We start from the raw sequence: 57,671 nt of genomic DNA on the forward strand, positions 1-57,671 counted from the left end.
TAATTATGAAAAGACGGAGTTGGAACCAGTATCTGATGGTGACGATTATTCAGGATATGACGAGTAAACAATAAAACAAAATTCAAATATAATGAGAAGAATACAGTTATACACATTTTTACTGGTACTGATGTTTGTAGTATCAGCTTGTTCCGAAGCGGTTATCTCGTCTAATGAGAATGGGCATGACCTCACATTACCTACTAAGACAACCTCTATCACCATAGATGAAAGTACAGCCGGGGCAGAAATGCCGACAGTAGCAGCATTACCTTCCGATGACGCTACAGAAGGTACACGCGCAGCTGTAACCATGGATGAAAACTTTAATCTTCTGGGTAATGACCCTCAAGAGTTTGAAACAGATGCCTACATTATCAAGGAAGATAATGATATGAATGATAATGCAAGGAGGCATATTGCATACCTTAAGATTCTATGGAAACAAGTAAAGAAAGTAAATGGAGGTTTCCAATTAAGTACCTATTACCCCGAAATTAAATTGGAGTGGCCTAATAATAATGAAATACCTATAGAGAAAGAGACAGACGGTAGCAGCAAATGGTACATCTGTGGTATCATCGGTGGTACAATGGAACGTGTATTCAATGACAGTGTTCCATTGTCAGTAGAATTTTATCAAGATACAAAGAAACTGAATGAGCTTGTGAGCATCAAAGGAAAGAACTATCGCAAGTTTAATATACCCTTTGTTGCAGAATGGAAGAAATTAGAGATAAAAGGAAAAAACAAAATTGCATTCTCAGGACTTCAATTTAAACCACAAGGAGTGGTATTTCATATCAAGATAAAGAGGAATGATAAGTTGATAACAAATCCCGAAGATTACAAATATATGTTTGCAAGTACTGCACTGACGGGGAATATTTTTTACATTCTTAATGATTGGGATCTACCTAACCAAAATAGTAATGTGCATATTTTGAACGACCAAAAAAAATTTAATAAGGTAGCCGATTATTGGAAGTGGTATTTCACTAAAGACGAACGTAATTTAGGTGGAAGGGAAAACGGCTCGGATAAGGAAATGGCTTACCAATGCAAATTGGAAGGTGAGCATAAGAAAGGAGTTGATTACGATGAGTTCTGGGTATGGGGAATGCCTATAGAGCATGGTAAGAGAGAGTTTAATGGTGACGGCTACATGGAGCATAACACGTCTATCACGTCCTACCACGGAGGTTTTGCCTTAGGCTGGACGGACTCTAATTTTAAAACGGTGAAGCGTGGAGAGTTTTTGGTAGCCAACAACCCCTATGGACAGATAACAGATGAATGGAATCAGCCCATAGTGGATTGGAGTAAATATATGGGAAAGGTGATAAATGTCAACCTGAAAGTGAAACGTCCTGGCAGCAAAAAATATAAATGGTGCGTGCCTTTGGAAAGGTTTGCAAAGTCTAACCTCAGTGCAGCCAACCCGAGTGGGTTTACCAACGACTTGAGCTCAGGTACTGGTAAAGGGCTCTTTTACCAGCGTAATAAACCGGGGTTTCCTTACAGCTTTCAATCTATCATGAGTAGTGGTCAACATCCTCAAGGCTATCACATGCCAAGCATTTACGAATTGACAGCTGCGTTTCCCTACTTCCAACTTCGCTTAAGGGATAATTGGAATGATAAGGACAAAACGGATATGTCAGGTAAGCTCCTCAGCTTCGATGAAAAAACTGCTAACGGAAATCCGAAGCCATATTATGGGCTTGAGTATCTGAGGTTGTTTGGCGATGAGTATGATGAGAGTAATTTTATCAACTTTAACAGCATTTATAAGCGTGTACGGAACAATGGAAGAGATGTCATTTATGCTATACGTTTCATCTACAACAGCAGCAAAAATAATAACAAGGCAAAGGCAACGGAAGTAGGCAACCGTTATCGTTGTGCATATCGCTATGTTATCAGTGCTAATGGTATGAATGATGATGGGAAAGGACATAGACTTTCTGTTACTGCACGTTGGTTAGGTAATGTGCCCATATCCATAGAGGATGTTGCGACTGAAACTTTTTGGGAATACAACAGAAGCATGGACGTTATTCGTATTTTTAATGTCGAAAACAATAGTAACCAAGATGTTTTAGAAACTTTCTTAACACGAACAAAGATATGTCCAAACACTAATAAGCATTTTGGGGTAGATAATGACACCTATGGCAAGGAAGACTGGGCAGGTTCTTTCTATAGAAGAGCCTTCACCAAAAACGGATTTGAACGCAAATGGAATATAGGTAGCAATGATCAAGGTGCAGTACGTTGTATAGCTAACTGGAACTTGGATGAGAATGCTGACAATGCTCCACGAAAACAAAAGATAAAAGGGCATGACGAGAAGTATTACGAATTTGCGCATAAATAGTAGCAACTAAAGTCAACTTACAGATGTGAGCAGGCTATACGCTTTATGGGTATAGGGCTAAAGAAAATGACCTATGGCACACATGTGTCACAGGTCATTTTCTTTTAGCATATAAAAAATTATTACTGTCCGCTAAACTTTTGGGTAAGATACAAATTTAGGGCTGACACTTCTCACGAGGTATCAGCCCTTTTTGTTATCTTTGCTTTTGTTCCCAAACTTAGATAACATGGGCAAAAGTACACATTTCTTCGGACAGCCGGTATATGGTCAGCTGATAAAATCTCTCGACCATGATAAAATAGTTGAAATAAACCGTCGAAACGGCGGTGAGCGGTATGTGATCGCCACCAGAGATACCAGGAAATGAATAAGGGGGCTTGTCGCTAACATGCTGTCATCCGAACTATTTTGTCTCAATGAGTTGGAATAAGGATTTCTATGTTTAGCGGACAGTAATAATTTTTAAAAGTGACAATACATCCGAAACATTGCGACAGCAAAGTCGCCTTGGTCGTTTTTAATGTATTGCAACACTGGCTGCACACTCACAGACTTGCTTATCTGTTTTTGACACGTCAGCTCTATCGACCCTTCCTCTCCCTGCTTGAAATGAGCATACTGTAAGGATATTCCAGCGTTCATCTTCCTTTTGTTATACACGCATCCTATTTCGGCATACCGATGACAGCCCGCGTTGACGTCGGTGTTCTCTGAATATTGAGCCATGAGGTTAAGACTTCCGTCATGATAGGTTCCAACATTCTGTTCGGCATATATCCACCAAACTGCGCTCGCCTTTTGGCGACACTCAGCCATACTTCCATACTTCATATTGGCGACACGCGAGGCAGAATGATAAGCCGCACCCACGAAATAGGACGAGTGATGAATGCTGTACTTGAACTCTGCCACGTCAAAAACGCCATCATTTTTAGGATTGAGCGTAAACGGCAGATTGTCGTGCGTCCAACCATTATATCCTCTTCCGTTGTATAAAGCATTCCTAAACCTATACGCTCCCTTATGAGCCTCAAAAAAGAGCGTAAGCCCACTCATAGGATAGTTGGCGATGGGATAGCTTGCAGACAGCGTGGGAAAGATTCCACACGAGCTGTTTGTGAAAAGAGCTGTACAGTCAGAGGTGAAGAAATCTTCGTTCACATTTCGCACGCCAGCAAACAGTTTGCAACGCTCCCATTCTTTGGTGTACCCCAACAGCGCGATGGCCGCCAAACAATTTTCTTCTTCTATGTTAGAAAACGTTTGATAATCATTGACGATGTTTCCATGCGCTCTCACTATATGAATAGTCGCAAGGCCGAAGGATGAATGCCGCCCCATGGGTATGCTTGCCTGCAGCCTGAGCAAACTTACAAGATTGCACTTTCCGCTCTTTGCGCATTGCCACTCGGTAGTATATTGCCCTGACACCTTTTGCGCAAGTCCTATGTAATGAACGGCGCAGCCCATCACAAACAACAACACTCTTGCTTTCATAACCACCTTTTGTATTTACGTATATATAAGACCTTGACACCTTGTGTAAGCAAACAATAACAGAACAAAATAGCCAACAGCCAGGGAAAATAATTCCAAGGCAACGGCGTGAAACCTATCGAAGCCCCCAAGTTGGTGAAGGGCATACAAATGCCAAGAACCATGATGGCGAAAGTCATGAAGAGTACTGGCCACGACGCGGTGCTTTGCACAAAAGGAATTTTGCGCGTGCGTATCATGTGAACAATGAGTGTTTGCGAAAGCAGACCTTCCACGAACCAGCCTGATTGAAACAAAGATGCCATGCCCACACGGTCGCAACCAAACGTCCACCACATAAGGGCATAGGTCGCGATATCGAACACAGAGCTGATTGGACCTATCAGTATCATGAAATGACTGAGGTCTGAAGAATCCCATACTCGTGGTTTGCTCAAATAGTCTTTGTCCATACGATCAAAAGGAATGGTAGTCTGTGAAATGTCGTACAGCAAATTTTGTATCAGCAAATGTATCGGCAACATGGGCAAGAAAGGGAGGAAAGCGCTCGCCACCATGACACTGAACATATTGCCAAAGTTAGAACTGGCTGTCATCTTGACGTATTTGATGATGTTTCCGAAAGTCTTTCTTCCCTCTACCACCCCATCTTCAAGAACCATCAAGTCTTTCTCAAGTAAGATAATGTCGGCACTTTCTTTTGCTATGTCAACAGCCGAGTCTACCGAAATGCCAACATCCGACTCTCTCAATGCCGCGGCATCATTGATGCCATCGCCAAGGAATCCTACCGTATTGTTTTGTTTCTGCAAAATTTGGATAATTTCCACTTTCTGCATGGGCGTAAGTTTAGCGAAGAGCGTACCCTTTTGCACGGTCGCGCTTTTCTCCTCGTCAGTCATTTCTCTCAACTCGCCTCCCGTGTACATAATGGTAGAATCGATACCTACTTGTCTCGAGATAGTTCTTACCACCGCGTCATTATCTCCAGACAACACCTTTATTTTTATCCCATGCGAATGAAGTTCGTAAATGGCTTGTGCGGCAGACTCCTTTGGCGGATCAAGAAAAGCAAGGTATCCAATGAGAACCATCTCGCACTCGTCTTCAACCTCAAAGTTATTTTCCTTATCCAAAAAGGTCTTACGGGCCAATGCTAACACTCGCATGCCTTTGTTGTTCATGTCTTCCACTATCCGCATAGCTCGTTGCTTTAGGCTGTCTGTGAGTGGTTTCACCTCTCCATCCGTTTCTGCATACGAGCAAATGGAAAGCATTTCCTCCACGGCACCCTTGGTGATGATTTGCCGTTTTCCTTTGTTATCCTCTACCACGACCGACATCCGCCTGCGCACGAAGTCGAACGGTATCTCGTCCACTTTGTGATAATTGTCGCTCAACGTTTCAAGCTGTAACTCTTTTACATGTGAAAGGATGGCGCAATCCATGAGGTTCTTAAGGCCCGTCTGGAAATAGCTATTGAAATACGCGTGCCGCAAAATTCTGTTATTCACATCCTCCGTTCCGTCGGCATTTATATGTTGTTCCAACACGATATGGTCTTGCGTCAGCGTGCCCGTCTTGTCAGTGCAAAGCACATTCATGGCGCCAAAGTTCTGAATGGCGTTCAAATCTTTGACAATCGTCTTTTTGCGAGACATCTTTAACGCCCCTTTGGATAGGTTGGCGCTCACTATCATGGGTAACATCTCTGGCGTAAGTCCCACCGCAACCGAGATGGCAAAGATGAAAGCTTGCATCCAGTCGCCCTTTGTAACACCATTGACCAAAAACACGAAAGGCACCATAAATAGCATGAAACGTATGAGTAACATACTCACTTTCGTGATACCTCTGTCAAAAGCTGTTGTTGCCCTATGCCTTACAACGTTCTTCGCAATAGTCCCTATATAGGTGTCGTTTCCTGTCGCGAAAACGACACCTTTGGCGGAACCGCTCAACACGTTAGAGCCCATATAGCAAATATCCTCGAGTTCTATCTCGCTTCTGGAATGTTTGCTTTCTTCTTGTATGGAGCAAAACTTTTCCACGGCATCTGATTCGCCCGTCAACGTAGATTGACTTACGAACAAATCTTTAGCCTCAACAATACGCATGTCCGCCGGTATCATGTCGCCCGCCGCCAACATCACGACATCGCCCGGCACCAAGTCTTCTATGGCAATCTCACCAGTGTCATTCAACCGCTGCACGTAACAAGTGTTCGTGACCAGCTTTTGAAGAGCCTCACTCGATTGGTTGGCCTTCCATTCTTGCCAAAAGCGCAAGATAGCGCTCAGCACAATCATGGTTGAGACGATAATGATGGAAGTCCAATCCTGCTTGCCATGCGGCGCCGTGAGCACGTCCAACACGAACGATATGGCTATCAGCACCGTAAGTACGCCTACAAAGGGATTGATAAAAGCTTTGACAAAAGTGACTAGGGGATTCTTTTTCTGTTCATGTATCACCTCGTTCTTTCCATATACAGATTGACGTTTCTCAGCTTCTTCCTGTCGCAATCCACATGCCGTGGTGTTAAGACAATAGAACACGGCATCTACCGGCTGCCGTGCAACCTGAAACACCTTGGGCGCATTGAAAGAAACGTGAACACGTTTTGTTCTCTTCCACATATTATTAACATTTTAATGGGTTTATACTCCGTTCGTTCATTTGCGATGCAAAAGTAATCTTACTTTTGCATATGGGGTATTAGAGAACTATTAGAAAAATATTAAAATTTAATTAGAAACAAATAGGGTTGCTTCTATAGATTACCACCGTATATGGTAATTAATTTCAAGAAATACATTTTGTTATCTTTCAGTTTCTTTTTGTGGAGAAAAAATAAGTGCCACGTCTGACAAAGCCGATTTACAGGACACGCCTTGTTTTAAACGTGCAAAAGCTTGACCATGAAGGTGGTGCCAGAGCCTCGTTGTGAGTGAACTGCTATCTCGCCCCCATGCAGCAATATAATCTTTTGTGTAATAGCCATGCCTATCCCATGTCCTTCCACTATTTTCTCATCCTCCCCTCGATAAAACAGGTTAAACAAATTTCTCTTGTCAATGTCGGTCATACCCTTCCCGCTATCAGACAGTCGAATGATAGACCATTCTTTCCAAAAGGATATTTGAACAGACGACAACTTGTTATCCGAGTATTTACAATTGTTCTCTATGAGATTAGAGAAAGCGATACTAAGTAAGTAAGGGTTGGCATTGACGGTAACGCAACGTTCATCGTCGCTATCCTCTTCATCAAATATCAATTCTATGCTATAATCGGGATGACTACGGAGTATGAGTGTTCTTACATCAAGTAGAATTTCATCAAGCCTAACCTCTTTCATACTGATTTGCTCACGCTGATAGTCAGCCTTTGCCAAATTGAGCAACCCATCAATCAACCGGCTCATGCGCTTAGTATCGTGCAAAACATTTTGCATTGCTTCTACATACTGCAACTCTGTTCTGCGTTTTTGCAAAGCCACATCCAACTCCGTGGTTATGGCTGCTAATGGATTGCGAAGCTCGTGGGCAACATTGCTGACAAACATTTTTTGTGCTTCGAACGACTTTTCCAACCGTTCGAGCAAGGCATTAAACGCTATGGCCAGTTCTCCCAACTCATCATTAGCACATTTCACAAACAAACGGCGGTCTATATGTTTGGCTGTAATGTTCTGAACTTCTTCCACGATTCTCCGTATGGGATTCAACGACAAACGGGCAAGAAGATAACTCACCACAAAAAGCAGACTCAACCCTATGAGAAACAACAGAAAGAGCGTTTTGCGCAACTCAACCAAGTTGGCGTATCCATAACCATCGTAGGCGGCAGCAGTAATGACGTATGACTTTCCCTTGAAGCGATATATCATGCCAATGCTCTGATAAGCACCCTCGTAAAAGGCTATTTGCTTCTGATGCAAAATTGCCCGTATCATGTCAGGTGTTTCTTTAACAATGTCGCTTTGTATGGCATCGTGGTAAAGCATCTTGAACTTCGGAGTATATACCGCCACCTCTACTTCATCAATAAACTTACGGTTATTAAGGTAAATAGATTGCATGGTTTTGGCATCAGTCTGTCCTGCCAAGAACAAATGCGCCTTGGTCACAGCCTCACTCCGCAACCGCCTGAAGAAAGTCTCGCTACGCGCTTGTTCACTCAAGAGATAGACCATGGTCAAGCACAACAAGAATACGGTTGCCGTTATAGCTGTATATTTTAAAGTTAGAGCAGTACGTATTTTCATAAAACATGCTTATCAGTCAGCACAAAACCTATGCCAGGCTTGGTATGTATGAGCTTTACGGGAAAACTCCGGTCTATTTTTTTTCTTAGATAATTGATGTACACATCTATAAAGTTCGTGCCGGTGTCAAAATGAGTGCCCCAAACCTTTTCCGCAATTTCTGTTCTTGGGATAATTCTATCGGCATGCAGCATCATATATTTCAATAAGTTATATTCCTTAGGCGTTAGTTTAATGGCGACACCACCTCGTTTACATTCATGCAGATTAGGGTTTATTTGTAAGTCAGCATAAACGATGTCAACCGCATTCCCCTCACTTTCGTATATCTGGCTGCTGTTGCGCTTCAACAATACCTTCATGCGCGCCACAAGTTCACGCAAGTCAAAAGGTTTTACCATGTAATCATCCGCCCCCACGTCAAATCCCTCTAATTTATCATCAGTAGTACCCAAAGCAGTCAGCATGAGAATAGGCACATGTTTGTTTTTCGTCCGTATCTCCTTGCATAAATCAAATCCATCAAGTTTTGGAAGGATGATGTCGGATATTATCAATTTGAAGTCATACTTATTGAAGAGCTGCAAACCCATCATTCCGTCATAGGCCACCATTACCTCGTAGCCGTGTTCCTCTATACCCACCTTCAACAAATCTGCAACTCTTTGTTCATCTTCTACGATGAGAATTTGTGGTATCATACTTAATGGATGAATTAATTCGACAATTTATTAAATACGCAAACATTATACATATCATTATATTACATGATGATGATGCGAAACGATGCAAGGCAGCGACAAAGCCACTTCGCCCAGATAACAACAAAAGGCACAACATGTGCGGATGTTACAGCATCTCTATCTTCCCAACAGAAACCTACAAGACAGGCAGATGCGTCCTTAAGTCAACCAACGAGTACAAAGATAATCATTTTGTGCGGATTAGACAAGCATTACTTGTACCAACATAAACTTATCCATGATAACAGCCTTTGATGAATAACAGAAACAACAGTCGTGAACATACCTTTTTTCCGCCTCTATGTTCTCTCGGAAATCCTTGAAATCATACAGAGAATATACTTCGATGACTCCATCTTCTGACTTATTGATAAAGACGATTTAGCCTCTTGATATCTATCAAATTGGTGTTATGGGACGAGGACATAAGCAGACTACCTTCCGATGCGTGAATAAGATCGAGAATAAAGTCTGCCAATCGGACGTGCGACCCCACGTCAAACTTGCCCAGCATAATATCCGATCTGTTCTTAACCACATCCAAAAGTCGAATTAAGATTTGGAAAAGTTTCCTTGTGCTATTGGACTCTTCCGGAAAAAAACAACCGGCAATACAAACAAAAAAAGGAGACCTCTGTCTCCCCAAGATTAATTAACTTTTTATTGTGAAATATCATCAATTAACCTCGGAGCAAAGGTCGCAAATTTTAGCCTTACTCCAAAAGAAAACAGGGAGAAAAGAGATTGCCGCAATCGTCGGCATCAGTCAGTCAACACTTTCACGTGAAATCAGACGCAACAGCACGCCATCAGGAAAGTATATTTGGACAAAGGTGCACGATATGGCTATGCAGCGCAGAAAGAGAACGGTAAAGAACGCCAGGCTCTCCGACGAATTAGTCTGGAGGATTAAGGAATATATCACCAACGGCCAGTGGTCTCTACGGCAAATATCAGGTTATCTGCGCAAGAATGATGGGATAAAGGTGTCCCACCAATCCATTTATAATATCATTCATAATGATACGGGAACTTGCCAAACACACAAGGCATAAGATGAAATATAGGCATCGTCCCAAGGTGTGGACATCTTCCAATTAAAGACAGGTTGAGTATCCATGAAAGAAGTAAGGAAGTTGACGGGAAGATATTCAGAGATTTTGAGATGGACTTAATCGTAGACCCTGACCAACATGCTATACTCACACTGGTAGAGAAATCCACCAATATGCTGCTTATGCAGAAACTGCCATTTGGGAAGCAGTCAAAGCCTCTGGCAAAGGCGGTCAGGAAACTGTTGCTGCCATACAAGGACATTTTGAAGACCATTACAACAGACAACGGACCTGGATTTGCGGCACATAAGGACATTACCAAGTTCTTAGGCGTGCCCGTATACTTCGCCGATCCATATTGCTCATGGCAAAAGGGAGCTATTGAGAATTATTACTGTCCGCTAAACTTTTGGGTAAGATACAAATTTAGGGATGACACTTCTCACGAGGTATCAGCCCTTTTTGTTATCTTTGCTTTTGTTCCCAAACTTAGATAACATGGGCAAAAGTACACATTTCTTCGGACAGTAATGCTTTTTTTAGCATATAAAAAAATAGCAAGCCTCTAAAGAGACCTGCTATAATGAATTTTAAACAGTAACTAAGTATATATCCCCTACTTATGGAAGGCTAATAGCCTCACTTGGGCAAACACTAGCGCATGTGCCACACTCTGTGCAAGCATCAGCGTCTATTACATACTTCTCACCTTCAGAAATTGCCTCTACTGGGCACTCATCAATACATGTACCACATGCGATACAATCGTCACCAATAACGTAAGCCATAATTAATTTATTTAAATTGTTTTATATTCATATCTCGAATAGGTCTATTATACCTACTTTTGATGATGCAAAGATACGAATAAAAAACTAAATACCTAAAAATGATGATTAAATTGAATAAATTTAGACACCATAAAAATAAAGCTCTATCATAAAAGAGGGCATAAAAAAGGCTTAAACTCTAATCTTTCTCTTACATATACTCATATTAATCACTCTCAAAAAGTATATTAAGATTAAAGTTTAAGCCTTAAATATTTAACTTTAACAACTACTTATTAGCCTTTTTCATATCTACCTCTATTCTTCCTATATATATACCCGACTTTCCGTTTTGGTCAGCACCTACCATCTTGCCGCTAAGGTCCTTAACATATTCCATTTTCTTAAGAAAAGTATGCGAATGACCTCCCAAGACAATGTCAATACCTTTTGTTGCCCCTATCAACTTCATTTCATTATCTCCTTCTATATTCCAGCCTAAATGAGATAAACAGATAATAAGGTCGCATTTCTTTGCTTTAAGCTCATCTATAGCTTTTTGTGCAGCCTTAACAGGATCTATATATTTAAGTGTACCATAATTTTTTTCTGATATAAGACCTTCCATCTTCGGACTTAACCCAAACACTCCTATCTTTAAGCCATTTCGTTTTATTATAACATATGGCTTAACTATCTTTTCGAGCTCTGTACCTGTAAAATCGTAATTAGCACAAACAAAGGGGAATTTAGCTTTCTTAAATAGTCGGATCATGTTGTCCATACCGAAATCGAACTCGTGATTACCTATCACAGCTGCATCATAACGCATGAGATTCATTAGTCCTATCTCAACATCTCCTTTAAACATTGTGTAATAAGACGAACCTTGTGAGAAATCTCCACTATCAAACAATAGTAAATCAGGATTTTTCATACGCTCTTCCTTCACTAAATTAACACGACGTACAAAGCCTCCGCGACCAGCACGCAGAGTATCTGACATGTTAGGATTAAATGGATAAATCTGACTATGTGTGTCGTTAGTATGAAGTATTACCAACTTCTTATTCTGTCCAAAAGCAAAAGCTGCCACAAATAGCATGCTCAGCAATAATATTCTACCTTTCATTATAATCTCAATTTATTATTTACAACACCTATCAAACCTCTATACCTTTATAAAGAAGTCTGTATAGACCTTATTATATAACGATCTTTTAAAAAAATACTTTCCGTTTTATTCCACTATGATTCTACCCTCCAGCTTAGCATCTACTATCTTATGCTGAGCTGTAGCAGCCTTAAAATAATCCATTATAATAAAGCGAGTATTATTACTTACTGCCGAAGGTGCATTAACATTAGTTTTAGCCTTAAATGCCTCTAATTTATCATTACCTTCTGCAAGATAATCTAAAGTTGCTATACGATAAGAAGCCTTAGGATCTATTGCCTTACCATGCAGCATAGCACTCTTCAACTTGTGATCTTTTGTGAAAACCAATTCTACCCCATGGCTAACAGCTTCACCTCCGGTATGAGCCATCTCACGAAAAAGCTGTAACACCTTTTCTCCCGTCAAGGTTAAAAAGCATATCTTATTCTCAAAAGGAGCAATATCCAGAACATCTCCATAAGTAACCTTACCGCGTATTAACGCCGCACGAATGCCACCCATGTTGTAAACTCCAAAGTCTACCTTTTCATTATATTTCTGTGCGCCCCATACCATAATATCAGCAAGCAAGTTAGACAAATCGCTCTCTGGACGATGAGCAGTCATGTCGTGAGCTACCTCGCCCACTACAGGCCCCATGATGCTATCTACCTGATGCTTATATTTTGCCATAAAGATCTGTGCCCCTTTATCAGGATTAACATCATAACGACCATCTACAAGAAGCCTTGTCCTTTTAAGACCTGCCAGCTCGTAATGAGTACTAACACAACCAGTACTTATAAACAGCACTGATAACGCTAAAAAACAGCTATGCTTTAACTTATTCATATTATTTATTTTAGTTATACTGCAAAGATAACAAATTTAAGTAAAAACTAACAATCCCTACCATTATAATTAACAGCACACAGCATAAAAAAGGAATAAGACTTGTAAGGTTCAAAAAAAAGCTATAACTTTGCAACGATTTTAACGTAACCGCTGATTATGGACGAGTCATGTATTATGTTGCGTTATACAACAAACGATTAAACATTCAATAAAAATGGATTTAATTAAAGTTGCTGAAGAAGCATTTGCTACTGGCAAACAGTTTCCTGAGTTTAAGAGTGGTGATACTATCACTGTAGCTTACAAAATCATTGAGGGTAACAAACAACGTATTCAGCTTTATAGAGGCGTTGTAATAAAGATTTCTGGGCATGGCGAAAAGAAGCGTTTCACTGTTCGCAAAATGTCTGGAACTGTAGGTGTAGAACGTATCTTCCCTATAGAATCGCCTAATATCGATTCTATCGAGGTAAACAAACGTGGTAAGGTACGTCGTGCTAAGCTTTACTACCTTCGTAAGCTTACAGGTAAAGCTGCTCGTATCAAGGAAAAGAGAACTGTTACAACAGAGTAATCCTTCTATACTAAAAAAAATAAAAAGGCTGGAAAATTTACATTCCCAGCCTTTTTTATATTTCTAATATAACTAATCGTTATAATTCAAATCGCCATCATTATCACCATGCAAGGCTTTTTTGAGATCGGTCCAGCTTTGGAAACCTGCTAACAAAGCAAGCCTATCAAGAGTTTTTGCAGAAGGACGCTCTAATATAAAGCTCTTATCCCATATCCTACGAAGCGACTTTATACTTAAATTTATACCCAACTTATCAAACTTAGCTGAAAGCTCATTAAGCTCACGCCTCATATGCAAACTATGCGAAGCAAACTTTTCTATCCTATTTGTAATAGCTCGAAAACCTTTTTTCATATTTTTTACTTAGCAAAACAATATTATTGATAAGCACAAAGATAAACAAAACCAATAAAGATAAGCTTTTCTTAATACATATTTACCTCTTTTTAAAGTATTTGCCTCCTATCTTACAGCTATACATTCTACCTCTACCATAGCATTTTTAGGCAAGGTCTTAACTGCTATTGCCGACCGTGCGGGAAACGGCTCTTTAAAGAACTGTGCATATACCTCATTCATATCAGCAAAATAGCTCATGTCTGAAAGATAAACGGTAGTCTTAACTACTTTAGATAAATCTAACCCTGCTGCACACAACACAGCTTTTGCATTAGTTATCGACTGACAGGTCTGCTCTTTTATGCCACCTTCCACAAAAACTCCTGTGGCTGGATCAATAGGCAACTGACCACTACAAAAAACCAATCCATTTGCTTCAATAGCCTGACTGTAAGGCCCCACTGCTGCAGGAGCCTCATCTGTATGTAATACTTTCATATTAAAAAAAATAACAATTTATACTAAAGCAAAGTTACAAAACATTTTTTAATATACACAATATTCTATTTCCTTTAATGAGAAATAAGATAATTAATTAGAAAAATAGTAACTTTGTAAGCAGTTATAAACATATTCCATACATAAGCGATATGAAAGAATTAGCACTCAAATACGGATGCAATCCTAATCAGAAGCCTTCACGTATATATATTGAGGAAGGCAATCTCCCTATTGAAGTACTTAATGGCAAGCCTGGCTATATCAATTTGCTTGATGCGCTTAACAGCTGGCAGCTGGTAAAAGAACTAAAAGCCGCAACAGGAATGCCGGCAGCAGCATCATTCAAACATGTTAGTCCTGCAGGAGCTGCTATAGGAATGCCTCTTAGCGATATTCTTAAAAAGATTTATTTCGTTAATGATATCGACTTTGAGCTTACTCCTTTAGCAAATGCCTATGCACGAGCACGTGGAGCAGACAGAATGTGCTCTTATGGCGATTTCTGTGCACTTAGCGACACCTGTGATGAAGCTACAGCATTGCTCATAAAAAGAGAAGTAAGCGATGGAGTTATTGCTCCCGGCTACACACCTGAAGCATTAAAGATACTTAAAAACAAACGTAAAGGCACCTATAATATTATAAAAATAGACCCAAGTTACAAGCCTGCACCCATCGAACACAAACAAGTTTTTGGCATTACTTTCGAGCAAGGTAGGAACGAAATAAGGTTAGACGACCCTACTCTATTTGAAAAAATACCTACTAAAGCAAAACATTTCACACCCGAAGCTATCAGAGATCTTACCATAGCACTAATAACACTTAAATATACACAAAGTAACTCTGTATGTTATGTTAAGGACGGGCAAGCTATAGGTATAGGAGCAGGTCAACAAAGTCGTATACACTGCACACGATTAGCTGGTAACAAAGCCGATGAATGGTGGCTAAGACAATGTCAAAAGGTTTTAAACCTACCTTTTAAAGATAACATTCGTAGAGCCGATCGCGACAACACTATCAATGTATATATATCTGATGAATATGAAGACATACTACAAGAAGGTGTTTGGCAAAAATTCTTCACAAAGAAGCCAGAGCCTTTAACTCGTGAAGAGCGTAAGGAATGGATAGCCAAAAACACAGGAGTATCACTCGGATCAGACGCTTTCTTCCCATTTGGAGACAATATAGAACGAGCACATAAAAGTGGAGTAGAATTTATTGCACAAGCAGGAGGAAGCGTGCGCGATGACAACGTTATTGATACTTGTGATAAATATGGTATCACAATGGCATTTACAGGAGTAAGGTTATTTCATCATTAATAAAAAAACAATTTAATTGCAACAAATGGAAGATATAGATAAGATAATAGAAGGAGGTATTACCTTTAAAAAAACTTATAAAAACAAGCAAGATGACAATAAAATAAAGACAAAAGCAAAGAAAAAGAAATATATTACAGGGGCACATGGCTCTGGTAGTGCTAAACAAAAAGCAAAATATCGGCAAGCAAGAGCCAATAGACACAAATAAGAAAACACACTTATTTTTCTGCTACAACTTAATTAAAGAAGTAGGCTTTTCAGATAAAAGCCCTACTTCTTTAATATAACACCGGTATAAATCGTGCCGAAATTTTCTTTTATACGTCTTGCCGAAAAATAATCTTCATAGTTATCATAAGTACATATTCCCGACTGGAATATATTATTAGGTCTCACCCCCAAGGAAAGAAGCTCATACTCATTAGCTAAAGGCAGGTTAATATGCCACTTTTCATAAAACTTACTAACCTTATCCATATCGAAATTAGCCTCAGCAAACTGGTTATACACTTCCTGACCAACCTCAAAATTCTTTAAAGATATACATGGCCCAATAACAGCCTTTAAGTCTTTAGGGGCAGTATTATAAACATTCATCATAGAGTAGATAGTCTTCCTTACTATATGCTTTACTGTTCCTCGCCAACCTGCATGTATAGCTGCAGCTGCATGATGAACAGTATCGTATAACAACACAGGTACACAATCGGCAGTATGCACACCTATACAAACACCTTGTACATCAGTTAGCAAAGCGTCTGATCCTTCAAGAATCTGCTTTTTCACCTCTGTAGGCAATAAGAAAAACTCTTCTGCTATCATTCTGCTATCGGTACCATGCACCTGATGCTGACGAATAATTCTTTCTTTAGGTACATTTATCTCTTTGGCAACAGCCTCTAAATTAGCCTCTACAGCTATTGGGTCGTCTCCACGATAAGCATTTATGTTAAGAGTGCCAAAGGTACCATTACTTTTTCCACCATGCCGTGTAGTGGAAAAAGCAACAACTTCCGAAGATATATTATAATAATGTAATAAAGGCTTACTCATCTGTATATTCAAAATCGTCTAAATCGTCTATTTCTTCAGCATCTTCTCTATCTTCTGTTTTATCAAAATCGGCTCCTTCTGCCTGCAACTCTTCAACAAAACACATCATGTCTTTATCACGATGCACGAGAGTATCTTCTGAAGTAATCTCACGCAACTTATTACTTTCAGAGTTTAATTCTTTCCATAGAATATCTTTTAATTCTTCTATACCTTGTCCTGTTACAGCTGAAATAAACACTACAGGAAGATCTTTTGGCAACGTTTCTTGAAGCATTTCGATAAGCTCTTCATCTAACAAGTCGCTCTTTGTTATCGCAAGAACTCTATGCTTATCTATCATTTCCGGATTAAACTGCTTTAACTCATTAAGTAAAACCTCATACTCTTTTTTTATATCATCAGTATCACCAGGTACCATAAAAAGCAAAAGAGAATTACGTTCTATATGCCGGAGGAAACGAAGACCTAAGCCACGCCCTTCACTTGCCCCCTCTATAATTCCAGGTATATCTGCCATTACAAAACTATGATGATCTCGATAGCTAACAATTCCTAATGAAGGCTCCATGGTTGTAAATGGATAATTAGCTATCTTTGGCTTAGCAGAAGACAGAGAAGACAGTAATGTAGATTTCCCTGCGTTAGGAAAACCCACCAAACCAACATCAGCTAAGAGCTTCAATTCCATTATAACCGTCATCTCCTGCATAGGGTCTCCTGGCTGAGCATAACGCGGAGCTTGATTAGTAGAAGTGCGAAACTGGAAATTACCTAATCCTCCACGACCACCTTTTAATAACAACACTGTTTGCCCATCGTATGTAACATCACAAACAAACTTACCCGTTTCGGCGTCATATACTACTGTGCCACATGGCACATCAATATATACATCTTTACCATCTGTGCCATGACACTTATCCCTGCCACCATTACCTCCATGCTCAGCATAGATATGACGCTGAAACTTTAAATGAAGCAAGGTCCAATAATTATGATTACCACGTAGGTAAACACTTCCACCTTTACCACCATCGCCACCATCAGGACCACCATTGGGATTATACTTCACATGACGCAAATGCATCGAACCTCTACCACCCTTGCCAGAACGACAATATATTTTAACGTAATCTACAAAGTTTGAGTCCGCCATAAAAAAGGAAATAAAAAAAGAATAAATAAAAAATATATTCTTATATAATAAAAAAAAATGAGAGGATAGAGCGTTCTGGAATATAATCCTTTACTCTCACCTCTCAATATCTATCCAGTATTATTTTTATAGTGAGTCTATAACAGCTTTAACTCTTTCGAAAATATCATCAATAGAACCTAACCCTTCTACATGATGATGAATATTTTCACCTTCATACCAATCTATAAGAGGAGACGTTTGTGTGTTATAAACTTTTAAACGCTTCTTTATAGTTTCTTCATTATCATCAGAACGACCACTCTGCTCGCCACGAAGTAATAAACGCTTCATAAGCTCCTCCTCGGGAACAAATAGCTCTATCATTGCAGCTATCTTATGACCACGCTCTGCAAGCATTGCTTTTAACGACTCTGCCTGTGATATAGTACGTGGGAAACCATCAAAGATGACGCCCTTATGATCTTTGCCAAATGTATCATAAACACTTGCAAGAATGTCTACCATAAGCTCATCAGGTATTAACTGGCCATTATCTATATACCCTTTAGCCGTCTTGCCTAATTCTGTACCTTTCTTAATCTCACTACGAAGCACATCTCCTGTAGAGATATGACCAAACCCATACTCCTCAATCATCTTGTCGCTCTGAGTACCTTTACCAGCACCGGGAGCACCAAAAATTACAATATTTTTCATTATTCTTGTACTAATGTATATATATCTCTTAAATTCCTACCTTGCTGATCATAATCCAAACCATACCCCACTATAAAGTCGTTAGGTATTTCCATAGCAACATACTCCACATTCAATGGCACTGACAGCTTACCGGGCTTAAGAAGCAATGTACAGATATGCAAACTACGAGGATTACGTGTGCCCAACGTTTCTAACATACGCTTCATTGTAGAGCCTGTGTCTACAATATCTTCCACTATAATAACATCACGGCCACTAATATCTTCGTTCAAACCTATCACTTCCTTTATCTTTCCTGTAGAAACAGTCCCTTCATAAGATGCTAACTTCACGAAAGAAATCTCACTCGGTATGGTTATGAAGCGAAATAAATCAGCTGCAAACACAAACGAACCGTTTAACACTGCAAGAAAAAGCGGATTTTTGCCATTCATATCTTTATTTATCTGTTCCGCAACACGCTTTACCTGTTTTAAAATCTCTGCTTCTGGAATAGATATATCAAATGTTTTATCTAAAATAGTTACTCGGCTCATTCTACTTAAATATTTATTTTTTGCAAAATTACGAAAATAATGACAAACTATCCTATTAGAAAACATTATTTTAGTAATTTTGCGATTATATGAAGATATTTACAAGTACTCAAATACATCAGTTAGATAGATATACCATAGAAAGGGAAAATATCAAATCTATAAATCTTATGGAGCGCGCTGCTAAAGCTGTTACTAACACCATTACAGAGCGTTGGAGTAATATAACACCTATAGTAGTCTTTGCAGGTCCTGGAAATAATGGCGGAGATGCCTTAGCCGTGGCTCGTATGCTTGCTACACTTGGATATAAGGTTAATACCTTTCTCTTCAATATTAGCGAAAAGCTTTCAGAAGACTGTCAAGCTAACAAGCTACAACTACTTAACAGCAAGGCGGCTAAAGACTTTGTAGAAGTAACAACGCAGTTCGACCCTCCCGAACTGACTGAAAACACTTTAGTAATAGATGGCTTGTTTGGTATAGGACTTAACAAACCTTTAGCTGGAGGCTTTGCTTCTTTAATAAAATATATCAACCAAAGTCCTGCAAAAATTGTAAGTATCGACATACCCTCAGGCTTATTGGCTGAAGACAACTCATATAGTGTGAGAGCTAATATTATCCATGCACACCTCACATTAACCTTTCATCAGCCTAAACTATCATTCTTGTTTGGTGATAATCAAACTTTTTTAGGAGAAGTAAAGATACTTGATATACGTCTTAATAAGGATTTTATCAAAACAAAAGATGCAAGATTTTCCATTATAGAAGAAAATGAGATTAGGCCACTATTACTTTCGCGAGACGATTTTGCCCATAAAGGCACTATGGGCAATGCCCTTATAATAGCAGGAAGCTATGGTATGGCAGGAGCAGCTATCCTTGCATCACGTGCTTGCCTAAGAGCAGGCGTGGGTAAAGCCACGGTACATTCGCCAAAAGCTAACTATGCCATAATGCAAACAGCAGTGCCAGAGGCCATTGTACACCTTGACCACGAGGAAACTGTCTTCTCAGAACCTATCGATACTGATGGTTTTGATGCCTTAGCTATAGGTCCTGGAATAGGAGTTTTAGAAAACACTGCCATTGCTTTAATATCTCAAATAAGAAAAGCACAATGTCCGATTATTGTTGATGCTGATGCTCTAAACTTATTAGCAAACCACCGTACATGGATGCAGCAACTTCCAAAAGGCATTATCATGACTCCTCACCCAAAAGAGTTCGACCGCCTATCAGGAATGCCTACTAATAACGACTATGAACGATTAATGCGAGCATCCGATCTTGCTAAATCTCTTCAGGGATACATCATATTAAAAGGTCATCACAGTGCGTTATGCTTACCTAATGGTAAGGTAATATTTAATAGTACAGGTAATAGCGGTATGGCTACAGCAGGCAGTGGAGATGTATTAACAGGTATTATCACTGCCCTCTTAGCACGCGGATATTCTCAAAAGAACGCATCTTTGGTAGGTATGTACTTGCACGGATTAGCAGGCGACTTAGCAGCTAAAGAGATAGGGAAAGAAAGCCTTATAGCAAGCGATATTATCAATTACCTGCCTAAGGCTTTTAAACGTTTAGAAGAGTAAGAATACTAAGCTATGTAGTAGCTTCCTCTTAGGTGTAATATACCATTATCCCTATATAACACATATATAGGGAACACTATCTATTCAAATATACCTGTTACACCATTTTTTATCTTATTAAAGAAGTCTGTCCACGACTTACTTGCTCCTTCTTTCGAAGAACTTTTCATTGTTTCTTGCTGCTGATACCGTCTAAACGCCTTGTTTTTATTATAGCTTACAGCAGCCTTCCGTGATAAGCCTTTAGTATTCACCTTACGCTCCACCTCTTCAGGCTTATCGTCTTTAGTCTTTTCCCATTCTGGAATAAACTCATAACATACTCCTGCTAAGCCATATTCCACCTCTGGCACCTCTATAGTCTTATCTATATCCGGACTTGGATAAGGTATCTCTGTCTTATTTCGCATCACCTCGATACGCACATATCCTACACCACTCGATATTATACCCAAAGCCCGAGCTGCTGCATAAGAAAGATCTATTATACGCCCACGCACAAAAGGACCACGGTCGGCAACACGCACAGTAATGGTTTTACCACTTCTGGGATTTGTTACCTTTAAACGAGTACCAAAAGGGAGCGTTCTATGAGCACAAGTAAAATCATTCTTATTATAAACCTGCCCATTACTCATCCTTCTGCCATGAAGGTTATTACTATAATAAGAGGCTTTACCACTTGTTTGCCCTTTGCAATGGGTAGAAGTGATAAAGCCTATAAATAACATTATTAATATTAAGAGAGATCTGATTTTTTTCATAACATATTATTTCCCATTCTCTCCTTAAATAAATGCCCCCTCATACTTTTAAGAGAGGGGGACAGGAGAGAACTTTTTATATAACACCTTGCTCAAGCATTGCCTCAGCCACCTTCATAAAGCCTGCTATATTAGCACCCTTTACATAGTCTACAGTACCATCAGGCTGTGTACCAAACCTAACACACTGCTCATGAATGCTCTCCATTATCCAGTGTAGCTTAGCATCTACCTCTGCAGGAGCCCAGTTTAAATGAGCTGCATTCTGTGTCATTTCAAGGCCAGAAGTGGCTACTCCACCTGCATTTACTGCTTTACCGGGAGCAAATAGCACACCATTCTTTTGGAAGAAATGAATGGCACCAGGCTGACAGCCCATGTTAGAAACCTCGCAGCAGCACCAGCAACCATTTGCTTTAAGCTCCTTTGCATCGTCTTCACTTAACTCATTTTGGAAAGCACATGGCAAAGCAATATCACAAGGCACGCTCCAAGACTTCTTACCTGCAGTAAACTTAACCTTGTCTGGGAACTTAGTAGCCATATCCTCTACCTTATTACGATTAGAAGCACGCATTTCAAGCATATAGTCTATCATCTCTGTTGTAATACCCTCTGGGAATTCGCAAACACCATCAGGACCAGAAATAGCTACAACCTTACCACCTAACTCCAAAGTCTTTAAAGCAGCACCCCATGCTACATTACCAAAACCAGAAAGAGCAATCTTCTTTCCCTTTATCTCCTTACCAGCTTTCTTTAACATGTGCTGAGCAAAATAAAGAGCACCGTAACCAGTAGCCTCAGGACGGAAGAAAGATCCTCCCCACGTAATACCCTTACCTGTTAATACTCCTGTGTGATATCTACGCGTAAGCTTCTGATACATACCGTTAAGGTAACCTATCTCACGACCACCTACACCAACATCGCCTGCAGGAATATCCTGATCTGGACCTATATTATGGCGCAACTCTAACATGAAGGCTTGGCAAAAACGCATAATTTCTGCATCTGATTTGCCTACAGGATCAAAGTCGGAACCACCCTTACCGCCACCCATTGGTAACGTTGTTAGAGCATTCTTAAAGGTTTGCTCAAAACCTAAGAACTTAAGCATAGAAGGAGTTACTGCCTTATGGAAGCGCAAACCACCCTTATAAGGACCTATCGCACTATTAAACTGAACCCTATAACCAAGATTTGTCTGCACTTTACCTGCATCGTCTATCCATGTTACACGGAATGTAAATATACGATCCGGCTCCACCATTCTCTCTATAATCTTAGCTTTTTCAAACTCTGGGTGCTGGTTATAAACCTCTTCTATCGATTCTAAGACCTCTTGTACTGCTTGTAAGTACTCTGACTCGCCTGGATGCTTTTGTTCCAAGCCTTGCATAATTTTTTTGACTTCCATAGTAGCTTATATTTTTATTGTTTATGTTAGTTATATCACTATGTCAAAATGATGCAACAAATGTATCTAATAAAAATTGAACCACCAAGAATTTTATCAAAAAAAACATGCCCTTACCTTTACAAAAAACACTTATTAGTATTCATAAAAAAGATAATTATGACGCAAAATAACAAAAAAAATATCACTAATGCAACCTAAGCAGGATAATACAAACCTTTATTTTATATTTTTGTTGAAATTTAAAGAAACTATGACAGATAAGAAAACTATAAGTTTTAACGCTTTTTTCACCAAACTTTAATGCTATAAAACCTCTTGAGTAGTCTTTTCCATAAACAAACAATACTAATACTATATTATAACTATATATAATAAGGTGAATAAAAGAAAACAAAGAAGACATAAGTCGCCTAAGAGTTAATAATATTTCTTTTCAAAAAAAAATATTTTGGAATTCAAAAAATATTACTTACCTTTGCAACACTCACATTTAGACGAAGAGGTCTTTTTATTTCTTGTATAGGACATATGATGTAACGGTAACAAATAACGATAGTAACAATTTTCAATTATATTTATATATGTGTAAATATGTAACACATAGCTTTCTGCTAAATACTTTATACAAACTGCTACCTTTAAGCAGAAGAAAGATGCGTGCTATATACTTGTTAATATTTGTTATTACCCCCCCCCACTTACTTAACACTTTTTATTAAATCAGGACAAAAACGACTTCCTTGCCAACAATATTTACAAAAAAAGGTAAGGATAAGCCGTGCTATGTGTATAAATATCATTGATACCATACACTACTTGCAGCTTTGTACATTACATATAAATAATATCTAAAAATATATGGTATCATAAAAAACTTACAAAGCCACTACTACTGCATAAAATAATAACAATAAAACAAATTATAAAAAAAACAATATGAGAAAAGACACAAACACTAACAATAAGAAGCTTTACATTCCACCAAAGTGTGAAATAGTAAATGTAGGCAATGATATAATGGAGCAAGCGGTTATTCAAGCCAGTATAGAGCTGCCTAAAGATGCTGGCGAAATCCCTTTTGAAGATGTGCCTAATACTTTACAGAATAAAGAGTCGACAATAATAAATCAAGACGACGATAATAGCATAAACATAACATATAAATAAAAATATAAATATAATATGATAATATCCTTTTCTTTCCTGCGCAAAGCAAAATTACTATGCGCTTCTTTACTCTTAATAGCATCGGTACTAACGCTTTCTTCATGCGTAAACGATACGCTTTCAGTACCTACAAAGACTAAGCAAGCCCTTGACAGCTATCCCACCACTACCATAACTATGTATGTAGGCAATATCTCTATGGATAAAAATACACAGATTATGGCAAGCGAACTGGCAAAAAATTTCAAAGCTCAAAGACCTCTCACGCGCGGCATAAAACTAACAGGATTTGGCAAGGTAGAGGCTGGGCAAGACTTTATTGCAACATGCTACATCATAAATGAAAGCACTAAACAGGTAGGAAAATTTACATATAAATGGATAACGGCTCTGGATAAAGACGGCTTATTAATACTCAAAGACCCTAAAGGTTATGGCAAAAAGCAAAATATCGAAGTATCATGGATATCGGGGAGCCCTACATCTAATATCTCTGGAGATAAATGGAGAGTGTGCGCTGTAGCATGTGGAACAGAAAAACAAGTAAAAGGCTTTAACAACACTAACAGAAATGCTGTAAGTTTTGAGCCTAATATAGAAACTGTAACACTTGAAAACAAACCACGACCTTTAGGATTACGTAATGCTGGAAGTGAAGAGCCTATTGCCTTTATCTCTGATGGCAAACCTTTAGGGGTAAAAGACGGTGTCCCTTATGCACGATTTCATTTTAAAATGCCCGGTACACTACTAAAAATAAAAGTATTACGCGATGACAATATATCACGAACACATAAATACTACCTCCAGACAAACGCTTTGCACCCCGTGGGAGTGTTCTGCCCTATTAATGCAGATAATAGTATAAAAAGTTGCAGCGATGTAAGCAAGTGGTGGGAGAGCAGCAGCGTGTCTTATTATAACTATAATGTTGAAAAACCCGAATATGATGTTTACAGACTACGCCTTGACGGTACTTCGGAAGATGCTGTTACTATAACAGAAAAAGACGGCACAAAATACGATCTATGGTATGTGTGGGGAATGCAGACAGGTACGAATGCTACTGAAACTTTAATGGGATCGCTTACAGGAGGTTACATCTTAAAGCATTATAATAATAAAAAGGCGCGTGGCCCTTTCGTAAGTAAATATAATTTTAGTAAGGATAACGGAAAGATGCGCACCATAACTGTTAAGGTGAACGACTCAGAACCATACCCGAGCTTTAATTTCCTAAATTTCCTCTCTCGTGCAGCAAAGCACAATCTTGGAGCACCTAAAACATGGTGGGACAACGACCTCTACCTACAAAACGATAGATGGCCTAACACTCAATTTGAGTTTAGAAAGGGTGCCAATGGAGATGTATGGTACAAGTGGGAAGAGGGTATGCAGCATAAGAAGTCTATGCCTGAAAACTACGTATGGCATATGCCTTCTTTACAAGAGCTTACTACCTTATTTCCTTTCCCTTCTACAGACAACAAGTGGAAAGATCAGGCATGGGACATTTACTTTGGAGACCCTAAAAAAAATACTTTTAAAGATAAATACCGACTATGGACAGAATGGATGACATTATATGCTGACCTTGAAGAAAGCAATGAATATATGTTTGTACGCGACCTCTTCCCTAACAATGGAGGAGATTTAGCTGAAGAACAAATGAAAAATGTTAATATGGAAGGATTCCATTCTCTCTTTCTTACCAAAGGCGGAACGACATATAGCATACGCTTCTTTAACTCTAAATACTATGGCAGCAAACTATGTTGTGCATATAAATGGGAAACAAAAAACTGGCCCGACTGTCAATGGACCTCTGAAAATCAGCTCATCATCACCAGTCGTTGGATAGGAGCTGCACCACTAAGAATAGACGATATTGCTAATGAAAATTGGTGGAATGGAGAAGAAAGCAAATATAACGTTGTGCGTAAACTACCTTTTCAGAAAGAATGTACATCACAAACAGGAAAATACGCTAACGACCACTCAGCTATGACCATAATGGCAGGAAATACATACCAAGGAACTGCATACTCCGGCCACTGGTTCCGCGCTGTTTCAAAACACCTTAAAGGAACTTTCCAACGCAAAAGCTATGTACAAAAAGGGCTTATACACCCCTTCTGCAATAGGCAGATGTGTACAGAAAAAGGTACGTGGAAAGGACTTATAAACGAAGAAGGTACTGGGCATGGCACTGGTAGACAATGGGACTTGCCTAAAACAGGGCTTGATACCAACCCAAGATAAAAACCTTTAAAGGATATATACTTTTTTTTTCAAAAAAAATATCATAGATAGGAATGTACCGTGAGGCTCATTCCTATCGTCTTTTCTTACAAGCCATACTAAGTGAAAGGGGCTTTTACCATAAAAACATTTAAGCTATAAGCCATAGAAATGATTATATACTAAAACGATATTGGCTTATTATGAAGAAAAAATTGCTTATCTTTGCAACAAGACCTTAAGAGGATATTATAAAACTACAAAGGCAAGATATATACCTGTAAGAAAACAAAAAACAGAAAAGAAGACAAGACCATAACCTCATTTAGGTTATAAAAATCTTTTAAACTCATTAAAATTATGAACAAAACATTAAATGCTTACTATAAAGAGCAAATACTTAAGCTAAAAGAAAACATAACGAGCTTAAAAGCAAAAAACACCTCTTACATCATTTGCGAGATAACTACATTTATCGGCATAATAGCTTTTATAGTATTATACATATTATATACCAACAGCTTATGGAACTTATTAGGAAGTGGGATATGCTTGGCTCTATATATATTAACACGCTATTATGACGGGAAAAACTCTGAAAATATAGAAAACCTTACCTCTCTAAAAAAGACATATCAGCAAGAAGTGGATTATTTTAACGGAGACTTCTCATGCTTTGACCAAGGTAACAAATATATAGATGCCAACCACCCCTTTACGCTCAACATAGACATCTTTGGAAATCAATCACTCTTCCAACGCATAAACAGATGTATTACTACCACAGGAGCCGATTATTTAGCAGCATGCCTTGCTGAAGAAAACACCGAAAGTAACAAAATATCAAAAATAAAACAAATAAAACAACGAACACTAAGCATAAAAACACTATCTGCCGATGAGCCTCTTATCACACAGTTTAAAGCCATAGGAGCATCAAAAACCATAGATACTAACGCTATAAAGATGATGTTAGAAAAAATAAGCCAGATAAACGTACCACGCCTCTTTTCTTTTACACCCTTTACATGGCTAAGACGCATTAGCTTAGTGGGCTTCTACATCGCTATACTATGCTCATTCATGGGATATTGCTCTTTTTCCATACCTATTACTTGGGCTGCAATAAACTTTTGTGTGTCCTTTTTCGCTTCCTACCGCTATATAAAGCTCGTTAACAACGCCTTACAAGGCATACTAAACTACACAAACAGCTACCTAAGGATAATACGCCTCATAGAAAATGTTAATACAGACAATGCTGAAGAACTAAAACAAATAAAAACACACCTTATGGGGGCTTTAAAAACTTTTGAAAGTATACAGAGACTTTTACAAAAGATAGATGGTAGAAGTAATGAGTTTGGAGTGGTACTGCTAAACACACTAAAGCTAACAGACCTTTCTATATTATGCTCCTTTGCTAACTTACAAGCTAACATTAAGCTAAACACTAAAAGCTGGATAAATGACGTCAGCACCTTTGACGCTTTGATAAGTATGGCAAACTTCAGGCTAAATGAAGACAAAGCCACTGATGCTAACATCGTACAAAGCAAAGAAGTAGTGTTTAAAGCTGACAACATATATCACCCTTTCTTAGGAGAAAATGCTGTAAAAAACAACTTCGACATAGAGCCACTATCATATTACATAATAACAGGAGCTAACATGGCAGGCAAAAGCACCTTCCTACGCACTATAGGCATTAACTATATACTGGCTATGAACGGGCTACCGGTCTTTGCAGATAGCCTAACCGTGTCCGTTTTTCACCTCTTTACAAGTATGCGCACTACAGATGACCTTGCTAAAGGGATATCATATTTTAACGCTGAGCTACTCCGACTAAAACTTCTCATATCATCTCTTCAACCCACAATGCCAAACCTCATCATTTTAGACGAAATACTTAAAGGTACTAACTCGCTTGACAAACTTAACGGCTCACGACTATTCTTAGAATATGTAGCTAAAAGAAATGTTACAGGCATCATTGCTACACACGACTTAGAACTATCTAAAATGGAAACTGATAAACGCTTTCACAACTACTGCTTCGAAATAGAATTAGGAAATAACATTACTTACTCATATAAAATAACAAAAGGAGTGGCACGAAACCAAAACGCAACCTATCTTCTTAAAGACATACTAAAAGGATAACACACACTACAAATATAAAAAATGGTGGCAAACTCTAAAAAAGAGCTTACCACCCAAACTAATTATTAAAATGAATAAAAAAATTATTAATCTATATTAGTCAACTTGTAGTCTGAACCTAAAACATCTTTTATCTTCTCTTTGTATAGCTCTTCCATGTACTCACGAGCCTTACCACAATACTGACGAGGATCGAAATACTCTGGGTGCTCATCAAATGTCTCACGAACACCAGCTGTAAATGCTAAACGAGAGTCGGAATCGATATTGATCTTACATACTGCACTCTTAGCTGCACGACGTAGCTGCTCCTCTGGAATACCTACAGCGTTTGGCAACTTACCACCATGAGCATTAATAATATCAACATACTTCTGAGGAACAGAAGATGAGCCATGAAGAACGATAGGGAAGCCTGGGAGCTTCTTCTCAATAGCTGCCAATACATCGAATGCCAATGGAGGAGGTACTAAACGGCCTGTCTTAGGATCGCGTGTACACTGCTCTGGGGTAAACTTGTAAGCACCATGTGATGTACCTATAGAGATAGCCAAAGAATCGCAACCTGTACGGGTAGCAAAATCTACAACCTCCTCTGGCTTTGTATAGTGAGAAACCTCTGCTACTACGTCGTCCTCTACACCTGCAAGGACACCAAGCTCACCTTCTACAGTTACATCAAACTGATGAGCATAGTCTACAACCTTCTTTGTTAAAGCGACATTCTCCTCATAAGGAAGAGCAGAGCCATCAATCATTACTGAAGAAAAACCAGAGTCGATACAACTTTTACATGTCTCAAAGCTATCGCCATGGTCAAGGTGAACTACAATCTCAGGATGCTTGCAACCAAGCTCCTTAGCGTATGCCACTGCACCCTCTGCCATATAGCGAAGCAATGTAGCATTTGCATATTTACGAGCACCCTTAGATACCTGAATGATAACTGGGGATCTTAGTTCTGAAGAAGCCTTAACGATAGCCTGAAGCTGCTCAAGATTGTTGAAGTTGAACGCTGGAATAGCATAACCACCAACTACAGCCTTTTTAAACATCTCGCGTGTGTTTACAAGACCTAATTTTTTGTAATCTACTACCATAACTTTTATTATATGTTTAAATTAAACGAATTATTCCGTTTGGTCGATACAAAAGTAATATTTTATTTTGGCTTAACCAAAGCAACAGGCACACAAAAAACTATCATAAACGTTAAATATAGCTTTTTTCTAACTTTAACACATATATTATATACATATTTATACAACATAAAAACACAGACACACCTTTATACAACACAAAAAGATTACCTTTGCAAAATATTTTAACACACAAAAAAATATTTCCAAAAAACAAAATGAAGAAAAAATATAAAATGATAGTGCTCGACTTAGACGGCACACTAACAAATAACAATAAGGTAATAACCCCTAAAACTAAAAACGCACTTATACGCGCACAAGAACAAGGCATACGCATCGTTTTAGCTTCTGGCAGACCTACATACGGCATCGCACCCTTAGCACAAGAGCTACAACTAAAACAATACCACGGATACATTCTTGCCTTTAACGGAGCAAAGATAATAGACTGTGCCTCTGGTAACACACTCTTCGAGCAAACACTACCATTAGAACTTGTTCCTACGCTATATGAAAAAGCCATAGAACATCACATGAACATACTTACATATCAGGGAGAAAAAATAGCTGCTACTTCTACACAAGATAAATATGTGAAAGAAGAAGCACGTATCAACAAGCTACCCATAACCCTATATCCCAACTTTCTAAAACAGATAGTCTACCCCATTAACAAATGTCTTATCGTGGGAGACCCTACACCGCTACACCTATTAGAAACAGAACTATCAAAGACGCTCGAAGGGAAGATGAGCATATACAGGTCGGCTGATTATTTCCTTGAATGCGTACCACTAAATGTAGATAAGGCTCTCTCTATAGCCAAACTGCTAAAGCTCACAAACATTAAAAGGGAAGAAATAATAGCTTGTGGCGATGGATATAACGACCTTAGCATGATAAAATACGCTGGACTGGGAGTAGCTATGGCAAATGCTAACGAAGACATTCGCCGTAAAGCGGACTATATTACACTATCTAACGAGGAAGACGGAGTGGCTAAAGTAATAGACACTTTTATCTTATAAAAACCTCTATAAAAAACATAGCACAACCATACATTTATAAAAGGTGATGTTTTACCCTATAAAACATCACCTTTTGCAACCTAATATAATTATAAAATTGTATCTAATTGAAAATAAAGAAGTTACCTTGTTGGTATAACTAAACAGGTAACGATTTGGAAACGAGCGAGCTACTTCAAGTTGCTGTTTTCTACCTAACAAAGAACGCTTGTTATTCTATCTGCAAAGATAATACTTTGTTACCGAATAACAAGCGTTCTTGATGAAAAACACACATAATTTTACCAGCTTGAATGAAACAAGTGGTTGGACTTATAGTTTCTACTTACAAATCTAAAACTTTTCACCTTGTAATGCTATCCAGTTTGAACATTCTGAGGAAATAGTCCTTTTTAGATTTGCATTAAGCATCTTACATACGTTCTTTATTATATTATGGACATCCTCCTTGGTGGTATTTCTCTTTAGTAATGTGGTATTCGGCAAATAACACCTCGTGCCATTATTACCTATGATTATATCCTTAAAACCATACTCTTCAATTAATGTATTCCTAACTTCGGTATGTCTGCTATCTATATCGTAGGTTAACAGCACATTGTATGTTCTTTCCATATTGTTTGTATTAATAGTTAATAAATTCTTATTGTCAACTAGCAAATAATGTGCCAACAATGAAAGTATTGTTATTCAAATTTTCTACAGCCTTCGTCCTTTCTTTTTCCTATTGGCTTGGTATCTGAGCTTACGTTGCCATGCGGTCTCGGCATAGTCCTCGCCATGTGTCATTGGCGTAATCATTCCACCTACTCCCTCCACCAATTCATCGGCTGCGCTGATAGCTGTATCTGCCATCGCTCTTATAGCCTGTGCGATTTGTGGAGTATCCTCCGTTGCTCGTGGGCTGTATGAAAGTCTTGGGGGTACGAGTTGATAGCCAGCATCCTTAGTATCTGTATGCTCTGACGATTTGCGTATTACTTGGGCAGATACATTCGTCTCGGCTTTCTGACTTGCCTCGAAATTCTTTTGCAAGGAATGGTAGCCAAACTCCCTGCCCACTTCCGATGCCTTGAAAGATTGTCCGCCAAATGAGAACTTCAAACCATAGACCTTGCCCTGCTTGTTCTTCATACGCTCTATGGAAATGCCGTTCTTATTCAGTTCATAGAGGAACATGGAGTGTCCCGTGATGCCTGTTCCTTTATACTTCTCAAGCAGGGTATAGCAAACATTCTGTATTTGATGCTTTGTCTGCTCTCTTGTTGGATTGGCTTTTGCCTTTGGGTGTTTTCTTTCTGCCTTGACTTCTTTTGCGATAGTCAAGTTTTTCTCCCTGCTTATTTCCTCCGCTACCCTCGCTGCCTTGTTGCTTACAAAGGTGGTATCATAGACCTCTCCGTACAGACTGATACGGTTGGCAATAATGTGAATATGTCTGTTGTCGGTGTCCTTGTGCGTTACCGCCACCCATTGGTGGTTGTCAAGTCCCATTCGCTTGGCAAACAAATGGGCTATTCCCATAAGTTCTGACACAGGTAGCTTTCTTTCGTCTTGTGGTGCGATACCGATTTCGATGCGGAGGAACTTGTTTCTGCATCGTGTGTTGTAATCGCTGACCACTTTCATTTCCTCGTAGATAGCCTTCGGTTCCCTGCTGCAAAGGTTGTGGAAGGCAAGCCGATTGCCAAGCTTGCCCTCCCGAAAAATATACTCCAGCGCATTGCTGCCGTGCGCTATTGCCTTACACTTTCCTATCATCTCTTGTCATATTTAAGACCTTATATATCTCATCATCCACACGAAAATGAGGGTCGTAAAACCGCTTAAATGCTTCTTTGGCACATAGCGAAAGGTTCTTAGTGATATGTACCCACCTTTCATCCTTTACCTTGATGAGGTTGGAAATCTGCCCATAGAACCGTCCTGTATGCTGAAGTATACAAATGGCTTCCATTTCATTGTCGGTCATCCTAGGAACGGCTGCCACCTCTCCATTTAGGAGTATCTCACGACAGTAATCGGAGAACTTACGCCCCGCACTTTCCGCCTTTGACTTGATACGCTGCTTTTCCTCTAAGGTGCATCTAACCTTGATGAACTCTGTCTTGTTCATCTTCTGCTCTTCCTTATTCTGTTGCTGCCATTTGGCAGTCTTTTTATTATATCTGTTCATATATGCTTCTTTGAAAGTTAATCATTATAGATGATTCATTGTCTCTTAATTCTTGAATGCTGACCGATGAGAACGGAGTGATTACGGTCTTATCTCCCCGATAGTCTGACGAGGGGAGCTGGGCGCAGTTTGTGGGTACAAACTGACGTCTTGCAATGCTACCGAACAAACCATTTACGCTTAAAACGTTTTATAGCTTAAAAACGAATGCCGTGCATTCTATGACTAACTGCATTCGTGGCATTCTCACAGAGAACTAAACCGAAGAAGAAAAGGTAGACCTATTTTGAAGAAGGGGTAGACCTTTTTCCAGAAAACCGTCTACCTTTTCTTACGGCTTACAGTCTTCTCCATTTCTCTATGTCCTCACCATATTCCTCCAGATGCTGACGAACGATGTTCTCAACGAAGCTTGAAAGGTTGCTGCCCCTGTCGCCTAATCTACGCACAATGAAGTCGGCACGCTCCTGTGTTTCCCTACTCAGATAGACTGCCTTACGGTTGTTTAACTTGGTCGGCACAAGATAGGCTTGCTTGTAGGCTTCGAGTGTTTTCTTTCTCATCTTGGCACTGATACGTCTTTGAACAGTTGCACTCTCAGTGTTCCGTGCAGGGTCGGAGTGCATGGTATTCTCTGTGTCCTGCTTGTTTGTTGGTCTTTCTCTTTCAGGAACCGCAGTCGCTTCTTGTGAAGTAGAATCGTCCTCTGCTTCATCTTCCACGCCCAAGAACCATGAAAGGTCTTTGTCGCTCATCATAGTTTTCTTTTCCATTTCTATTTCATTTTAAGTTTGACTTGTTTTGATTTCTTGTTTTGTCCTGTAATTGATATGTGTGTCTGTTCCTGCGCTTTCCGTTTCTGCTGCTCACGGGCACGGCTGACATGATATTCGTTGAGATCCTTGAAGTCTTTGTAATGTATGTTCATGTCCTCAACATGGAAGCCTGCCTTTATGAAATCTTGAACAGCCCTCCGTCCTGCTTCGTCATTGTCAAGGAAGGAACGGATATGGGTGAGGTGTCGGTCATTCAAATAGCGGATAGTCCTTGCCACGTTGCTCACGGAGTTCATCACAAGGCAGTGGTTGGTAATCTCTTCTTTCATTGAAAGGAAGGAGAGGAAGTCCATGAAGCCTTCAAAGATACATACTGGCTCCGCTCTGTCCGTGAATATCGGAGTAATGTCCTTCGGGGCTATCGTTCCCTTGAACGTCATGTCGTCCCGAAGCTCATAGCCGCTAGAGAGATTGGTAAAGCCGATGGCTTGATAGCGCCTGCCCCTTACCTCATAGCTGATACATTTGAGGAATGGCATAGCCTTTTCCAAGTTGATGCAACGCACCTTTGTAAGGTACTCCTGAAAATGTGGTGGTAGGGTGTCTGATATTTCTATCAGTCTCCTTGCTCCATTTACAGCCATTACAGGCTGGGTGTTGTTTGGTGCGAAGCCATTACGAGAACTATATGTGCCATTATCGGGAGCGTTCTGCCCCAAATGGCGGATAGCTTCAGATAGCGTGCAGCCCTCCATACGCATACAGAGGTCGATGATGCTTCCGCCCCTACCTTCGCCATAATCTATCCAAAGGTTCTTCTCAGTGTCCACCTTAAAACTCGGATGCGTTTCCTCCCTGAGCGGTGAACGGTACATGGCATAGGTCGGTGTTTTGCGGACAGGTTTGATACCTTTCCTTTCGAGATACTCCACGATGGGGTATCGTTTGATACGTGATAAATCTTCTTCTTTCATTGTTTTGATACTTTAATGGGTTGAATGATAATTATTTATGTTTGTCTGTGTTTATGGTTTTACCTTTTCCAAAGTTTTTCCCCTCCAAACTTTTTCATCTTTCTTCTTACTACATACTATTCTGTGATAAGTGATTGATAATCAGTGTTACTTTGTAGTATAAGACAATACTACACATTCTACTACATTTGGCTACTACAAGTGTGAAGGAGCGGGCATGGCAAGATTTTCCTAATCTTGTAGACATAGATGGGGCTACCACCATTTCTTCGTTTGCTCACCTTTATGTATCCTGCTTTCTTCAAGGCTTCGCCCATCCGCTTGGCAACAAGTGGCTGGTGGGTATAAATACCCAGATAGGTAAGTATCTCCGTAGTGGTCATTAACGAATATCTTTCATCCTCCGTTGGCTTTTCAAAACAACGCAACAAAAGCTCCATCTCTGCAGTTTGTACTTGAAAGTCCTCACTCTCTCTGTATAGTTCGGCAATCTCATCATCATCAAACCAATAGCGGAAGCCCATATTCAACAAGGCTTTAGCTTCCGCATAGATATTGTCCATCGAGATAGCTTTTGCTCTCTCAATATCTATGGAAAGCACTTCAAAGGGCAGGAACCGTCTGCTGCCTGTCGGGTCGGTAAGAAAATCGTTGCCGTTCACCGATGCCACAAAGCTTGCCAAGTGGGGATGTTCCTCCACATACTTGTCGTATGGCATACGGTATTTGACCATCGGGCAGGTAATGAGGTTCTTCAGTTCGTTCTCATCCCGCTTATTGAGGGCTTTTAGCTGGTCGTCTATGTTTACGATAAGGTTCTGACCGATATAAGTGAGTGTGTCTTTCTCCTGCGGATATATTTTTCCTGTGTAACTGTAACCGTGCAGTGCTGGGGGACAGAGCAGATCAAGGAACGTGGTCTTGAACTTTCCCTGCTCACCTGTCAACACAAGGCAGGTATGATTACGGCACTCACGGTCGTCCATCGCATTGGCGACCACCGCCACAAGCCATTTGGTAAGATACGGCAACCATTTGTTAGAATTACGGACAACAACGCAGCTTGCCAAATCGGGAATCGCTTTCAATGAAAAGGGAGAACTACTGCTTACATCCACCAATGGCAATCCCTTGAAATACTCCTGTATGGGATTGATACGTGGAGAGAAGCTGCTCTCGATAATTGAATAGAGGTTGTCGGAAGATGTGATAATCCCCACATCGTTGTCAAGTTCCCTGCGGAGCGTGTTGATTTCATAGCGCCCCACCTTTGTGAAATCGCTGCTATTCATTCTGCGGTATTCGGTTCGTCCCAATACCGTGTTGTATCTGAACTCATAGCGAGAGGAGAGATAGGCTTCTATCTCCGAGTTCTTGGAAAACTTCCTTCTTGTATGAAATTCGCTGTTTCCGCCCTCAGATTTGCCTTTATCTGCATTCTTCTTCATTATATGATTGGTTTGGTTTCAAAGAGTGAAGTTATGAAGAGAACAGGAAAGTGCCAAGCATTCGGAGAGTGCTTGCATAATGTTGCGCACATTGGCAATGAATTTCTCACGGATTTCAGGTAGGAAACTGTCGGAAAGCATGGATTTAAGCCCCAAACAAGAGGACAAGTATAGAAATGATGCAAGAAAGGAATGTGTTTATTTGCTCCAATCCGAATAGCATTGCGTCAGATAAAACGGATATGATAAAATGGAGTATGGAGGCAAAGAAAGAGAGCGACAATCCCTTTGTCTTTTCCTTGTTTTTCCCTGTATTTCCTTGCTGCTCTCTCGTGCTTTGAAGTATGGCAAACACATCATACTTTTGCAGACAGAAACGTGCATTAAGGCGCAATACAAAAAGGAATTACAAACAAAACAACAATAAAATTATGGGATATTTTATCATTACGGATTCAAACTGGGCAAAGCTGAGGAACGAGATACTCAGCCTTGCCGAGACATGCCACAAGGCATTCGGGGAACAAAGCAGGCATACCGATTGGCTGCACAACGGGGATGTGTGCAGGCTGCTCAACATCAGCAAGCGTACCTTACAGCACTATCGTGATACGGGTGTCTTGCCCTTTGCCCAAATCGGGCATAAGTGCTACTACAAGCGTGAGGATGTAGAATGGCTGTTACAGACAAAATCGGAGAAATCAAAAACAGACAAATAAAAGAACGAGAAATAAGACAAGAGAACGATGGAACAGGTAAGGGACTTAAACACGGAGGCTGACGATATGCAGGTGGTGCTGTCCGCTATCAGCAGTGTAAGTAGAAGGATAAAGGAAGTAGCACAGACCCACAAACCGCTGTTTGGTGGAGAACATTTCCTCACAGGTAAAGAAGTATGCGAGAGGCTGTATATCAGTCCTCGCACCTTGCAGGACTATCGGGATAGGGGAATTATCCCCTACACTCAGTTTGCAGGGAAGATACTCTATAAGGAGTCGGATTTGGAAAGGTTGTTGGAGGATAACTATAAGGAGTAGCAAACATGTTCTCTTCTGAATATGTTATAAAATCTAAAATAATCAACAATGTGATTGATTATTACACTTTTGTGTAATGTATATATGCTTTATTACATCTACTTTTGCCTAAAATAATTGTTTCATTATGGAAGAAAGATACAGCAGAAACAGGCTCTATATGAGTGAGAAAGAGCAAAGTGTGATAAAGGATTATAAGATATTCCTTGGTGGTGCAGGTATCGGCAGCATTGTGGCAGAATGTGCCTTGCGGTTTGGCTTCGAGCATATTACCATTGTTGATGGCGATAAGGTAGAGCAAAGCAACCTGAACAGGCAGAACTATACAGAGAATGATATTGGCAGATACAAGGCTGAGTGCTTGGCTGAGCGTTTGCTAAGCATCAATCCTGATGCACAGATAGATTACCATACAGAGTTCCTTAACCCTGATAACATCGAAGAGATGCTGAATGGGCATAATGTAGCCATCAATGCATTGGACTTTAAGGATAAAACTCCATTCGTCTTTGATGAAATTTGCAAAGAAAGAAAAATCCCAGTACTGCACCCATACAACTTTGGTTGGGCTGGCTTTGTTACGGTTGTAGACCCATTGGGGCATTCTTTATCTGAACTGACTGAAGAGCCAAAGGGATTTGAATTAAAGGTAGCTGAGTATGTTACTGGACACGGGGCTTTTTGGAATCAACCTAAAGAGTGGTTAGACAAAATTGTAACCCAATATAAAAAGGAAAGCGAAATGCTTCCACCTCCACAACTGTCCATAGCATCATGGATTGCAGCAGGCTTGTGTACAACGGCAATGTACAATCTTGCTACAGGAAAACCTGTGAACTATTTTCCTAAATTCTATCTCTCTTCGCTTTTGCCGTAAGTTATTTTTTCAGAAGAGTTTGTTTAAGGTAGCTCTTGAAATAGCTTCGGTGATATTCGTCACGCCTAATTTGTCAAAGGCGTGGCGTTTATAGGTTTTGATAGAATCTAACGAGCGGCACATTCTGTTCGCAATTTCCGTCATGGTAAGCCCTGCTGCTGATAACCGTAGCACTTCAAGTTCTTCTTCTTTGAGTGATATTCCATCACGTTCTTTCCACCGATGCCCTTCGAAAGAATATTTCCAATAGTTAAGATTACCCTTTTTGTGAAACTCTACATGTCCCACTGTTTTATGTGAAGATAGTGATACGACACACATACCAATCCATATCTTGCCTTCATCTGTCAATAGAATGGGAGTAAGCTGGTGATTAATCAACTTACTTTTTGTTCCACTCTTCAGATGAAAATGATATGACATGGAACATTGGTATTTATCAACATTGTCGAAAGTATCAAAGAACTTAAACCCACTTTTATTCAGCTCAACAAGCATTTTTAGTTCTTCCTCTGGTACATATTTCAAATAAAAACTATACCCCAATTCCTTCACCTCCTTTGCTGTATGACCACAAAGAAACAAAGGATTATCTGATACATAAAGAAACTCCTGCTTATAATAGTCTATCAAATAAATGCTCTGATAGGTTACACGTGCAAAGGACTCTACTGTATGAATCAATGTTGACAATACATTTGAATCGTAATCTGGTGCATTACGCACGGTGTTCGATGCTATAAAGAAATCTTTTATGTCTGTCATATATGCTAAACGTGCTAAGATTCTCTGATATATTTCACTACAAAAGTACATTTTTAATGCGAAATACCGCAAAAAGATTACACAAAAGTGTAAAAAACAAAGAGAGAAATGAAGATTTACACAAAAGTGTAATAGGTGATATTTGCATAAGAAGTATTTTTGCCATATAAATCAAGAAACAAAAAGCATTATGGAAAAACAGATTGCAACATTTAAGGACTACGCTATCTTCATGGCAGACAAAACGAGTCTGTTGGAAATAGCACAGTTTGTGGTCAAGGAAAATTACTCCCATCACTTATCTTCATTTACAGAGAAAGAAGTAAATGAAGATATCAAATCAGTGCTTGAAGAAGAGGAATATCTGTATGATAACAAATCTCATATTTATATTGCAAGGGATGCCTTTGGGAATATAATTGGCTGCATCAGGAGTTTCCATTGGGATAAACACAAGACTCTTCCTATTGAAAAAATATACGGAATAAATCCACTGAATGCTATTCACGGGGAAAGTAAATATAGTTTTTGGCATATCGGGCGCTTTGCCGTTGCAAAGGATTCGGGAATATCCACATTGACATTGTTCAAGCGGCTAATGGCATTGGCAGTAAAACCGATAGTAGAGGACAAGTACAGCTATATGATAGCAGAGATTGACAGCAAACTATTGAAAGTAATGAAGGGCTTGGGATTTGGCACACGTCAAATAGGGAAATCCATAGATTACCTGACATCGGAAACTGTTCCTGTATGTTCCAGTAAGAGAGGTATAATGGGGTTCTTTTCAAAGTATGGTGAACTTTGCAAGGCTGCATGATTACACTTTTGTGTAATATTTCAGACAACAAATTCAGAATTACACAAAAGTGTAACGATATAATTTGGAGAAACCAATACATTTGCAACATCGAAAGACAAGAAAAGTTGTCGGCATATCATGATGTTGACTCCAAAATTATAATAAGACAATACATATAATAAATAATATAATGTTTATGAAAAAGAAAATTCTCACGTTGCTCATGTCTGGCTGCTATGGTATTCTTGCTGCACAAACTACGGGAACGGTCGTAGATGAAAACAAGCAACCATTACCAGCTGCAACGGTTTCGTTGTTTCGTGAAAGCGAAAATAAGATGATTAGTGGAGTAGTAACTGATATGAATGGCGGCTTTGAACTGAATACGCATGAAGGAGAGAACTATAGAATAAGGATATCTTTTGTTGGGTATTCTACGCAGGAAATTAAATGCCAAAACATTTCTAAGCACCTTTCGGTGGGTACAATCATGTTGGAACCAGAAAGTAAGCAGCTTAATGACGTTACAGTGATCGCCAACAACGTAATACAAAAAGCTGACCGCCAAATAATTATCCCTAATCTGCTTCAGCAAAAAACATCAAGCAATGGTTTAAGTTTGTTGCAGCATCTTCAGCTTTCACGAATCTCTGTAAATACGCTTGACAGTAAGGTGACTACCACTATGGGGGATGCCGTAGAGTTACGTATTAATGGTGTAAAGGCAGAGATACAGGAGGTGAAGGCTCTCTTGCCGGCAGACGTATTGAGAATAGAATATCATGATAATCCTGGTCTAAGATACGGAAATGTAGCTGCCGTAATTGACATTATCTTAAAAGAAAAGAAGAATGGTGGAAGCATCTCCGGAGAGTTTATGAACACTATCAATCCCTTAGGTATAGGAGATTATCAGTTATCGGGTAATTATCATGTAGGTAAGTCAAACTTCAAGGCATCTGTAAACTGGAATCGACGTGATGTAAACTGGTTACGTGAAAACATGGAGGCTTTCCATGCAACGACCCCCAGTATCAGTAACTATGAGATAGGGCAAAAGACAAAGGCACGATATGACAACATCAATCTATCCATAGGATACGATTACATAAATAGCGGAAACATATTGAGTGTTACTTTTCGTGATTTATATAACAATACGCCTCATGCGGTATCTGATAGAAATTCCAAACTTATTCAGGATAGCAATACATTCGATATCAAGGACCGCACCAAGTCAAGGAGCAACAATCCATCGTTAGATATTTATTATCAGCATGAGTTTACCAAGGATCGGCATCTGTTCTTTGACCTGATAGGAACATATATCAATACTAAAAACGACCGTTTATATCGCCAATCTCTGGGGAATGCTGTGCAGGAAATAACTTCCCATGTCAATGGCAATAAATATTCGACCATAGCTGAAGTTATTTACGAGCAGAAAATCAAGGATTCGCGGTTGTCATTCGGTCTGCGACATCAGCAGATGTACACAAAAAACGCATATGATGGAAACACATCCTCAAGCGTAAAGATGAATACAGGTGAGAGTTATGGTTTTGGAGAATGGGCTTCAAAGTTAGGAAAACTGGATTATATGGTAGGTGTAGGTGCTATGAGAACCTATGTTAGCCAAGGAAATGCCAAACAGGTAAAATATATATTTCGTCCAACTATTCAGCTGGGGTACCGTTTCAACAATTATCTGTCAATACGCTACAAAGCCTACATGGGAGGCTACGCACCCTCACTTGCCGAATTAAGCGATGTTGAACAACACATAGACATTTACCAAATACGCCGTGGAAATCCAAATCTACAGGCGGTCAGATTTTTCTCTAATGAACTATCAATTAGCGTAGGAACAAAATATATTAGTGCAGAATGGTTTACTCGTTATAGCTATGATGATAAACCATATATGGAAGAAACAACCTATTCGAATGGCTTCTATGTTAGGAGTTATGCCAATCAAAGAGGCTTCCATCGTCTGAACTCTCAAATAAACCTAAAAGTACAACCTTGGAGGGATTATATGTCCATCCAATTTACCCCATTTGTCAATCGCTATATCAGCAATGGCAATACCTATACGCATACACATACTAACTGGGGCTTGCGTGCCAACTTAATGGGAATGTACAAGAATTGGTATGTAGGCGCCAATCTTGAGACAAGTTTTCATAGACTGTGGGGGGAGACACTTAACAAAGATGAGAAATCACATAGTATAGTTTTTGGGTACAATAGAGAAAAATGGGGTGTAGAACTCCAGTTGCAGAACATCTTCAGTTCACGTTATGAAATGTCTGTAGAAAATCTTTCCCATCTTGCTCCTTATAATCAAATGGTATGGTCGAAAAATCTATGTAAGGTTTTTGGCATAGACTTTCATTTCAACCTGAACTTTGGAAAGCACGGTTCTGAGGTGAACCAACGTATTCATAACTCTGATACTGATGCAGGTATTGTGCCAACAACGAAGTAGCAGATAAATATAAATTCACGTACAGATAAAGAGGATGTCGAAAATCTTTAAAAGAGTAGACGTTATTAAATACTTTTAGCCTTATGGCAGAAATTAATTTAAAAAAGCTCCTTGATGAGTCCATGTTGAAAGAAATCGATCAAGATTGCATTATTTTGAACGAAGAGCAGGCCGACGAATTATACGGAGGAGCAGAATGGGGTTACTATGGTAACTGTTCATTCGGTAATTGTCACTAAGACAGTTACAAAATGAGTATTAGGGGATGCTAACTCTGGAGCGTGAGTTTTACTCCGACAATAGCATTCCCTTTTTTCTAATATTATAACATAGAAAATGGAAAATAAACTTAAACTCTCAGCATATTTATTTAAGAATTTATATCACATTAAGAGACATCAATTAGGTCTCTTCTTTTCTGGAAGAACAGCAAAAAACATTTTTGTATCAGCTAACACCTATAATTCTGTCATCAATGAAGATTTTAGGCATATAGACAAAAATACAATGGAGTTATTAATTAAAGCAAAGGTGCTTGTTCCAAAGGAAGAAGACGAGTTTAGATCAATAAACATAGAAAACCAAAAGATTTTAAAGAAGCAAAGACAGTACCATAGTGAGCACCTATATATGTCCATTCAACCAACTGATAAATGTCAATTTGCTTGTAACTATTGTGGTCAAGAGCACAACCATGCAGAAATCAGTATAGATACCATAGAATGTCTCATCAAACAGATTGATATTAAATTATCTGCACATGATTATCAGGACATGGAAATAGGATGGTTTGGAGGAGAACCGTTATGCGCCTTAGATAAAATGCGTATAATCAATAAGCATATAAAAATTCTGACAAATAAGCATAAGATTAAAAATCTATCTCATATAACTACAAATGGCTATATACTCACGCCAGATGTATATAGAGAGTTAAAGGAACAATTTAATTGCAGGAGGATAGAAATAACAATAGATGGAGATAAGGAATTCCATGACAAGCACCGTTTCACGTGTAGCGGTAAAGGAACTTTTGTTAAATTATACAACAATTTAAAGTCTATAGTCTCAAGCCCATACTATGATAAGACTAAATGCATGATAACCATTCGATGTAATATTGATCAAAGTAATATAGATGGTGTTATTCCACTTTTACATAAACTGTACAATGATGGGATGCAGGATAAAATTCGTTTTTATTGTGCATGTGTTGTTTCATGGGCAAACAATGGTGCTGGTGATGCCAAGACATGGAAGATAATTGGGAAAAAGTCTACAGAGTATATACTTTATATGCTAACGCATGGTTTTAGAACAGAGATTCTTCCGCACAGAAGTGGGCCTTATATATGTATTGGGACAATGAAAGAGTCCTTAATGTATGATGCTTATGGTAATATTTACGACTGTTCGGAGACAGCCTATTCTACAAGATATTTAGGAGGTCCATTGCATTTGGGCAATATACATAACCGAGGTAATAAGCGCAAAAATAGTGCCTTAGCGACCATTCCCCACATGTTGTTAAGTGGTCAGATTAAACAGTGTAAAGATTGTAAGTATTATCCTTTATGTGGAGGATTATGTCCACTTGCATTATATGAGAAAGAACCTAGATGCCCTATGTTTATATATAATATAGAGGATCGCATGCTAATAAATGCTATATACAGACTTAACCATATAAAATAATAACATAATGCATATAATTCAAACATATAGTCAGTTAAGAAGTTATGGACTGAACTTTTGCGGAGGTTATTTATCTCCACTAGTCAATTGGCTATCAATAGCATTGAGTGGATTACTCTTAAAAGAGTATAACCCACAAATACCCCTTTGTATGTATACAAATTTTGAGTTAAAACATATATTTAAAGATTTGTTTCTATTGCCATATGATACATACTTCATATTGGATGACATCAAGAATGAGTATAGGGATTTTTACTGTTACCCTAAAATTCAAACATATAGTATGCAAAATGCTCCCTTTTTGCATATAGACTGTGATGTGTTTTGCAAGGAAGCGCTCAAGAAGCGCTTATTAACAGCAGACTTAGTAGCCCAGCATGAAGAAAACGATTCAAATTTCTACATGTTAGTACTAAACCATTTGAAATCATGCAATGCGATAATTCCTGATTACATGAGAGTATGTTTCGGTGAAAATAATATACATTCATATAATGCAGGGGTATTGGGTGGTAATAATGTGTTCTTTTGGAAAGAGTACATTGAATATGTTAAAGATTTTTTATCAAGCAATGCTAATAGTATAAGAAAGTCAGACAAGAAGTTTCTTTATAATGTTGTTTTTGAACAATGGATTTTTTATGCCTTAGCACATACAAAAAGAATCAAGGTTGAAACATTTATTAAGGGTGTTGTTAAGGATTTTGTTATGCCTTGGGGAACAGTCCCTGACCAAGTAGTGGAAGCTAACAATCATCCTTATATTCACATAATGAATTACAAAAGTCATCCACGCTGTAATAGCTATATCATTAGGCAAATGTATAGGAAGTATCCAGAGTATTTTGACCGAATACTCTATGTATGCCATAAAAATGATATTTGTCAAAAAATCACACTAAAAGGTATTGCAAATAGTGAGTATGAGAAAAGAGCAATAGAATATGAAAAAATATCTAATGGAGACTTATTAAACTCTATAATTTCAATTTCTCCTGATGTTAAATTCATAAGTAATAAAAAAGTTTCAACATTACCTGATAAAAAGGAATGCAAACAGGAGGGATATCTAAAAACATACAATACATATCTTGCGCAGAATGTGTATATAAAATACGACTCTGTTATGACAAATCTACTTAAAATATTTAGGAAGCCTATTCGGTTAAACGAAATAATAACAGACTTGAATCCCTTTCAACAAGAATATTTAATTACAAGTATTCGCAAGGGATTATTTGATAATGTATTAATTATATGACACCATAAAATAACAAAACATAGTGCATACTTTATAATTAATACTTTGGTGGCATGAGCATAATGCTACACTAATGTATTTTAAGTGTACTAATTATATAGTCATATACACTCAGAAGGTTTAATACTTATACAACCTAAAATTAAGGTTTTTGTTAGTAGCTTAAAGGTATTTTTAGAAAAAGATTTTGTTTTATTAATATTATTGCATACATGAGGTTTTTACAGACATATTACAGTTTCTCCACAGATGAAGATCCTATGTTCGATAAAGCAGGATTTCTCTCACCTGAATTTCATTGGATAACTATGGCTATTAGTTGCCTTTTACTAAAGCAGCATTATGGTCATGTTACGCTGTATTGCAATTCCACAGCTAAAAAAGTTGTTGAAGAATTGTGTATTCCTTATGATCAGATAGTAACAATTCCGAATATTATGGAAGGGTATTCTGGCTATGAATTATGGGCTTTGCCAAAATTATATACATACAGTGAACAGCATGAACCATTTTTACATGTAGATTGTGATTTTTTGTTGTATGACAGCTTACCAGATTCCTTTTGGAAAGCAGACTTATTCGCACAAAATATTGAGTATGACGATCAATTGTATAATCGTAAGTGCATAGATCGTTTCATACAAGTTGGAGGAAAAATTCCCAATTTTGCAGATATAGAGCTTAAAAATAAGATTATTAGTGTGGCTAATGCAGGCGTACTCGGAGGAAATGATGTGAAATTCATTCAATACTACACAGAACAAGCATATAGATTTATATATAACAATGATAGGATTTTGAAACTTAATCATGACGGTTTTATAAATTCTGTTTACGAGCAACTTTTCTTTTATTGCCTAGCTCAAAAATATAATAAAACTATAAGCTACTGCACTGAAGGTGAAAAATTAAGTACTTTGTTTGATTGGATGAATCTTGATATGTCGTGTTTGAAAAAACACGGCTATTGTCATATGCTTGGAAATATAAAAAAAAGAAATGATGCACAAATTTTTGCATCAAGGCTTCTAGAAAAAATAGATCCTGCTTTACATCATCATATAATCAATACATATATCCAGCATGGCGGTATCCCAATATCTAATTATCTGAATTTTATAGATACTCCTTATATCCATCATTACAGGACTTCCAACGAAATATTAGAAAGGTCACGTAGTTTTAAAGTTTCTAAAAATTATGATATAGGAAAAATAATGAAAGAAAGAATCTATACCGAAATTAAGAAACTGGACAACACGTGCATCAAAGTTGAGAAACAACTAGAAGATAATAAGAAGGAATTTTTTAAAAAGCAGTATACTTGCATTAATAGCTTTTGGGAAAATGAGAGATTATATGAGAGTAATTGTCAGTTTATTTTAAATCCTTTTATTAGCTTGACAGATATATCATCAGAAACATTGATGTATATTACAAAAAATCAAAAAATTGAAAATAAAATGTATAAAGTTGTAACTATACCAGATGCTTTTCGTCAAACAGTTTATGAAGTAGTTGCTCGTGGAACGGTTGAAACTATTATAGACTATCTCCTACAGGAGCATACAGCAACAGCCTCCGATATAATAGATAATGTTTGTGCACTATCACAAAACAAATATGGTAAAGAAGAGTATGAAGCTAATTTAAGATATGTAGAAAGAATTATTTACCGGATGATAGAAAACTGTATTTTAACAATATCGAATATCTAACGTCCAGTTTTATTTTTGACTATTATTGAAATATTAATGCTAAAGCTCACAGTTTAATGAAACATATTCGTTTCTTACATCAATACGATTCTATGCAATGTGGTATTACATGCTTACAAATGATATGCGAATATTATGGAAAAAGATACTCTTTATCTTTTTTAGAAAAACTATGTACGCCAACTACAGAAGGAATTTCTTTATTGGGACTAAGTAAAGCTGCAAATTACCTAGGCTTTGATACGATTTGTACCCAGATAGATATTACCAATTTATCCAAATATCCGTTACCTTGTATTCTCCATTGGAATCAGAATCATTTTGTAATACTATATAAAATAAGAAGAGACAAGAGATTTTATATAGCAGATCCTAGTAAAGGATTAATTAAATATAATTTAGAGGAATTTAAGAGTCATTGGATTAGTACAAGATTGAAAGATAAAGAGCAAGGAATCGCTATGCTTTGCAGTACTACTCAGTTACTTGATAACAATAATATTAAAGAAGAATCCAAGCTGAAAGAAGAACGCTCACTCAAGTTTCTTTTCGGTTATGTCAAAAAATACGGAAAGCACTTTGGGCAGATAGTCTTAGGCTTACTTGTGGGCAGTCTGCTGCAACTTATCCTGCCTTTCCTCACGCAATCAATTGTGGATGTGGGAATCAAAAACCAGAACATCGGTTTTATTTGGTTAATACTCTTGGGACAACTTGTCCTTACCATGAGCCGTACTGCCATTGATTTTATCCGTCGTTGGCTCTTACTGCATATCTCTATGCGGATCAATATTTCTCTTGTGAGTGACTTCTTCATCAAGCTGCTCAAACTGCCGATGTCGTTCTTCGACACTAAACTGATGGGCGACCTTATGCAGCGTATGGGTGACCATAGTAGGGTGAACACGTTCTTAACTCAAAAGACACTTAGCATCGTGTTCTCCCTCTTTACCTTTGTGGTGTTCAGCATCGTGCTGCTATCCTATAATTGGCTTGTCTTTACCATCTTCATGCTCGGTAGTCTGCTCTATGGCGGTTGGCTTGCACTCTTCCTCAGGCGCAGAAAAGTACTTGATTACGAACTCTTCGAGCAGCAAGCCATCAACAACAACAAGACCTACGAGTTTATCACCTCTATGCAGGAGATAAAACTCCAAGATTGTGAACAACGTCGTCGTTGGGAATGGGAGGACGTGCAGGCAGACCTCTTTGGAGTGCAGATGAAATCCCTTAAACTCCAACAGACACAAGAGGCTGGTAGCATATTCATCAACGAACTGAAAAACATCGTAATCACCGTGGTGGCAGCCACAGCCGTCATTCACGGACAGCTCACGCTGGGTATGATGCTTGCCGTGCAGTATATCATTGGGCAACTCAACTCACCTGTCGAGCAGTTGATGAGTTTCTTCTATTCGGTGCAGGATGTGAAGATAAGTCTTGAGCGTATCAATGAAATCCACCGCATGGATGATGAGAACGGAAAGCAAGGATTGGAAATGGCAGTGAAAGAAAAAAATCAAGGCATAGACCTTGAAGCCGTAAACTTCAAGTACGATTCTCACGCATTGAAAACCATCATTGATGATGTAAGCCTCACAATCCCCAAAGGTAAGGTAACTGCCATTGTCGGAGCGTCGGGTAGCGGAAAGACCACCCTCATCAAACTGATGTTGGGCTATTATCCCGTATTGGGAGGACAAATCACCATAGGCGGAACAGGTGTAAATACGCTAAATAAGAAGTGGTGGCGCAGACAGTGTGGCGTGGTGATGCAAGACGGTGTGATATTCTCCGAGAGTATAGCAAGGAATATAGCCGTAGATGATGGTGAGATTGACAAGGAGCGATTGCAAAGGGCAGCCGAAATAGCTTGTATTCATGACTATGTAATGGGACTTCCCTTAAAATACAACACTAAGATTGGTCGCGATGGCGTTGGCTTGAGTCAAGGACAGAAACAGCGTATCTTGATAGCAAGAGCTGTATACAAGAACCCCGATTATATTTTCCTTGATGAAGCCACCAACTCGCTCGATGCCAATAACGAGCGCATGATTGTGGAGCATCTGGATGAGTTCTACAAAGGCAAGACGGTAGTTATCGTAGCACACCGACTAAGCACGGTGAAGAATGCTGACCAAATAGTGGTACTGGATAAAGGCAAGGTGGTCGAGATTGGCAACCACGAAGAACTCACGGCAAAGCGTGGTGCATACTACAATCTTGTAAAGAATCAATTGGAGTTAGGAAACTAACGTAAAGGAAAAACAACTATGGTAGACGACAAGATAGAACTCCGCAGCGAGAAGGTAAGGCACATCATTGGCGAGATACCGTCAAAAATTGTACGCTATGGCATCATGATTATCACTATTGTAATATTAGGACTACTGGCAGGTGCATACTTTATACCTTATCCTGAAACCATCAGTGCAAAGGTACAGATGACAAATGCCCGTCAAGGCACAATCGCCGTTCCCTATAAATACGTAAATACGTTAGCGAGAGGAATGACGGTAAACATCGAATTTGAGGGTTACGATGCAGAAACCTACGGAGTTGCAAATGGTGTAATAACAGCCACATCGCATATACCCTTACAAACGGCAGAAGGCAACGTGTTCACGGCACAGGTAAGGATAACAGATTGCAAGTATAATCTCATCAGCGGAATGACAGGCACCGCATCTATACTTGTAAGCAATGAAAGCATACTTCAGAGGATTGTCAGGCAAATAACAAACATCATATAATTTCCTTTTTAATCGTAATCAAGCGGTGAAAGAAGAAGGGCAGTTGTAGTTACTGCGTAGTACCATTGTTTCGGGTATTTTACTACACGTTAATCCTTTTTCTTTCACCGCTTTAACTCCTATTGTAGTAATGTAGTAAGATATAATCGGTGAAAGAAAAAGGAAAGATAAGAAATAATCATTAGTTATTCGTGTTACCGAGCAGAAATATCGGTGTTATCACGGATGCAGGTTTCTGCAATCTCTCACAGAGATACTCTCTAAATAAATGGGCTTCCGTGCTGTCCAACTGAAAAGACAGGGCGATGATGACAGGAAGCGGATAGAGCGGAGCATAACCTTTTAGTTGTTCGTTTGCATAAATATCTTCCTCACCTGCAATCCTCTCATCGAGATATAGGTTGGAGGATTTTATTATCGTTTGCATCCTATGGTTGAGTTTCCTCCATGTTACCCCGAAGAACCTCACAAGTTCACTCTCTGTCATGGCTATCCCTCCATTTCCCTTGCGAATGACCTGCATATTGCAGCCCCAATCAAAATAGCTACGATGATTCTCCGTGCTAGTCATTGTCCTTTGTTTATAGTTCGTATTCATGCCGTTTCTTCCATTTTACAGGTTACAATATCCGAAGATTCACAAGTCTCTCTCTCCGCTATTTCTTTCTCATTTGCCGATTGTTTGGCTATAAGCCTGTCCATATCCTTTGAAATCTTGTTGTCCGTTACCTGCGCATAAATCTGCGTGCTTGATATGGAGGTATGCCCCATCATCTTGGCTATGCTCTCAATAGGAATACCTGCGCTTAGACACATCGTACCAAACGTATGTCTTGCCATGTGGTACGAAAGTCTTTGACGGATACCGCAAGCCTTACCCACGATGCTCAGGTTCTTGCCCATCACGCTACGGCTGCAATGAGGTTGAAAGACAAGGCTGTCGCCTTTTTCTTTCACCGTCTGCTGTTCTTCGTTTCTTGCCTGCTCGTTCCTGCAATGGCTGATGATGGCTTCAGCTACGGGATGCAGTGGTACGATGAACTCGACCTTTGTCTTCTGTCTCTCTTTGCGGATATACCTCTGTCCATCCGCTGCCGTTTGGATATGCCTATATTGCAACGTTTCCATATCAGCGATAGCCATACCTGTGAAGCAGGAGAAGACGAACATCAGCCGAGCCAATTCCGATTCTCTGTCGTTCATCGTCATTGCCATGAGTTTCATTACATCGCCCTTTTGCAAGAAGCGTATCTTCTTTTCCTCCTTCTCATACTTGGCGTTCTCAAAGGAATTGCAGCGGATAATCCTGCTGCTCACCGCACGAAACATCAGTCGGCTCAGCCAACATAGATTGGTATTGACAGTCGATGCTTTCAGTCCACGCTTTTTCAGGAAGAAACGGTATTCCTCGAACAAACTCTCCGTAATGGTGACGATAGATATGTCTTGTACTCCTTTGTTTTCGATAAAATCTCGGAGATTTTTATCAGAATAGTAAAGGTTCAGATAAGTCCCCTCTGCCCTTGACTTTCCAACGCTTTCCTTGACGGCTTGCAGTTCCGCCTTGCTCATTGCAAGGAGCGTGGTGGGATTGGTGGCAATGCCTTGCAAACTGTTCTTGATAAGTTCCACACTTACCACTCCTTCCATCGTCAGTATGTCCCGATAGGTTTTTTCTATCAATTCCCTGAACTCATTGATTCTTTGGTTGGTCTTCCTATTGGTTGTCAAACCCTGTTTGGAGTTCCACTCGGAGACTTTACACTCTTCTCCTGTGGTAATGGCGGTGCTCTTTCCGTCTATGGTGATACGGCAGAGAATGGCGGTGTTGCCGTCTGCCCTTGTTTTCTGTCTGTTGATATAGAACAGTATCTTGAATGTACTTCTCATTGTCTTGGTGGTTTGAAGTTAATTAAATGAATAGATAAGAAATCAAATGACTTAATAAGGATTAGATAGCCAACTGCATCTCTTCGGTGAAAGAAAGGAAACGGTCGAATTCCTCAAAGAGTTTCTGTGGCGTTACCTTTGCATAACGCTCGGTCATGCTCACGTTGGAATGTCCCAGCATCTTACTCACGGTCTCAATAGGTACACCCTGTTCAAGCGTGATGAATGTGGCAAAGGTGTGCCTTGCCGTATGTGTGGTAAAAGGAAACGAGATGCCTGCACGAAGCCGCAGGGCTTTCAAATAAGATTGGTAAGTGGCATATCCCATGAAAGGGAGCAATGTTTCCCTTTCATCGCTGTGGAGCTTCTCCATCAGCCGTATGGCTTCGGGCAGCAGTTTGACACGACAAGGCACACCTGTCTTCTGACGGTTGAACTTCAGCCAAAGGCAACCCTCATCATCACGCACAAGATGGGACTTGTTCAGTTCCATCAAATCGCAATATGCAGCACCTGTATAACAGGCAAAGAGGAAAATATCCCTTGCCGTTTCCATTTCCTCCTCCAAGTCCTCAAATTGAAGAGTCTTTAACTTCTCAAATGCCCCTCTGTCAAGTGCTTTGGGCAGTCTCTTGTCGCCCTTGCTAATTTTGGCTTTGTCAAATAGAAGTACATCAGCCAATCCCTCACGGTAAGCCAACCTGCATACCGTCTTCAAATGCGTGGCTGCATTATAGAATGTGCTTTCTTGAAAACCGCACTCACCTAAGAAATACTGCCCAAACTCATAGATAAAGTTCTCTGTGAGCTGTGAGAAAGCCAAGTCTGTCACCTTGTATTTCCGTTGAATAAACTTCTGCAAATGAATTCGGGTAGAGTGATAGCCGTGTATGGCTCCTTCCTTGATGTCTATACCAACATGGCTTTCCTTCTCCTTAATGAGCATATCCAGCCTTTCAATGAGCATGCATCGTGTCTGTACGCTCCCTTGGAACAGCTCTTTCACATCGGCTGCATCAAATAGGCAACCTTTGGATAGCAGAGATTGATAAGCCGACTGAACAGACAACAGCAGATTTTCCAATTTACCGTTTATCTCCACCGCCTCACGACTCTTACCATCCATTCTGCTCTCTCGTGGATTCCACAAGTCGGGGTTGCAGGAGAGTTTACAACTGAACTGTGCAATACTCCTTCCAAGTGTAATACGCCCCATGATGGGAGCCTTGCCCGACTTGTCAAGACCGCTCTTTTTGAGGTAGAGCAACACCTTCATTTTCTCTTGTTTCATACGCTTTAATTTTTATGGGCAAAGTTACCCGAATTAAAGCGTTCCTCACTTATGCAGAAAACTGCCGACCGCAGCAACAGCCACACGAGCGAAAATAATTCAGTTACCGAACATTACTTCATCGTTACCTATCTCAAAATCAGGTAATGCTTTGGTAACTGAACTTCTGCCTAAATCTGCATATTCCTGCCCTTTTTGAAAAGAGCACTTCTACGCAAATCGTTTCGTTTCTTCCTCATTATCAGTCAGTTTACACCAACTTCGATTTTTCTTCCTTTTCAAGGATTAGTTGCAACCCTAAACATCATCTTTTCTGCTATAAAACATCACCTTTTGCAAAGCCGCTCCTTATGCAAAGTCAACAATCTGATAATAAGCCTTTTACATAAGCAATGCTTAGAGCATAACCTGTGCTATTATAATGTTATCTTGCCAAAACGGAAGGCACTGACCTTTATTTATAATATTCCTCATTGTGCGCCCCTGTAATGCGTTGCTGACGTGGCGCAATGGGGTCTTTTTCGCTAAGAGACCAGTTAGCAAAACAACGGATAGAACCTTTTTTTTGCTCTTTAGGATTAAACATACGTCCACGATAAAACCCATTAGGGTGAAAATAGCGGCAAAAGAACACTCTGTAAGAATTGCCTGGGTCATAAGCATCGCTAAAAACTTTTGATGCAGAAAAGTAACAAGCGTCGTCAATTATTTGCAATCCTTTACTATTACCGTCATCATTAAGTATGCGAACAACGTCATTGCTGTTGTTTTTATTCCAATATTCAGGATTTGATATCTCGTCAATGGTTATAGGAAGGTTACCTATCCACCGTGCAGTAATGGCAAGTCTGCGTCCACGCCCATCTACATTACACCCTTTATCTTTGTCTTCTGTGTGTATTACGAAGCGATAAGCACAGCGATAGCGATTGCCCGTGAGGTCTTTGTTATCTTTGCTACGGACATGCTCAAAGCGTATGCCATATATCACCTTACTATTTCCATTAACCACCGTCTTGTATATACTATTATATAAGGACGGTGCGGAGAATCCTTGCAAGTCTTTAAGCTGAAGCCACTCCTTGAAATAACCGTCAAGCGAAGGACCTTCAGGGCTTTTGCTATCAGTAAAGCCAAGGTTTCTGCCCTCAAGATCTTTTTTCTTTACCTGCCAATCGGCATAACATTTTTCTGTCACATAGGGCAATGCGGCACCAAGCTCCTCTATAGATGGTATATGATACCCCTTAGGTGCTTTTCCTGCCTCTACTAATGTTTGGAGCTGTTGTTGCTGAAACTGCCCCTTTCCGCTGTGTGGCTCTATGTCGTTAGTAAATACTAAATCTTTTTCATCTATCTCTGTAAAAACTCTTTCAGGCACAGCCAAGTTCGATTTTGCCATACGTGCCAACGGCACACGCCACTTATAGCGGTTATCTCCCGGAAACATCTCCTTTAAGTTTACCTCTATCACCTTTCCCTTATAAGGTTCCCAGCTATCTACACGTTGGTATTCGTTAGTATGCGGTGTGCCACAGAGAAACTCTCCCCGTACTTTGCCTTGACCATTGAGCCAGCCCAGCATGAAACCACCATGAGCAGATGTAATGGCAGTAGTATTATCTAAAGAGATCTTTGCCTTAGAATAGTCGCACTCAGCTTTATCCTTATTACCCTTCCCTTTATATGAGAAGATGTCTACATACTCGCCCCCATTTATAGGCATTCCCCACACATAAAACTCGTCATAGTCTTTACCTGTTTCTTTAGCAGCGGAGTAAGTATATCTATAACGCAGCTCCCAAACTTTTGAAAACTGATATTCTTTTAACCTTGCCATGATACGATTACCTGTCTGTGTTTCAGGTCCTTCACCTAATTCGTGATAATCTGTAGGGTGGTGCCACACCCAATAGTCTTTTACAGAGTTTTTATGCGATACTCTGACAGAGTTCTTCTGTAGCGGATCTTTTTCTTTATCATAGTTTACAAAACAGAAAAAACCATTTGGCGACAGCCCTGTACTGGAAAACATATACTGGTGTTCCTCTGGCTTCAATAGCTTATCGCTACGCTTAACCCTTACCTTAAACACTACACCTTGCGGCTCGAAGCGCATGTTATGGAAATCTATTTTGTTCTTACCCTTAATATCCACCTTTACCCAGTTGGCTACAAAGGGCACATTAAACTCATGTTTTGTGCTACTACCTGCAACAGATCCGTTTAGCACCTTTGGCTTTTTACCATCTTGCCCATAAAATTCTACAGTGTTGGGAATGCCTTTTTCTCTTTCCATATCTCCGCCTACAATGCCAGCAATATACCAGTTTTCGCCAGGGTTAATGTCTACACTTTTTTTGTTAATCCACTCTAAGGTTATCTTAGGGCAGTAAGTGCTCAAGTGCCAACCGTTTGAGGTTTTACTCTTACTTGTCCAACGAATATGCAGATATGCCAACTTGCGATTGTCGTTGTCGTCTTCCTCATCGTCTTCCTTGATAAGGTAAGCGTCTGTCTCAAAACTGTTATCCTCTGTAAGCTCAAACATCTCATTCATGATAACAGTGGCACGCGAAGAAGGCTGTTGCGATAAGGACATATCCCTCTGTGGCAAAACTACCCCTGCACTACCACTTTCAATGGTAATAACAGATGTGGCACATTTCTTACTTGCTTCTTTTCCTTTTATATTAGGCTCGGGAAGTATTTCGTCCGAACAGCTAACACTAATGGTAAAAAGCACCATTAGAAAGAAAAATATTTTTATACTTTTCATTTGCTCTCTATTGATAATTTTCTTATATATACCAAACTACTTTTTTGTAACTATCTTAAAACCATAACATAACCTCACTATGGTTCTTCATACTCGCTGTAATCCTGATTATCTGAAGCGTTTGGGTCTTTAGACTTTTCCGGATCTAACTTTCCAGGAGAATAATCTGAAATGCCACTATCATGACCACTCACCTCTACAAGCATACTTTCAGCCTCCACTGAAATAATACTACAAACAGGAACAATATATTTCCGTTTCATCACTATCTAAAAAAAAGAATGTTTACCTTATCTATATTTGATAAATAAATAAAAAAATATTTTTACTACACACATTCACCTTATCACAAGGTATGTGTCTTGCTAACTAAAATGTATCAATAAAAATAAGAAAAACACCATTTAGGGAAAGCCACACGTATGCAAACGCAACAAAGTAACCAAATGGTCATCACTCGCCAACCTACTAAAACAATCTGGGGGGGGTAAAAATTCATGGGAAATATGCAAATAAAATACGTTAAAAAATAAAAATCTTACTCTTTATATATTCTTTCTTAAATTATTACTTATTATTAATTTTATTAAGATTATTGCGCTGCAAAAGTAAGAAAAAAAGTTTAAATATCCACTTTCTTGTGCTTTTTTTAACCTAATATCACAAGGAAAAGCTAATTTTCTATAAAAATTTTTTATTTTATGCTGTTCCTTTTATACTTTTGCACTCATGTTACTGACAAAACAAACAGACGAGAAAATTATGAGAAAAACTATTTCTATCTTATCGAAGAGTTTTATTTTATTCTTCTTCCTTTCCTTGTTTAGCTGTTCTTCAAAGATAAAGGACACCCCAGTATTAGTAAAAACGCTCCAAGACGGCGATCTTCTTTTTATTGCAAAAGGAAAGCCTAACGCCATAACCGACGTTACCTCAGGTGTAGATGGGCTAAAAATAGACCATGTGGGCATATATGTAAGCATAAGTTCTTGTGGGTACGTCTTAGAGGCATGTCCTCCGAAGGTTAGGCTTACCACAATGGCAGACTTTCAAGAGCGCGCTAAGAAGAGCGACAAAAGCGCACGTATCATCGTAGGAAGGATTACCTCAGATATAGACGTACATGCTTCTATAAAGAAAGCCATGTCTTACATTGGGCGCAAGTACGACTATCTTTACCTTCCTGACGACAACGAGCTATATTGCAGCGAGCTGGTACAAAAGTCGTTTGTAGACAGTAAGGGGCACTTAGTGTTCACCCCTATTCCTATGACCTTCCGCGATAAGAACGGTAAGATACCCGATGTTTTTGTCAATATGTATAAAAGCCATAACATTCCGGTGCCAGAAGGCAAGCCTGGCTCTAACCCCGGAGACCTTTCCCGACGCCCACAGCTAAGAATATGGTATTACCAATAATTAGCTAAAACACAATATTTTACGAGCCTTTAACGCTTAAAGACATATACATTATATATTAAAAGAGCAATAAGCCCATTGTGGTATAATAACCACTTTGGGCTTTATTATGGTATGTTAATTTAAGTCTTCTTATAAATATTTTTCATTCAGTTTGTTGCCTCTTTAAAGTATTATACCTACTTTTGTATTTTATGTTTTGTGTAAAAACATATTTCTAATTGTTTTTAACGGACAGGATACATCTTAATAAATAAAACATTATATAACCCATAACAGAAAATAGAGAATAAGATGCAAAAAAGTATTTTTTTAAAACACACATGGATAGTTCTATTATTGAATATCCTTTTATGTGTATTACCTTGTCTTCAAATCTCTGCTCAGAATGTAAATGAGATGAATGTTACGCTTAATATGAAGCGTGCATCATTAAAACAATTCCTTGACGAGATAGGCAAACAGACCAGTTTAGAGTTCGTCTACGATGCAGAGCAGATAGACAAGATTAACGATGTTACCATCAATGCTCAGGACAAGCCCGTAAGAAGCGTGTTAGGGCAGGTGTTAGGGCAGGTATCGTGTAGCTATTCCATAAGTGGAAACGTAGTTACTATTACTCAAAAGAGTGAGCCCAGTCGCAGCAAAGGCATTTCTGGACAGATAACCGATGCTCAAGGCGTTCCTCTTCCCGGTGTTACCATTCGTATGGAGGGCTTTAATGGTGGATACATCACAGACATAGACGGTCGATACTCTATAGAAACCACTCAAAAGGAAGCCAAACTTAGCTTTACCTACATAGGATATAAAACCCTACACAAAACAGTTAAGAACGGCACTGCAGGCAACTTTGTCTTAGAAGAAGATGCCGAGATGCTTGGCGAGGTGGTAGTAACAGGCTATGGCACAAAAAACAAAAACAGCTTTACAGGAGCTCAAACCTCTATAAAACGCGACCAGCTTATCTCTGTGGGTACAAAGAGCGTTTTAGAAAGTCTTTCGGCTTTTGTACCGGGCATGATGGTGTTAGAAAACAACA

General features: G+C 39.2%; 52 protein-coding genes and 1 pseudogene (1 of these 53 running past the window's edge). 23 read left to right on the forward strand and 30 right to left on the reverse strand.

Annotation, left to right across the window (positions count from 1 at the left end):
* Window positions 1–91 precede the first annotated feature (91 nt).
* Window positions 92–2,380: a hypothetical protein gene (locus tag HMPREF9018_RS00020; protein ID WP_039863794.1), complete on the forward strand. Its 2,289-nt coding sequence runs from the start codon at window positions 92–94 to the stop codon at window positions 2,378–2,380.
* A 465-nt stretch (window positions 2,381–2,845) separates the two neighbouring features.
* Here the strand turns inward: HMPREF9018_RS00020 and HMPREF9018_RS00025 are convergent, their stop codons facing one another.
* The 5 genes from HMPREF9018_RS00025 to HMPREF9018_RS11165 all read right to left on the reverse strand — a co-directional run bounded on the left by HMPREF9018_RS00025 (window position 2,846) and on the right by HMPREF9018_RS11165 (window position 9,431).
* On the reverse strand, window positions 2,846–3,853 hold the full coding sequence (locus HMPREF9018_RS00025; protein ID WP_231551782.1) for a carbohydrate porin: 1,008 nt from the start codon (window positions 3,851–3,853) through the stop codon (window positions 2,846–2,848).
* Window positions 3,854–3,876: 23 nt separating this feature from the next.
* Window positions 3,877–6,519: a magnesium-translocating P-type ATPase gene (mgtA, locus tag HMPREF9018_RS00030; protein WP_008446674.1), complete on the reverse strand. Its 2,643-nt coding sequence runs from the start codon at window positions 6,517–6,519 to the stop codon at window positions 3,877–3,879.
* A 260-nt stretch (window positions 6,520–6,779) separates the two neighbouring features.
* The gene (locus tag HMPREF9018_RS00035; RefSeq protein ID WP_008446632.1) at window positions 6,780–8,150 is read right to left on the reverse strand and encodes a HAMP domain-containing sensor histidine kinase; all 1,371 of its coding nucleotides are present in this window, start codon (window positions 8,148–8,150) and stop codon (window positions 6,780–6,782) included.
* Window positions 8,147–8,851 (reverse strand): response regulator transcription factor, encoded by a 705-nt coding sequence (locus HMPREF9018_RS00040; protein ID WP_008446737.1) that lies wholly within the window; start codon window positions 8,849–8,851, stop codon window positions 8,147–8,149. Before HMPREF9018_RS00040 ends, HMPREF9018_RS00035 begins: the two co-directional genes overlap by 4 nt.
* A 406-nt stretch (window positions 8,852–9,257) precedes the next feature.
* Complete coding sequence (locus HMPREF9018_RS11165; RefSeq protein ID WP_231551783.1) at window positions 9,258–9,431, reverse strand: hypothetical protein; 174 nt, start codon at window positions 9,429–9,431, stop codon at window positions 9,258–9,260.
* Window positions 9,432–9,558: 127 nt separating this feature from the next.
* Here HMPREF9018_RS11165 and HMPREF9018_RS11420 point away from each other — a divergent pair.
* Window positions 9,559–10,337 (forward strand): annotated as a pseudogene (locus HMPREF9018_RS11420) (IS30 family transposase); the annotation flags it as partial.
* Between the two features lie 231 nt (window positions 10,338–10,568).
* On the opposite strand, the gene HMPREF9018_RS00055 reads toward HMPREF9018_RS11420, so the two are convergent.
* The 3 genes from HMPREF9018_RS00055 to HMPREF9018_RS00065 all read right to left on the reverse strand — a co-directional run bounded on the left by HMPREF9018_RS00055 (window position 10,569) and on the right by HMPREF9018_RS00065 (window position 12,729).
* Window positions 10,569–10,736 carry a 4Fe-4S binding protein gene (locus tag HMPREF9018_RS00055; RefSeq protein ID WP_019035809.1) on the reverse strand — a complete coding sequence of 56 codons (168 nt, stop codon included), beginning with the start codon at window positions 10,734–10,736 and terminating at the stop codon, window positions 10,569–10,571.
* Between the two features lie 271 nt (window positions 10,737–11,007).
* Window positions 11,008–11,850, reverse strand: a complete 843-nt coding sequence (locus tag HMPREF9018_RS00060; protein ID WP_008446583.1) for a bifunctional metallophosphatase/5'-nucleotidase — start codon at window positions 11,848–11,850, stop codon at window positions 11,008–11,010.
* Between the two features lie 108 nt (window positions 11,851–11,958).
* Entirely contained in the window at window positions 11,959–12,729 is a 771-nt protein-coding gene (locus HMPREF9018_RS00065) for a 5'-nucleotidase C-terminal domain-containing protein (RefSeq protein ID WP_008446660.1), read from the reverse strand.
* A 217-nt stretch (window positions 12,730–12,946) separates the two neighbouring features.
* Between HMPREF9018_RS00065 and rplS the strand changes: the two genes are divergently transcribed.
* A complete protein-coding gene (gene rplS / locus HMPREF9018_RS00070) occupies window positions 12,947–13,306 on the forward strand; it encodes a 50S ribosomal protein L19 (protein WP_008446613.1) in 360 nt (119 codons plus the stop codon).
* 72 nt (window positions 13,307–13,378) lie between these two features.
* Here the strand turns inward: rplS and HMPREF9018_RS00075 are convergent, their stop codons facing one another.
* Both HMPREF9018_RS00075 and HMPREF9018_RS00080 read right to left on the reverse strand, forming a co-directional pair.
* Window positions 13,379–13,663, reverse strand: coding sequence for a hypothetical protein (locus tag HMPREF9018_RS00075; RefSeq protein WP_008446513.1), 285 nt, complete (start codon window positions 13,661–13,663; stop codon window positions 13,379–13,381).
* Window positions 13,664–13,771: 108 nt separating this feature from the next.
* Window positions 13,772–14,146: a RidA family protein gene (locus tag HMPREF9018_RS00080; RefSeq protein WP_008446611.1), complete on the reverse strand. Its 375-nt coding sequence runs from the start codon at window positions 14,144–14,146 to the stop codon at window positions 13,772–13,774.
* Window positions 14,147–14,298: 152 nt separating this feature from the next.
* On the opposite strand from HMPREF9018_RS00080, the gene HMPREF9018_RS00085 reads away from it, so the two are divergent.
* Both HMPREF9018_RS00085 and HMPREF9018_RS00090 read left to right on the forward strand, forming a co-directional pair.
* A complete protein-coding gene (locus HMPREF9018_RS00085) occupies window positions 14,299–15,480 on the forward strand; it encodes a phosphoribosylaminoimidazolecarboxamide formyltransferase (RefSeq protein ID WP_008446598.1) in 1,182 nt (393 codons plus the stop codon).
* Window positions 15,481–15,505: 25 nt separating this feature from the next.
* Entirely contained in the window at window positions 15,506–15,691 is a 186-nt protein-coding gene (locus HMPREF9018_RS00090) for a hypothetical protein (protein WP_019035806.1), read from the forward strand.
* 62 nt (window positions 15,692–15,753) lie between these two features.
* Here the strand turns inward: HMPREF9018_RS00090 and pgeF are convergent, their stop codons facing one another.
* The 4 genes from pgeF to hpt form a co-directional block, all read right to left on the reverse strand.
* Complete coding sequence (pgeF, locus tag HMPREF9018_RS00095; protein ID WP_008446567.1) at window positions 15,754–16,536, reverse strand: peptidoglycan editing factor PgeF; 783 nt, start codon at window positions 16,534–16,536, stop codon at window positions 15,754–15,756.
* Window positions 16,529–17,695 carry a GTPase ObgE gene (gene obgE, locus HMPREF9018_RS00100; RefSeq protein ID WP_008446467.1) on the reverse strand — a complete coding sequence of 389 codons (1,167 nt, stop codon included), beginning with the start codon at window positions 17,693–17,695 and terminating at the stop codon, window positions 16,529–16,531. Before obgE ends, pgeF begins: the two co-directional genes overlap by 8 nt.
* 126 nt (window positions 17,696–17,821) lie before the next feature.
* The gene (locus tag HMPREF9018_RS00105) at window positions 17,822–18,394 is read right to left on the reverse strand and encodes an adenylate kinase (RefSeq protein WP_008446593.1); all 573 of its coding nucleotides are present in this window, start codon (window positions 18,392–18,394) and stop codon (window positions 17,822–17,824) included.
* Window positions 18,394–18,933, reverse strand: coding sequence for a hypoxanthine phosphoribosyltransferase (gene hpt / locus HMPREF9018_RS00110; RefSeq protein ID WP_019035803.1), 540 nt, complete (start codon window positions 18,931–18,933; stop codon window positions 18,394–18,396). Before hpt ends, HMPREF9018_RS00105 begins: the two co-directional genes overlap by 1 nt.
* 89 nt (window positions 18,934–19,022) lie before the next feature.
* Between hpt and HMPREF9018_RS00115 the strand changes: the two genes are divergently transcribed.
* The gene (locus tag HMPREF9018_RS00115) at window positions 19,023–20,540 is read left to right on the forward strand and encodes a bifunctional ADP-dependent NAD(P)H-hydrate dehydratase/NAD(P)H-hydrate epimerase (RefSeq protein WP_008446616.1); all 1,518 of its coding nucleotides are present in this window, start codon (window positions 19,023–19,025) and stop codon (window positions 20,538–20,540) included.
* 80 nt (window positions 20,541–20,620) lie between these two features.
* Here the strand turns inward: HMPREF9018_RS00115 and HMPREF9018_RS00120 are convergent, their stop codons facing one another.
* Window positions 20,621–21,304, reverse strand: coding sequence for a septal ring lytic transglycosylase RlpA family protein (locus HMPREF9018_RS00120; protein ID WP_008446701.1), 684 nt, complete (start codon window positions 21,302–21,304; stop codon window positions 20,621–20,623).
* A 76-nt stretch (window positions 21,305–21,380) separates the two neighbouring features.
* Window positions 21,381–22,724 carry an NADP-specific glutamate dehydrogenase gene (gene gdhA / locus HMPREF9018_RS00125; RefSeq protein WP_008446709.1) on the reverse strand — a complete coding sequence of 448 codons (1,344 nt, stop codon included), beginning with the start codon at window positions 22,722–22,724 and terminating at the stop codon, window positions 21,381–21,383.
* 939 nt (window positions 22,725–23,663) lie between these two features.
* On the opposite strand from gdhA, the gene HMPREF9018_RS00130 reads away from it, so the two are divergent.
* The 3 genes from HMPREF9018_RS00130 to HMPREF9018_RS00140 all read left to right on the forward strand — a co-directional run bounded on the left by HMPREF9018_RS00130 (window position 23,664) and on the right by HMPREF9018_RS00140 (window position 28,301).
* Entirely contained in the window at window positions 23,664–23,894 is a 231-nt protein-coding gene (locus HMPREF9018_RS00130; RefSeq protein WP_039863804.1) for a hypothetical protein, read from the forward strand.
* Window positions 23,895–23,909: 15 nt separating this feature from the next.
* Window positions 23,910–26,156, forward strand: coding sequence for a hypothetical protein (locus HMPREF9018_RS00135; protein ID WP_008446723.1), 2,247 nt, complete (start codon window positions 23,910–23,912; stop codon window positions 26,154–26,156).
* Window positions 26,157–26,495: 339 nt separating this feature from the next.
* Window positions 26,496–28,301, forward strand: a complete 1,806-nt coding sequence (locus tag HMPREF9018_RS00140; protein WP_008446541.1) for a MutS-related protein — start codon at window positions 26,496–26,498, stop codon at window positions 28,299–28,301.
* An 86-nt stretch (window positions 28,302–28,387) separates the two neighbouring features.
* On the opposite strand, the gene HMPREF9018_RS00145 is transcribed toward HMPREF9018_RS00140, so the two are convergent.
* On the reverse strand, window positions 28,388–29,401 hold the full coding sequence (locus HMPREF9018_RS00145) for a class II fructose-bisphosphate aldolase (RefSeq protein ID WP_008446732.1): 1,014 nt from the start codon (window positions 29,399–29,401) through the stop codon (window positions 28,388–28,390).
* Between the two features lie 257 nt (window positions 29,402–29,658).
* Here HMPREF9018_RS00145 and HMPREF9018_RS00155 point away from each other — a divergent pair, with 257 nt between their 5' ends.
* The gene (locus HMPREF9018_RS00155) at window positions 29,659–30,471 is read left to right on the forward strand and encodes a Cof-type HAD-IIB family hydrolase (RefSeq protein WP_050773457.1); all 813 of its coding nucleotides are present in this window, start codon (window positions 29,659–29,661) and stop codon (window positions 30,469–30,471) included.
* A 333-nt stretch (window positions 30,472–30,804) separates the two neighbouring features.
* Here the strand turns inward: HMPREF9018_RS00155 and HMPREF9018_RS00160 are convergent, their stop codons facing one another.
* The 7 genes from HMPREF9018_RS00160 to HMPREF9018_RS10520 all read right to left on the reverse strand — a co-directional run bounded on the left by HMPREF9018_RS00160 (window position 30,805) and on the right by HMPREF9018_RS10520 (window position 36,239).
* On the reverse strand, window positions 30,805–31,086 hold the full coding sequence (locus tag HMPREF9018_RS00160) for a hypothetical protein (RefSeq protein WP_023926014.1): 282 nt from the start codon (window positions 31,084–31,086) through the stop codon (window positions 30,805–30,807).
* A gap of 84 nt (window positions 31,087–31,170) precedes the next feature.
* A complete protein-coding gene (locus HMPREF9018_RS00165) occupies window positions 31,171–32,232 on the reverse strand; it encodes a relaxase/mobilization nuclease domain-containing protein (RefSeq protein ID WP_008446581.1) in 1,062 nt (353 codons plus the stop codon).
* Window positions 32,216–32,647: a plasmid mobilization protein gene (locus HMPREF9018_RS00170; protein ID WP_008446711.1), complete on the reverse strand. Its 432-nt coding sequence runs from the start codon at window positions 32,645–32,647 to the stop codon at window positions 32,216–32,218. The genes HMPREF9018_RS00165 and HMPREF9018_RS00170 overlap by 17 nt, the downstream gene beginning before the upstream one ends.
* Before the next feature lie 338 nt (window positions 32,648–32,985).
* Window positions 32,986–33,420, reverse strand: a complete 435-nt coding sequence (locus HMPREF9018_RS00175) for a DUF3408 domain-containing protein (protein WP_036854278.1) — start codon at window positions 33,418–33,420, stop codon at window positions 32,986–32,988.
* A gap of 2 nt (window positions 33,421–33,422) precedes the next feature.
* Entirely contained in the window at window positions 33,423–34,397 is a 975-nt protein-coding gene (locus HMPREF9018_RS00180) for a toprim domain-containing protein (protein WP_008446543.1), read from the reverse strand.
* A 182-nt stretch (window positions 34,398–34,579) separates the two neighbouring features.
* A complete protein-coding gene (locus HMPREF9018_RS11180; protein ID WP_008446599.1) occupies window positions 34,580–35,845 on the reverse strand; it encodes a virulence-associated E family protein in 1,266 nt (421 codons plus the stop codon).
* Window positions 35,846–35,990: 145 nt separating this feature from the next.
* The gene (locus tag HMPREF9018_RS10520) at window positions 35,991–36,239 is read right to left on the reverse strand and encodes a hypothetical protein (protein ID WP_025065928.1); all 249 of its coding nucleotides are present in this window, start codon (window positions 36,237–36,239) and stop codon (window positions 35,991–35,993) included.
* A gap of 37 nt (window positions 36,240–36,276) precedes the next feature.
* Here HMPREF9018_RS10520 and HMPREF9018_RS00190 point away from each other — a divergent pair, with 37 nt between their 5' ends.
* The 3 genes from HMPREF9018_RS00190 to HMPREF9018_RS00200 all read left to right on the forward strand — a co-directional run bounded on the left by HMPREF9018_RS00190 (window position 36,277) and on the right by HMPREF9018_RS00200 (window position 37,759).
* Window positions 36,277–36,564: a helix-turn-helix domain-containing protein gene (locus HMPREF9018_RS00190; protein WP_007574553.1), complete on the forward strand. Its 288-nt coding sequence runs from the start codon at window positions 36,277–36,279 to the stop codon at window positions 36,562–36,564.
* Window positions 36,565–36,591: 27 nt separating this feature from the next.
* Window positions 36,592–36,882 (forward strand): helix-turn-helix domain-containing protein, encoded by a 291-nt coding sequence (locus HMPREF9018_RS00195; RefSeq protein WP_008446653.1) that lies wholly within the window; start codon window positions 36,592–36,594, stop codon window positions 36,880–36,882.
* Between the two features lie 127 nt (window positions 36,883–37,009).
* Window positions 37,010–37,759, forward strand: a complete 750-nt coding sequence (locus HMPREF9018_RS00200; protein WP_008446518.1) for a ThiF family adenylyltransferase — start codon at window positions 37,010–37,012, stop codon at window positions 37,757–37,759.
* 9 nt (window positions 37,760–37,768) lie between these two features.
* On the opposite strand, the gene HMPREF9018_RS00205 is transcribed toward HMPREF9018_RS00200, so the two are convergent.
* Complete coding sequence (locus HMPREF9018_RS00205) at window positions 37,769–38,524, reverse strand: response regulator transcription factor (protein ID WP_008446719.1); 756 nt, start codon at window positions 38,522–38,524, stop codon at window positions 37,769–37,771.
* Between the two features lie 190 nt (window positions 38,525–38,714).
* Between HMPREF9018_RS00205 and HMPREF9018_RS00210 the strand changes: the two genes are divergently transcribed.
* The 8 genes from HMPREF9018_RS00210 to HMPREF9018_RS00240 all read left to right on the forward strand — a co-directional run bounded on the left by HMPREF9018_RS00210 (window position 38,715) and on the right by HMPREF9018_RS00240 (window position 49,250).
* Window positions 38,715–39,344, forward strand: a complete 630-nt coding sequence (locus HMPREF9018_RS00210) for a hypothetical protein (protein ID WP_008446642.1) — start codon at window positions 38,715–38,717, stop codon at window positions 39,342–39,344.
* 178 nt (window positions 39,345–39,522) lie between these two features.
* Window positions 39,523–41,817, forward strand: coding sequence for a TonB-dependent receptor (locus HMPREF9018_RS00215; RefSeq protein WP_231551773.1), 2,295 nt, complete (start codon window positions 39,523–39,525; stop codon window positions 41,815–41,817).
* 83 nt (window positions 41,818–41,900) lie between these two features.
* Window positions 41,901–42,056 (forward strand): hypothetical protein, encoded by a 156-nt coding sequence (locus HMPREF9018_RS10940; RefSeq protein WP_009434700.1) that lies wholly within the window; start codon window positions 41,901–41,903, stop codon window positions 42,054–42,056.
* 97 nt (window positions 42,057–42,153) lie between these two features.
* Window positions 42,154–43,512, forward strand: a complete 1,359-nt coding sequence (locus HMPREF9018_RS00220) for a radical SAM/SPASM domain-containing protein (protein WP_008446465.1) — start codon at window positions 42,154–42,156, stop codon at window positions 43,510–43,512.
* A 7-nt stretch (window positions 43,513–43,519) separates the two neighbouring features.
* Window positions 43,520–44,776: a DUF6734 family protein gene (locus HMPREF9018_RS00225; RefSeq protein ID WP_008446699.1), complete on the forward strand. Its 1,257-nt coding sequence runs from the start codon at window positions 43,520–43,522 to the stop codon at window positions 44,774–44,776.
* A gap of 212 nt (window positions 44,777–44,988) precedes the next feature.
* Window positions 44,989–46,494 (forward strand): DUF6734 family protein, encoded by a 1,506-nt coding sequence (locus HMPREF9018_RS00230; protein WP_009434704.1) that lies wholly within the window; start codon window positions 44,989–44,991, stop codon window positions 46,492–46,494.
* A 56-nt stretch (window positions 46,495–46,550) separates the two neighbouring features.
* Entirely contained in the window at window positions 46,551–48,752 is a 2,202-nt protein-coding gene (locus HMPREF9018_RS00235) for a peptidase domain-containing ABC transporter (RefSeq protein ID WP_008446692.1), read from the forward strand.
* A gap of 18 nt (window positions 48,753–48,770) precedes the next feature.
* Complete coding sequence (locus HMPREF9018_RS00240; protein WP_008446501.1) at window positions 48,771–49,250, forward strand: hypothetical protein; 480 nt, start codon at window positions 48,771–48,773, stop codon at window positions 49,248–49,250.
* A gap of 181 nt (window positions 49,251–49,431) precedes the next feature.
* Here the strand turns inward: HMPREF9018_RS00240 and HMPREF9018_RS00245 are convergent, their stop codons facing one another.
* From HMPREF9018_RS00245 to HMPREF9018_RS00265, 5 genes are all read right to left on the reverse strand, one after another.
* A complete protein-coding gene (locus HMPREF9018_RS00245) occupies window positions 49,432–49,821 on the reverse strand; it encodes a hypothetical protein (protein ID WP_008446589.1) in 390 nt (129 codons plus the stop codon).
* Window positions 49,822–49,844: 23 nt separating this feature from the next.
* Window positions 49,845–51,140 carry a site-specific integrase gene (locus tag HMPREF9018_RS00250; protein ID WP_008446491.1) on the reverse strand — a complete coding sequence of 432 codons (1,296 nt, stop codon included), beginning with the start codon at window positions 51,138–51,140 and terminating at the stop codon, window positions 49,845–49,847.
* Window positions 51,141–51,201: 61 nt separating this feature from the next.
* A complete protein-coding gene (locus tag HMPREF9018_RS00255; protein WP_008446638.1) occupies window positions 51,202–52,431 on the reverse strand; it encodes a site-specific integrase in 1,230 nt (409 codons plus the stop codon).
* A gap of 454 nt (window positions 52,432–52,885) precedes the next feature.
* On the reverse strand, window positions 52,886–55,210 hold the full coding sequence (locus tag HMPREF9018_RS00260; RefSeq protein WP_008446503.1) for a hypothetical protein: 2,325 nt from the start codon (window positions 55,208–55,210) through the stop codon (window positions 52,886–52,888).
* Window positions 55,211–55,287: 77 nt separating this feature from the next.
* Window positions 55,288–55,473, reverse strand: coding sequence for a hypothetical protein (locus HMPREF9018_RS00265; protein ID WP_008446482.1), 186 nt, complete (start codon window positions 55,471–55,473; stop codon window positions 55,288–55,290).
* Window positions 55,474–55,972: 499 nt separating this feature from the next.
* Between HMPREF9018_RS00265 and HMPREF9018_RS00270 the strand changes: the two genes are divergently transcribed.
* Together HMPREF9018_RS00270 and HMPREF9018_RS00275 are read left to right on the forward strand one after the other, a co-directional pair.
* On the forward strand, window positions 55,973–56,629 hold the full coding sequence (locus tag HMPREF9018_RS00270; RefSeq protein WP_008446475.1) for a YiiX/YebB-like N1pC/P60 family cysteine hydrolase: 657 nt from the start codon (window positions 55,973–55,975) through the stop codon (window positions 56,627–56,629).
* Window positions 56,630–56,923: 294 nt separating this feature from the next.
* Window positions 56,924–57,671, forward strand: the start of a protein-coding gene (locus HMPREF9018_RS00275) for a SusC/RagA family TonB-linked outer membrane protein (RefSeq protein ID WP_039863817.1). 2,507 nt of this gene lie beyond the right edge of the window; 748 of the gene's 3,255 nt are visible here — the first part of the coding sequence; it begins with the start codon at window positions 56,924–56,926; its stop codon lies off the right edge, out of view.

This window comes from Prevotella amnii CRIS 21A-A (genome assembly GCF_000177355.1).
GTDB classification, from domain to species: Bacteria; Bacteroidota; Bacteroidia; order Bacteroidales; family Bacteroidaceae; genus Prevotella; species Prevotella amnii.

What these genes read in the sequence shown, in the direction of transcription:
- HMPREF9018_RS00020 (WP_039863794.1), top strand. Translation starts at nt 92, where the DNA reads ATGAGAAGAATACAGTTATACACATTTTTACTGGTACTGATGTTTGTA.
- HMPREF9018_RS00025 (WP_231551782.1), bottom strand. Translation starts at nt 3,853, where the DNA reads ATGGGCTGCGCCGTTCATTACATAGGACTTGCGCAAAAGGTGTCAGGG.
- mgtA (WP_008446674.1), bottom strand. Translation starts at nt 6,519, where the DNA reads ATGTGGAAGAGAACAAAACGTGTTCACGTTTCTTTCAATGCGCCCAAG.
- HMPREF9018_RS00035 (WP_008446632.1), bottom strand. Translation starts at nt 8,150, where the DNA reads ATGAAAATACGTACTGCTCTAACTTTAAAATATACAGCTATAACGGCA.
- HMPREF9018_RS00040 (WP_008446737.1), bottom strand. Translation starts at nt 8,851, where the DNA reads ATGATACCACAAATTCTCATCGTAGAAGATGAACAAAGAGTTGCAGAT.
- HMPREF9018_RS00055 (WP_019035809.1), bottom strand. Translation starts at nt 10,736, where the DNA reads ATGGCTTACGTTATTGGTGACGATTGTATCGCATGTGGTACATGTATT.
- HMPREF9018_RS00060 (WP_008446583.1), bottom strand. Translation starts at nt 11,850, where the DNA reads ATGAAAGGTAGAATATTATTGCTGAGCATGCTATTTGTGGCAGCTTTT.
- HMPREF9018_RS00065 (WP_008446660.1), bottom strand. Translation starts at nt 12,729, where the DNA reads ATGAATAAGTTAAAGCATAGCTGTTTTTTAGCGTTATCAGTGCTGTTT.
- rplS (WP_008446613.1), top strand. Translation starts at nt 12,947, where the DNA reads ATGGATTTAATTAAAGTTGCTGAAGAAGCATTTGCTACTGGCAAACAG.
- HMPREF9018_RS00075 (WP_008446513.1), bottom strand. Translation starts at nt 13,663, where the DNA reads ATGAAAAAAGGTTTTCGAGCTATTACAAATAGGATAGAAAAGTTTGCT.
- HMPREF9018_RS00080 (WP_008446611.1), bottom strand. Translation starts at nt 14,146, where the DNA reads ATGAAAGTATTACATACAGATGAGGCTCCTGCAGCAGTGGGGCCTTAC.
- HMPREF9018_RS00085 (WP_008446598.1), top strand. Translation starts at nt 14,299, where the DNA reads ATGAAAGAATTAGCACTCAAATACGGATGCAATCCTAATCAGAAGCCT.
- HMPREF9018_RS00090 (WP_019035806.1), top strand. Translation starts at nt 15,506, where the DNA reads ATGGAAGATATAGATAAGATAATAGAAGGAGGTATTACCTTTAAAAAA.
- pgeF (WP_008446567.1), bottom strand. Translation starts at nt 16,536, where the DNA reads ATGAGTAAGCCTTTATTACATTATTATAATATATCTTCGGAAGTTGTT.
- obgE (WP_008446467.1), bottom strand. Translation starts at nt 17,695, where the DNA reads ATGGCGGACTCAAACTTTGTAGATTACGTTAAAATATATTGTCGTTCT.
- HMPREF9018_RS00105 (WP_008446593.1), bottom strand. Translation starts at nt 18,394, where the DNA reads ATGAAAAATATTGTAATTTTTGGTGCTCCCGGTGCTGGTAAAGGTACT.
- hpt (WP_019035803.1), bottom strand. Translation starts at nt 18,933, where the DNA reads ATGAGCCGAGTAACTATTTTAGATAAAACATTTGATATATCTATTCCA.
- HMPREF9018_RS00115 (WP_008446616.1), top strand. Translation starts at nt 19,023, where the DNA reads ATGAAGATATTTACAAGTACTCAAATACATCAGTTAGATAGATATACC.
- HMPREF9018_RS00120 (WP_008446701.1), bottom strand. Translation starts at nt 21,304, where the DNA reads ATGAAAAAAATCAGATCTCTCTTAATATTAATAATGTTATTTATAGGC.
- gdhA (WP_008446709.1), bottom strand. Translation starts at nt 22,724, where the DNA reads ATGGAAGTCAAAAAAATTATGCAAGGCTTGGAACAAAAGCATCCAGGC.
- HMPREF9018_RS00130 (WP_039863804.1), top strand. Translation starts at nt 23,664, where the DNA reads ATGAGAAAAGACACAAACACTAACAATAAGAAGCTTTACATTCCACCA.
- HMPREF9018_RS00135 (WP_008446723.1), top strand. Translation starts at nt 23,910, where the DNA reads ATGATAATATCCTTTTCTTTCCTGCGCAAAGCAAAATTACTATGCGCT.
- HMPREF9018_RS00140 (WP_008446541.1), top strand. Translation starts at nt 26,496, where the DNA reads ATGAACAAAACATTAAATGCTTACTATAAAGAGCAAATACTTAAGCTA.
- HMPREF9018_RS00145 (WP_008446732.1), bottom strand. Translation starts at nt 29,401, where the DNA reads ATGGTAGTAGATTACAAAAAATTAGGTCTTGTAAACACACGCGAGATG.
- HMPREF9018_RS00155 (WP_050773457.1), top strand. Translation starts at nt 29,659, where the DNA reads ATGAAGAAAAAATATAAAATGATAGTGCTCGACTTAGACGGCACACTA.
- HMPREF9018_RS00160 (WP_023926014.1), bottom strand. Translation starts at nt 31,086, where the DNA reads ATGGAAAGAACATACAATGTGCTGTTAACCTACGATATAGATAGCAGA.
- HMPREF9018_RS00165 (WP_008446581.1), bottom strand. Translation starts at nt 32,232, where the DNA reads ATGATAGGAAAGTGTAAGGCAATAGCGCACGGCAGCAATGCGCTGGAG.
- HMPREF9018_RS00170 (WP_008446711.1), bottom strand. Translation starts at nt 32,647, where the DNA reads ATGAACAGATATAATAAAAAGACTGCCAAATGGCAGCAACAGAATAAG.
- HMPREF9018_RS00175 (WP_036854278.1), bottom strand. Translation starts at nt 33,420, where the DNA reads ATGGAAAAGAAAACTATGATGAGCGACAAAGACCTTTCATGGTTCTTG.
- HMPREF9018_RS00180 (WP_008446543.1), bottom strand. Translation starts at nt 34,397, where the DNA reads ATGAAAGAAGAAGATTTATCACGTATCAAACGATACCCCATCGTGGAG.
- HMPREF9018_RS11180 (WP_008446599.1), bottom strand. Translation starts at nt 35,845, where the DNA reads ATGAAGAAGAATGCAGATAAAGGCAAATCTGAGGGCGGAAACAGCGAA.
- HMPREF9018_RS00190 (WP_007574553.1), top strand. Translation starts at nt 36,277, where the DNA reads ATGGGATATTTTATCATTACGGATTCAAACTGGGCAAAGCTGAGGAAC.
- HMPREF9018_RS00195 (WP_008446653.1), top strand. Translation starts at nt 36,592, where the DNA reads ATGGAACAGGTAAGGGACTTAAACACGGAGGCTGACGATATGCAGGTG.
- HMPREF9018_RS00200 (WP_008446518.1), top strand. Translation starts at nt 37,010, where the DNA reads ATGGAAGAAAGATACAGCAGAAACAGGCTCTATATGAGTGAGAAAGAG.
- HMPREF9018_RS00205 (WP_008446719.1), bottom strand. Translation starts at nt 38,524, where the DNA reads ATGACAGACATAAAAGATTTCTTTATAGCATCGAACACCGTGCGTAAT.
- HMPREF9018_RS00210 (WP_008446642.1), top strand. Translation starts at nt 38,715, where the DNA reads ATGGAAAAACAGATTGCAACATTTAAGGACTACGCTATCTTCATGGCA.
- HMPREF9018_RS00215 (WP_231551773.1), top strand. Translation starts at nt 39,523, where the DNA reads ATGAAAAAGAAAATTCTCACGTTGCTCATGTCTGGCTGCTATGGTATT.
- HMPREF9018_RS10940 (WP_009434700.1), top strand. Translation starts at nt 41,901, where the DNA reads ATGGCAGAAATTAATTTAAAAAAGCTCCTTGATGAGTCCATGTTGAAA.
- HMPREF9018_RS00220 (WP_008446465.1), top strand. Translation starts at nt 42,154, where the DNA reads ATGGAAAATAAACTTAAACTCTCAGCATATTTATTTAAGAATTTATAT.
- HMPREF9018_RS00225 (WP_008446699.1), top strand. Translation starts at nt 43,520, where the DNA reads ATGCATATAATTCAAACATATAGTCAGTTAAGAAGTTATGGACTGAAC.
- HMPREF9018_RS00230 (WP_009434704.1), top strand. Translation starts at nt 44,989, where the DNA reads ATGAGGTTTTTACAGACATATTACAGTTTCTCCACAGATGAAGATCCT.
- HMPREF9018_RS00235 (WP_008446692.1), top strand. Translation starts at nt 46,551, where the DNA reads ATGAAACATATTCGTTTCTTACATCAATACGATTCTATGCAATGTGGT.
- HMPREF9018_RS00240 (WP_008446501.1), top strand. Translation starts at nt 48,771, where the DNA reads ATGGTAGACGACAAGATAGAACTCCGCAGCGAGAAGGTAAGGCACATC.
- HMPREF9018_RS00245 (WP_008446589.1), bottom strand. Translation starts at nt 49,821, where the DNA reads ATGACTAGCACGGAGAATCATCGTAGCTATTTTGATTGGGGCTGCAAT.
- HMPREF9018_RS00250 (WP_008446491.1), bottom strand. Translation starts at nt 51,140, where the DNA reads ATGAGAAGTACATTCAAGATACTGTTCTATATCAACAGACAGAAAACA.
- HMPREF9018_RS00255 (WP_008446638.1), bottom strand. Translation starts at nt 52,431, where the DNA reads ATGAAACAAGAGAAAATGAAGGTGTTGCTCTACCTCAAAAAGAGCGGT.
- HMPREF9018_RS00260 (WP_008446503.1), bottom strand. Translation starts at nt 55,210, where the DNA reads ATGAAAAGTATAAAAATATTTTTCTTTCTAATGGTGCTTTTTACCATT.
- HMPREF9018_RS00265 (WP_008446482.1), bottom strand. Translation starts at nt 55,473, where the DNA reads ATGAAACGGAAATATATTGTTCCTGTTTGTAGTATTATTTCAGTGGAG.
- HMPREF9018_RS00270 (WP_008446475.1), top strand. Translation starts at nt 55,973, where the DNA reads ATGAGAAAAACTATTTCTATCTTATCGAAGAGTTTTATTTTATTCTTC.